The organism is Acidovorax sp. GW821-FHT10A04 (assembly GCF_059415825.1).
Genome location: NZ_JBWKNZ010000019.1, coordinates 1 through 54,292 on the forward strand (window position 1 = coordinate 1; position 54,292 = coordinate 54,292).

Consider the following 54,292-nt stretch of genomic DNA (forward strand, 5'->3'; position numbering starts at 1 on the left):
CTTTTCTTTGCCTACTTTCTTTTGGCGACGCAAAAGAAAGTAGGTGCGCCGCCGGGCGCACATCCCGGCCTCCGCCCCAAAAACAAGAACAGAAGCCACCACAGCACAGTGCCTCAACACCATTCGAGGCACGACTGAATGGCCTCGCACCTCCGCAATAGCCCGTGGAAGAACCTGCGCCGCACCAGCCTCTGGCGCCTCCTGGCCCTCCTCCTCCTCCCCGTCCTCGCCCTCGTCACCTGCGTGGAACTGTGGATGACCAGGCACGACGCCCTCGAAGCCGCCAACGCCGCCTACGACCGCTCCTTGCTGGGCGCCCTCAAGTCCATAGACGCCAACATCTCCACGGCCTCCGGCGGCCTGTCCGCCGAACTCCCCTACACCATGCTCGAATTCTTCGAGCTCACCGCCAGCGGCCACGTGTACTTCCGCGTAGCCTCGTCCGACGGCCTGGTGGAACTGGGCAACGCCGACCTGCCCCTGCCCCCGGGCACGCTGGAGCCCGGCGTACCCCGCTTCTACGACGCCACGTACTTCGGTGAATCGGTGCGGCTGGCCGCCTACCGGCGCAACGTCGATGCCACCGACACCGCGGTACCGGCCACGGCCGACGGGCAGCCCGGCAGCGTGCTCGTGCAGGTGGCCGAAAGCACGCAGTCGCGCCAGGAGTTCACGCGCCGCTTCGTGCAGCGCGCGGCCCTGCGCGATGGGCTGGTGCTGGCCCTCATGGTGCTGGGGGCCGCTGCCACGCTGGCCATGGCGCTGCGCCCGCTGTCACGCCTGGCGCGCGGCGTGCAGGAGCGCAGCCCCGACGACATGACCCCGATTGCCGACACCGACCTGCCGGCCGACATCCGCCCGCTGGTCGCGGCGGTCAACGGGCAGATGGCGCGCACCCAGGCGCTGGTGGCGCAGCAGCGGCAGTTCCTGGACGATGCCTCGCACCAGCTGCGCACGCACCTGACCACGCTGCAGATGCAGATCGACTACGCGCGCCGCGAGCCCGACCCTGCCCAGGTGCAGGACGCCCTGGCCGCCATCGGCGGCGAGATCGCGCGCGCCACGCGCAGCACGCAGCAGCTGCTGGCCCTGGGCCGCAGCGACACGGCCGCCGTGGAGTACGCGCCTTTTGACCTGGCCGCGCTGCTGCGCACCGTGGCGCTGGAGCTGCTGCCGCAGGCGCGCGCCAAGCAGATCGACTTCGGCATCCACACCCCCAACGCCGCCACCACCCCGGAATTCATGGCCGTGGCCGACAGCGGCCTGCTGCGCGAGGCGCTCACCAACTTGGCCGCCAACGCCATTGCCTACACGCCCGCGCACGGCACCATCACCCTGTCGGCCGCGGGCGATGCCCTGGGCTGGAGCGTGAACGTCGAGGACAACGGCCCCGGCATGGCGCCCGAGGAGCGTGCTGCGCTGGGCCAGCGCTACCGGCGCGGCTCGCAGGCGGCGGCCGGTGGCTCGGGCCTGGGCCTGGCCATCGCGCGCTCCATCGCCGAGCGACACCGCGGCGCGCTGCGGCTGGAGGCACGGCCCAGTGGCCCGGGCCTGCTCGCGATATTCTGGTGGCCCAAGCCATGATGGTCTCCATGCCCTCCTCTGCCGACACCCTGCACGCCCGCGTGCCCTCGCGCCGCCATGTGCTGGCGACCCTGCTCGGCGGCATGGCCACCGGCGCGCACACCACCGCGCAGGCCTCCGATGCCAGCACCGAGCCCGGCGAATGCGTCGCCCCGTCCAAGCCCGGTGGCGGCTTCGGGCTCACCTGCGGGCTGGCGGCCGATGCGATCCAGGCCGTGCGCCCGGGCCGCACGCCGCTGCCCACGCGCTTTCTTCCCGGTGGCATCGGCGCCGTGGCCTTCGACCAGGTGGCCACGGGGCGCCTGGGCGGGCCGGGCACGCTGGTGGCGTTTTCCAGCGGCTCGCTGCTCAACATCGCCCAGGGCCGCTTCGGCCCGCACCCGGTGGGCGCCGTGCGCTTCATCGCCACGCTGGGCACCGACTACGGCGTGATCGCCGTGCACCGCGATGCCCGCTGGCAGAACCTGGCGCAGGTGACGGCGGCGCTGCAGCGCGATTCGGCGCGCGTGGTCTTTGGCGCGGGCGGCACCATCGGCAGCCAGGACTGGATCAAGGCTGCGCAGTTGGTGCGCGCGGCGGGGCAGGACCACAAGAAGATGCGCTTCGTCGCCTTCGAGGGCGGGGGCGAGGCGCTCAAGGCCCTGCGTGGCGGGCACCTGGACATCTTCACCGGCGACGCGGCCGAAGCCATGCAGGCGGCGGCCCAGGGCATGCCGCTGCGCTTTCTGGCCGTGCTGGCACCCCAGCGCCTGCAAGGCCAGCTCGCCGGCCTGCCCACCGCACGCGAGCAGGGTATCGACCTGACCTGGCCCACCGTGCGCGGCGTGTACATGGCCGCCACCACACCCGACGCCGCCGTGCGCGCATGGACCAGCGCCTTCGAGCAGGCCCTGGCCGCCCCGGGCTATGCGGCCCTGTGCAGCCGCTACGGCCTGTACCCCTTTGCGCGCACCGGCGCGGCGCTCGAAGACTTCGTGCAGCGCAGCCTGCAGGACTACCGGCGCATGGCCCAGGACCTGGGGCTGCGCACCTGGCCCCGTTGATCCGTTGTTCCGTTGACAGGGCGGGCGGCGTCTTGTCGTGCTGCCTGCGACGCAGCCTGGCCTGAACCGCTTCGCTATTTTTTTACCCGCTCCTATTCGTCCTCCGCCTGACCGTCATCACGCAGCCGGCGATCCAGCTTGCCACGCAGCGACTCGGTGTCTTTCAGGAACTGGTCCACGGGCACAGCGGGGGCCACGCGCAGGCCTGGCGGGAACAGGCTGCTCATGTACAGCCTGTTCGACAGGCGCATGTTGTTCAGCCACTGCGCACCCAGCCACGACGGCAATCCCAATGCCACCAGCGCAGCCAGCGTCCAGGCCAGACCCACGCGGCGGCGCGGCAGCACCGTTGACAGGTGGGCATACAACGCCCCCGCCAGCGGCAGCACCACCAGCACATTGGCAAACCGCGAAACCGATTCCAACGAGAAAGTGAATGCCACCAAGTTCACCACCAGGTGCACCGCATCCACTGCCAAGGCGGCAGTGCAGGCGATGCGCACATGGCGCCAGAACCGAAGCTGGCCGCCGAACACCTTGCTGGCCACCGCCCATACGCCCGACCATACGCCCAGGCTGGCCAGCAGGCCAAGCACCGTGCCAGGAACAGACTTCAGATACTGCGACGCGTCCCGGGCCTCCAGCCACGCCGACCCCAATGCCGCAGCCAGCACCAGCAGCATGAGCGCTGCCGTGGTGGCCACCGTGCTCCATGGAAACTGGGGCAGCGCCTGTTCGTCGGCGATGGGGGCATCGGCCAGGCGCAGCGTGACGTGGGTGTGGCCCAGGTCGATCGGAGTGCCGCCCGGCCAGTCGAAGCGCTCGCCCTGGGCGTAGTGCTTGCGCTGCAGGCGTGCGCCATTGCGGGTGTGCAGGACCTCCACCTGTACCGCGCGCGGGGCATCTTCCAGGCGGTCGATGCGCAGGTGGGCGGGCGCGACGAACGGATCATCGAGCACCAGGTCACAGTCCAGCCCCCTGCCCACCGTCACGGGCCAGCGGGTGACGGGGGCGCGTGCCAGCAGTGCGCCGTGGCGGTCAAAGGCTTCGATGAGGCCGAGGGTGGGCATCATGGTGCAGCCTCCCAGCGAAACGCCTTGAGGTAGTGGTTGGCCAGCTTCATGCCGTTGTCAAAAGCGATGCCTTGCACGTCCAGGCGGCCCAGGATGCCTTGCGTGGGCTGGTTGACCGAGGCTGTCAGCACCGTCATGTTGTACAGGCCGGGCAGCTTGCGGTAGGCCGACATGCAGACCACCGCCCGCAGCGGCAGGCTGCCGGAGTCCACAAAACGTTCGCTGCATTCAACGGCTGTCTGGTGGCGGTTGCCACGCGTCTGGAAGCGCTCGTTGGCAAAGCTTTGCGAGAACACCCGGGCAAACCGCGCCGCGCCCAGGGTGGGGGCGTTGTAGGCCTCATAGGCCAGGCGCACGGTGCCGGTGCTGTAGTCGCCGGCCACGACATCGCTGTCGGCCTGGCACTGCGTGCGTTCCAGGTTCAAGCCCGGAAAGTTCGGGTCGCGCCCCGATCCCCAGCACCGCGCCAGCGCGTCATCGGGCACCGGCACCCGGTAGTTGCCGTGGCGTTGCTCACGAAAGGGCGCTTTCAGAAACCGCTCGGTCAGCACCTGCTGGTGCCCTGTCAGTTGCCTTGTCATCTCCGCGTACGCGGGCTGCGTGATGGGCTCTGCGCTGGCCGCGCGCTGCACCAGCACCTGTGCAAACTCGGCGGGGATCAGGAAGCTGACCTGCTCGCCATCGAGCCGCTTGGCCACGTTGACGCCCAGCACCCGCCCCGCATCGTCCACCGAGGGGCCGCCGCTCATGCCGGGGTTGAGCGTGCCGCCAAAGAAAATCCGCGGATAGAAGCTGCGCCGCACCAGCCCGTTGTAGGTGCCCTCGGTGACGGCAAAGCCGATATCCAGCGGGTTGCCCAGCGAGTAGATGCGCTCGCCCTGTGCCAGGGCCTCTGCGGCGGGCCGAAAGCCCAGCACCGGCGCCGCTGCAGTGCGGGCCTTGGCGCGCAGCACCGCCAGGTCGCGCTGCACGTCGAACACCAGCAGCTCGACCTCGCCCTCCTGCCCCTCCATCGTGACGTACACGCCGCGGTAACGCTCGGGCTCCAGCGCCAGCTGGCTGGCCACATGGAAGTTGGTGACGATCAGGCCGTCCGCAGAGACAAAGAATCCTGAGCCGATCGACGCCTGGGTGTCGGCATTGCGCAGCAGCGTGCGGATCTGCACCAGTTTGTCGCGCGACAGCTCATAGATGCGCCGGGCATCGCGGGACAGGGGTGCAGCGGCACCGGCCGCCGCTGCTGTCGCCGATGCGGCCGCACTGCTGTCCACCGGCTCGACACCCGCTGCTGCGGGCGGCATCGCCTTGGATGCCGGTGCCGCAGGCGATGCCGCGCCTGTGGCGCGAATGGCGGGCGCGGTGGCATTCGCAGGGTGGGGTGCATTCTGGGCGTGGGCCACAGCACAGGCCAGCACAACAAGGGGTGCGGCGGCAAGCCGCAGCAGGCAGGTCAAAAGCAAAGGCATCGCGGTATTCTATGAACGCGCCCAGCCTGGGGCGCGGCAGAGCGCGACCAGTGGCGCGCCCGCCAGGTGCGCCGCCTGTTGACCGCCCTTACATGCTCCCCAGAGCGCCCAGCAACCTGGCGCTCACCTCGGCGGCATCGGGCGCGTCGAACTGCATGTTGTGCTGGTCCGTCAGCGGGCCGTGGCCCGGCTCCATGCCTCCGGCAGCGCCGTAGCCCATGGCCTTGAACTTCCAGGTCCCACCCACCTTTTTGAGCGAGCCCACATGTGCGCCAGTGGCCGTGTGCACGGCCACCACGGCGGCGTTGACGGGCAACAACTGCAAGGGGCCCGCCACGGGGCCGGGCGGCACGTGGAAGAAGGTGGGTTTGAAGCCAGGCGGCTGGGGCGGACTCAGGGACATGGGGTGTTTGTATCTCAAAACGCGTACCCCCCACCTGCGACCCGGAAGCTTGCGCCGCAGATACCAGGCACGCCCTGCCCGGCGGCATCGGCGCCGTTGCGTTCGGCCAGATGGCCACGGGCCGCCTGGGCGGGCCGGGCACGCTTGTGGCCTTCTCCAGCGGCTCGTCGCTGCTCAACATCGCCCAGGGCCGCTGCGCAGCTGGTGCATGCCGCAGGGCCTGTGGGCTGGTTGTTTTTTTGGTTGACACAACGGGCCGCTGCAATCCCCCATTTGTGTGAATTACTGCGCACTTACCAAATAGTAAAAGTCTGCAACCGCGCGCCAAATCGCCGATGCGTGTGGATACTGGCGTCTCCACAAAAACCGGCTCAACGACGAAGGGAGGCCAGGGCCCACAGGCCCCGGCTGGATCGCTCGTGATGTGCCCGACCACCATGAAATCCTGGATCGCCACCCTGTGCCTGGCTGCGGCCTCGGCCCTTGCCACCACAGCTGCCTGTGCCGCCACGTTCACCATTCCCGATGCGGGCGTGTCCTTCAATGCGCCCGAGGGCTTTACCCAGCTCACCGCGGAAGAGATCGGCAACAAGTACCCGTCCAACCGCGCGCCCAACTTCGTGGTGGGCAATGCCCGCCGCACGACCACCATCGCCTTCGACCTCAAGCCCCAGGGCCTGCCCAAGGACAAGCTGCCCCAGGCCAAGGCCTCGTTCGAAACCCTGTTCGACCGCATCATTCCCGGCATCGAGTGGAAGGAAAAGAAGCTCCTGGACATGCAGGGCCAGCAGTGGATCTACTTCGAGATGACCTCGCGCGCCATCGACACCGACATCTACAACATCATGATGGTCACGCCCCACCGGGGCAAGATGCTGGTCTTCAACTTCAACTCCACCAAGAGCGAGTTCCCGGCGGTGGAGAAGGAGTTGCGCAAGAGCCTGCAGACGATTGCGGTGGCGGGCGAATAAACAGCCCAGACCCTGCGCGGGGCTTGCCAGACAGGCGGGCGTTTCTCCTACCCGCAGCCACCTGGCATGGCGGCATAGTCAACAGTCCATCGGTCCATGGCGGCCCGGGAGAGCGACGATGACGACGAATGCCGAAACCGCATTGAAGCCAGCCGCGCAGCTGGCTCAACAAGCCAAGACCCCCTTCCCCGGAGCCTCGGCGGAGTACGAGTCCGCCCGCCAGGCCCTGCTGGCCGAAGAGATCGAATTCCGCCGCCACATGACGCGCTTGGTCGCGCAGCGCCAGGCATTGCCGCCAGGGCCGGTCATCACCAAGGACTACCGCTTCAAGGACGAGCAGGGCTTCGAGGTGGGCCTGGCCGACCTGTTCGGCGACAAGAACACCCTGGTCACCTACTTCTGGATGTACGGCCCCCAGCGCGAGCGCCCCTGCCCCATGTGCACCAACTGGCTGGGCGCGGTCGAGGGCAATGCCGCCGACATCAAACAGCGCGTGGCCCTCAAGATCCTGGGCCGCTCGCCGGTGGAGCGCCAGTACGCCTTTGCGCAGGAGCGCGGCTGGCGCGACCTCAATTTCGTGCAGACCATCGGTGACGACTACGCGAAGGACCTGGGCATCCTGATGGACGATGGCAGCGAGTACCCCGCACTGGTGGTCTTCCAACGCGACGGCAAGGGCCAGGTGCGCCTGTTCTGGGCCAGCGAGATGACTAAGGAGATGGCCGACCCGGGCCAGGACCCGCGCGACGCGCCGGACATTGCGTCGCTGTGGTCCATCCTGGACCTGACGCCCGAAGGACGGCCCGCGGATTGGTACCCGAAGCTCAAGTACTGAGCCGCCCCTACGAGCTGGCAGGCACCGGCGCTGCTGCGGGCCCCGCCAGCATCCTGCGCTCGCGCCACGCCTGCTGCACAAACGGGTCCGTCACCGCATAGGTGCCATGGCCCTTGCGCACGATGAGATTCGCGTCGCGCAGTTCTTCCGACACGCGCTGCACCTGGTCGGCCGTGACCTCGCGGCCTACGGTAGCGGTGTATTCGGCCAGGGCGTCGGTGGTGAACAGGCCGCTGGCATCACCCTCGACGCGCGCCACGCGGTCGAAGATGGCGCCGGCCAGCACGCCCAGGTCTTCGAGCTTGCGCAGCTCCACGTCGGCCGCTGCGCCCTTGAGCGTGGAGGCGATCACCGGCAGCAGATGGTCGGCCTCGGCCGGGTCTTCGCGCTGCAGCTGGCGCAGTGCACGGATCAGCTCTTCGGGCCGGCGGCCCAGCAGGTTGAAGGCGTCTGTGGCCACGGGCAGGCTGGGCAGCACGGGTGCGCCCTCCTCGGCAATGCCCTGCAGCACATAGGCCACGTAGTCGCCATCGAGCGTGGGGTATTCCACCGAGGTGGCACCGGCAAAGGCATGCTTGCCCTGCAGCGTCATGCCCACCACCTGGGCGCGGTGCGAGCCCGTGCCGATGAACAGGAAATGCCCGGGGGTGTCGGGCCGCGGGTTGATGGCATCGCGCGCGGCCTTGATGGCCAGCAGCATCTGCGCGCCATCGTCGCCGGCCAGGGCCTGCTGCACCTCGTCGACGATCAGCACCAGATCGGTCTGCGCCAGCTCGATCACCTCGGTGAGCGCCTGGGCCAGCGTGACCCCGCCCTTGGCGCCTACATCATTGAGTTGAAAGCCGAACTTGAAGCCCGCCGCCCCCACGTCCAGCCCCTTGAGCCGCGCCAGCCGGCCCAGCACGCCGGAGCCCGGCGACTGCAGGTCCGCCAGCGCACGGCGGATGGCCGCATGCACCAGCGTGGCCGGGTCGGCCTTGGTGTCGGCCCACAGGTCGACATAGATCACGATGGCGCCGCGCGCCTCCAGCGCCGGGATCAGGTCCTGGCGCAGAAAGGTGGTCTTGCCGGTGCGGCGCAGGCCCGACAGGAAGAGCCCTGAGCGCAGCCCCTGGTCGAGCAGGCCGGGCTCCAGCAGCTGTTTGGCCATCTGCTCGGCCAGTGCGGGGCGGTGGAAAAGGTCCATTTGGCTTATTTTAGTCAAATCCAATAATTAGCACAAATGACTAAATCACCCTAAAACGAAATCCAGCAGGCTTACACCGCCACCACCACCCGCCACACCGGCAACTCCGCCCCTGCCACCGGCTCGGGCACGATGCCATTGGCCACCACGCCATCGTCGCTCTCGGCCTCGCAGGCCACCACCGCAATCGCGCCGTAGCGCTGGCTCGTCGTCACCACGCACCAGCCTTCTGGCAGGGCACGCTGCGCGCGCTCGTGGCTGGCCGTCCAGTGGGTGCTGGCCTGGGCTTCGAGGATGGCGGGGCCGGGCTCGGCCACGGGCTGCTGCATCACGGGCACCTCGACCTCCAGCACCGTGCCGGCCGCCACGGGCGTGGCCCGCAGGCCGTGGCCCTGCAGCCAGTCGGCCACGGCCTGGGGCATGGCGTAGGCCCAGGGGCGCCGCACGGTGGCCGTGGGCACGAAATGGGCGTAGTGCGGCACCTGCACGCTGACGGGGCCGCCGGTCAGGGTGTAGGGCTCGCGCGTGAGCACCTCCACCGTGGTACCAGGGATCGCCTCCAGCGCGTAACGGATGGCGATTTGCTGCGGCGGTTCGGCGCAGGCGGCGAGCAGGTCGACGATCTCCTGGCCGTTGGCCGCGGCATAGACCAGGGCCTCACGCAGCACGGCGTAGGTTACCTCCACGCGCTCCTGGTAGCTGATGTACGAGTACGCCTCCAGCAGCACGTCGAGCCGGTTGGTCAGCCCGCGGTAGTTGCAGCCAAAGCGCGGGTGGTGGGTGTAGGTGATCCAGCCCTGGCCCTGGCCGCCCTCGTCGCGCACGAAGTTGCCGTACCAGAAGGTGTCCAGGCCCTCGGTGCGCTTCACCGCGGCCTGCACGGCGGGCATCATGCGCTCGCGCATGTAGGCCACGGGCTCGGCGCGGCCCGTGTGCTCGGTGTGGGGGATGTCGTAGGTCAGCGCAAAGCGGTGGATGGAGCCGTTGGTGGCATGGCAGTCCAGCGTGAGGTGCGGGTTCCAGGGCTGGCACACGCGCTGCTGCAAGAGGCGCATCTCGCTCGCCTGCTGGCGCATGTAGTCGCGGTTGAGGTTCACGCCCGCGGCGTTGGTGCGCGTGCCCACCAGGGCCGGGCCGTCCTGCCCGCGCAAGTGGGCGATGTCCAGCGGCCGGTTGTCGGCGCTCATGCGGTCGTTGCCGTCGGGGTTGAAGAGCGGCACCACCACCAGCACGGTGCGCGCGAGCAGTTCGTCGCCATGGTCGCCGCGCAGCAGGTTGCGCACCAGCATCAGCACGCCCTCCTTGCCTTCCACCTCGCCGGCGTGGATGCCGCACAGCATCAGCACCACGGGCAGGCCGCTGGCCTGCGCGGCCTCGGGCGTGTGGTGGCCCTGGGCCGACAGCACCAGCAGCGGCAGCTGCCGTCCTTCGGGCGAGGTGCCGAAGTCGGTGATGTGCAGGCGCTTGTCGCCCAAGGCCGCCAGGCCCTGGACATAGGCCATCACGTCGGCGTGGGTGGAGGTCTCGGTGTAGCCGCTGGTTTCGGCACGCGTGAGCAGTGGGGTGGTCGTGGGTAAGGACATGGAGCGGATCTTAGAACCTGTTCGACCCACCGCACCATCACCACTTTGTCGCAAACGGTCTCATCGCTCCAGCCACCACTGGATGACCACCTTGGCCAGAAAGCCGATGAACCCTACGCCCAGCCCCAGGAACAGCACGAAGGTGCCGAAGCGCCCGGCCTTGGACTCCCAGGCCAGCTGGCCGATGATGAACAGCATGTAGGCGATGAAGGCGCCCACCCCGTAGGTCAGGAAGAAGCCCGAGATCTGCGCCTCGGTAAAGCCGAAGATCATGGCCGTCGCCCCGCTCCCTGCCCGCCATCACGCCCCGGCAGGCCCGAGGCATCCACCAGGTCGCGGTAGGCATGCCAGCTCGCATGGCCCAGCATGGGCATCACGGCGATCAGCCCGAGCAGCAGCGACGCCAGGCCCAGCAAGGTGAAGCCCAGGATCAGCGCCGCCCACAGGGCCATGGGCAAGGGGTTGGCCAGCACCGCCTGCCAACTGGTCAGCACCGCCTGGCGCAGCGTGGCACGCCGGTCCAGCAACAAGGGGATGGCCACCACGCTGGAGGCGAAGATGGGCGCCGCGAGCAGGCTGCCCAGCGCCAGCCACAGCGCGAACAGGCTACTGTCGGGCGCCAGCACCACGTGGTGCATGAAGTCGAGCGGGGTGCGCACGGGCACCGGCGCCAGCAGCGTGATGAGCGCCGCCGAGGTGATGACCCAGCCCGTGGCCGCCAGCGCCAGCAGCAGGCCGAACTGCACCAGGCACCAGTAGCCATGGTCGCCCCACTTGGCGGGGTGGCTGTGCTGCCAGTCGAGCCAGGTGCGGCGCACCAGGGCCAGGTTGGCAGGCTCGCCGCGTTCCAGCGCCCGGCTCAGTGCATACAGGCTGGTGGCCAGCACCGGCGCCACCACCAGAAAGCCCGACAGCGCCCCGGCCAATAGCCAGAAGCGGTGGTGTGCAATAGCCAGCAGCGCGCCACCGAACAGCGCCACCGCCAGGCCATGCGCAAAGCTGAGCCAGCCGGTGCGCACCATGTCGCGCCAGGCCAGTGCCAGCCAAGCCAGCGGCTGCAGGAGACCGACGTTGCGCACGGGCGGCAGAAAGGGGCGGGGCGTTGGGCGCATGGTGCCCAAGTCTCGCGCGCAGCCGCAAGGCGCGCCTTGATCTGCGACAAGAAAACGCCGCAGTGGCGCCGGCGCTCAGCGGGGCGGCTGGGCCAGGGCTACGGGGATGGCCTTGAGCAGCTCGCTGATGGCCGCAAGGCTGGCCACCGTGGCATGCGGCGGCTCACCGTGCTTGTCATGGGCCCAGGGGTGGTTCGGCGTGTTGAGCCAGATGGCCTGCATGCCGGCGGCCAGCGCCCCCTGCACGTCCAGCGCGGCATCGTCGCCCACATGCAGCACCTCGTGCGGCTGCACCTGCGCGGCGCTGGCGGCGGCATGGAAGATGCGCGCATCGGGCTTGGCGATACCGAAGGCGGTGGCGCTGATGCTGGCCTTGAAGTAGTGGCCGATGCCGATGCGGTGCACGTCGGCATTGCCGTTGGACAGGGCCACCACCGGGTAGCGCGCAGCCAGAAAGGCCAGCGTGTCGTGCGCATCGGCGAACAGCTCCACGCGCTGGCGCTCGGCAAAGAACAGCTCGAACGCGGGCTCGGCCAGCGCAGGCTCATCACCGGCCTGCGTGAGCGCCAGGCGAATGGATTCGCGGCGCAGCGCGCTCAGGTCGTGCAGCAGGTCGGGCCGCAGGCTCACCATCTGGTTGCGGATGGCGCGCAGCGATTCGGTGCTCGAGAACAGCGTGGCCGTGGCGGGCGCGTGGTCGGTCAGCCACTGCAGCAGCACGGCCTCGGCCCGGGCAATGGTGGGCCAGATGGGCCACAGCGTGTCGTCCAGGTCGATGGTGATGGCGCGTATGCGCGAGGTATCCAGGGAAAGGGCAGAAGCGGACATGGCAAGGCACACAGGAAGTTAGTGGCCGAGAAGCACGGCCTGCAGCCAGTCGGCCGGTTGCTACCAAGGATACCGCAGCCATCCGGCCGCGGCATCAACCGGGTTTCCGGGCGGTGGCCACCGCCACGGACGAGCCCCGAACCACCAGCCTGCCGGGCAGCAGCCGCTCCCGCGCGGGCGCCTGCAGGCCCTGCATGCGCTCGATGAGACACTGCGCAGCACAGCGGCCAATGGCACCCGTGGGCTGCGCCACCGTGGTCAGGCCCGGGCCGATCAGGGGCGCCCATTCGGGGTCGTCGAAGCCGACAAAGCCGATGTCGGCCCCAAAGCTCCAGCCCAGCCGCACCATCGCTGCCGCCACCCGCAGCGTGACCACGGAATTGCCCGACACCACGGCACCGCGCGCGCCTTTACCCCGCCGCGGGCCCAAAGCGCGCAAGGCGGCGTCCAGCACCTCGTCCGACGCATCGGCCAGTTCCACCACCGAGCCCCGCACGCCCGGCCCGTGCGACGCCACGCACTGCGAGAACGCGGCCGCGCGCTCCAGGCGCGAACTCACGCCGGCCAGCGGCTGGGTGATGTACAGCAGGTCGCTCCAGCCACCGTCGATCAGATGCGTGCAGGCGCCGCGCATGGCGTCCTGGTTGTCGAGCGACACGAAATCGGCCTCCAGGCCGGCGTGCCGGCGGTCCACCAGCACCGCCGGCCGGCCGTGCAGGGAGTTGAGTTCGGCGTGCCCCTCGTCCTGCCCCTGGGTGTTGAGGATGAAACCATCCACCTGGTAGCTCGCCAGGGCGTCGATGGCGCTGCGCTCGCGCTGGCGGTCATTGCCCAGGTTGAACAGCATCACCAGGTAGCCAGCCTCCTGGCAGGCCTCTTCGGCCCCGCGCAGCACGGCCACCGAGAAGGGGTTGGTGATGTCGGCCACCACCAGGCCGATCAGGCGCGAGCGCCCATGGCTGAGTGCCTGGGCCATGGGGCTGGGCACATAGCCGAGCTGGGCGATGGCAGCCTCGACCCGGGCCGCGATGTCGGGGCTGAGCAGGCGCTCGCGGTGGTTGAAGAAACGCGAGACGGTTGCCTTGGACACGCCGGCCGCGGCTGCCACGTCGGCAATCGTGGGCCGGTCTCGGCCAGCCGCATCGACAGGGGCGGCGGCAGGCGCCTTGGCAGTGGGTGCGCGCGGCTTGCTGCTGCTCATGCGCCGATTGTCCCGTACACCGCGGCGGGCTTTTCGCCGGCCAGCGCCTGCAGCAGGTTCGTCACCGCCAACCGGGCCATGGCATGGCGCGTGCCATGCGTGGCCGAGCCGATGTGCGGCAGCGGCGTCACGCGCGGGTGGGTGCGCAGGGGCGAGGCCAGCGGCAGCGGCTCGGTGGCGAACACATCGAGCCCTGCGGCACGCAGCGTGCCATGGTCCAGTGCAGCCAACAGGTCGTCCTCGACCACCGTGGCGCCGCGCCCGCCGTTGATGAAGATGGCGCCCGGCTTCATGGCCGCGAAGGCCCGCGCATCCACCAGGCCGCGCGTGCTGTCCGACAGCGGCAGCAGCGCCACCACGATGTCCGCGCGCGCCAGCAGGTCGTCAAGCGGCACATGCTTGGCCCGGCCCAGCAGCGCGGGTGCCTGCACGGCCAGGTCCACAGGGCGGCGCGCGTGGTACAGCACAGGCATGCCAAAGCCCAGTGCCGCACGGCGCGCCACGGCCTGACCGATGCGGCCAAAGCCCAGCAGTCCCAACGTCTTGCCATGCACGTCGTGGCCGAACAGGTCTTCGCCGATGTTGCCATTCCAGCGGCCCTCGCGCACCATCTGCGACAGCTCCACCACCCGTCGGCAGGTGGCCAGGATCAGCGCGAAAACCGTGTCTGCCACGGTCTCATCGAGCACGCCCGGCGTATGGCACAGCACGATGCCCCGCGCCTGCAGGGCCTGCAGGTCGTAGTTGTCGACCCCCACCGAGATGCTGGAAATGGCCTGCAGCTGCGGCACACGCGCCAGCAGCTCCGCGGTGACAGGAAAGCTCGCGCCGATCAGGCCATGGGCCCCGGCCAGCGCGGCATCGAAGGCCGCGCGCTGCGCCGGCTTGCGCGGGTCGGCCACGGTCACCTCGTGCACCGCCTGCAGGCGCGCCAGCTGGTCCGGCGGCAGGTCGCGGAACACCAGCACCTGCTTGCGGGTCGTCATAGGCCGGCCTGCTCCAGCTCTGCGCGTGTAGGCAGCCCCTCGGTGTCGCCCAGCACCTGCACGGCGCGGGCACCGATCCAGGCGCCGCGGCGCACCGCGTCGGGCACGCTGTGGCCAGCCAGCAGGGCGCTGACCACGCCCACGGCAAAGCCATCGCCCGCGCCCACGGTGTCCACCACCTCGGCCACAGGGAAACCGGCCACATGGCCGGTGCCCGCCACGTCGCTGTCGAAGTACGCACCCTGCGCACCGAGCTTGACGACCACCAGCTTGGCGCCCCGCTCCCGGTAGAACCTGGCCACGCCCTCAGGGGTGGTCTCGCCTGTGAGGAACACGCCCTCCTCCATGCCCGGCAGCACCCAGTCGGCAAAGCGCGAAAGCTCGTTGATCCAGTGCCGCATCACTTCGGGCGAGGACCACAGCGTGGGCCGCAGGTTCGGGTCGAACGAGATCGTGCGGCCCGCGGCAAGCATCACCTGCAGCGTGCGCAGCGCCGCCTGCAGGCTGGTCTCCGAAATGGCAGCGAACACGCCCGTGGCATGCAGGTGGCGCGCGCTGCGCAGCCAGGGTTCGTCCACATCGGCCGGGCCCATCTGGCTCGCGGCCGATCCCTTGCGGTGGTATTCGACCTGGGGGTCACGCCCATCGGTCACGCGCTCCTTGAACTGGAAGCCCGTGCGCTGTGTGGCATCCGAGGTCACATGGGAGCAGTCGATGCCCTCGGCCTGCATGGTGGCCAGCAGCGATCGGCCCATGGAATCGGTGCCCAGGCGGCTGGCCCAGCCCACCTTCAGGCCCAGGCGCGCCAGGCCGATGGCCACATTGGTCTCGGCCCCGGCCGTGCGCTTGTGAAAGCCCGTGGCATGCTCCAGCGGCCCGGGCTCGTTGGCCACCAGCAGCAGCATGGCCTCGCCGAACAACGCCACGTCGAAGGCGGTTTCCTTGGCTGCGCTCATGCCTGCCTCCGTGCATCGCGGATCACGGCCAATTGCGCGCGTGTCACCGCCGCCAGGTCATCCCCGATCAGCGGGTACTCGATGGCGTGCGGCACGTCCGCCGGCAGCGCCCGCAAAATGGCGCGCCAGGGCGCCACCGAATCGGCCAGCGGCACCGCCACCCATTTGCCGGGCAGGCGTTGCACGCCCTTGCAGTGCACATAGCGCACGCGGTGCGCCAGGGCCTGCGCGGCCTGCAGCGGGCATTCGCCCTGCCAGTGCCAGTTGCCCATGTCGAAGGTCATGCCCAGGTCCAGTCCGGCGCGCTCCTGCGCATCGAAAAAGGCGGTCATGGCCGACAGCGTGCCGGCCGTGGCGGTCTGGTCGTTCTCGATCACCAGCTCCACCGGTCCGCCCACCAGCAGTTCCTTGAGCCGCGCCAGCGAGCCATGCGATGCCGTACCGAAGCCGCCGATGGCCATCTTCAGCCGCGGCGCACCGAGCACGCGGGCCGCCGACATGCCACGCGCCAGGGCAGCTTCGTCCAGCGCGCCGTCTACCGTCCACAGCCCCTCGGGGCTGGAGAACACTGCCGCCCGGCCCGCCAGCGCGGCCAGTTCGTTCACCGGGTCGCGCAGCATCTCACCGCGCACCTCGACACCATCGGCACCGGCCTCGCGGGCAAGGTCGGTGCACCACAGCTGGCCATGGCGCCCCACTTCGGCCGCGCCGAAGGAAGACAAAGAAATAAGGAGCTTCATCGACTGCATTTCTCGTTCATGCCCGCGCGCCGCGGCGCGGATCACCACCGCAGCTCAGTGCGCCTGGTGGGAGCTAAGGATCTGGCCCAGGAACTGGCGGGTCTTCTCGTGCCGGGGGTTGCCGAAGAACTCGGCCGGCGGCGCCTGCTCGAGGATCTTGCCGTCGGCCATGAAGATCACGCGGTCCGCCACGCTGCGGGCAAAGCCCATTTCGTGGGTCACGCACAGCATGGTCATGCCGTCCTCGGCCAGGCCGATCATGGTGTCCAGCACCTCCTTGACCATTTCGGGGTCCAGGGCCGAGGTGGGCTCGTCGAACAGCATCACCTTGGGGGCCATGCACAGCGCGCGCGCAATCGCCACACGCTGCTGCTGCCCGCCCGACAGCTGGCTCGGGTGCTTGTGCGCCTGCTCGGGGATGCGCACGCGCGTGAGGTATTTCATCGCCACCTCCTCGGCCTCGGACCGGCCCATGCCGCGCGAGCGCATCGGCGCCAGGGTGCAGTTCTCCAGAATGGTCAGGTGCGGGAACAGGTTGAACTGCTGGAACACCATGCCCACCTCGGCGCGCACGGCATCCACGTTCTTGCCACCAGCCGTGAGGTCGATGCCATCCACCTCGATGCGGCCCTTCTGCACGGCCTCCAGCCGGTTGATGCAGCGGATCAGGGTGGACTTGCCCGAGCCCGAGGGGCCGCAGATCACGATGCGCTCACCGGCGCGCACCGACAGGTCGATGTCGGTCAGCACCTGAAAGCTGTCGAACCACTTGTTGACCCCCTCCATGCGGATGATCGGCGGCGTGCCGGGGGCGGTCGTGACTGCGTCCGTCATGGCAGGAATCTCCCGTTCCTTGTATTTATTGCAGCTTGGGCAGATCGGTTTCGAGCCACTTGCGATACAGCTTGTTGAGTTCGCCATTGGCCGTGTTGCGCGCCACGAAATCGTCCATGGACTTGTGCAGCTCTTCCTGGCCGGGCCGCATGGCGATGCCCATGGCCTGCTGCAGCAGGTTGAACTTGTTCTCGAAGGTGTTGGCCGGCACGCGCTTGGCGATCTGGGCCGCCACGGTGACCGAGCAGCCGATGGCATCGACCTGGCCCGAGATCAGCGCCTGCATGGCCGAGGCATCGTCGTCAAAGCGGCGGATCTCCGTGCCTTCGGGTGCGGCCTTGGTGACGGCCACGTCCTGGGTGCTGGCGCGGGCCACGCCCACGCGCACGCCCTTGAGGTCGGCCGCACTCTTGATGGCGCTGCCGGTCTTGCCGTACAGCACGATGGTGGCCGCCGCATAGGGCTGCGAGAACTGCACCTGCTTGGCGCGCTCGGGCGTGATGGCCAGCGAAGCCACCAGCACGTCGACCTTGTTGGTCAGCAGGAAGGGAATGCGGTTGGGGCCCGTGACGGGCACGAGGTTGACCTTGACGCCCAGGTCCTTGGCCAGCAGCCTGGCGACGTCGGCGTCGTAGCCATCGGGCTGGTTCTGCGCGTTGGTCGTGCCATAGGGCGGAAAGTCCACCAGCATGCCGATGGTGATCTCGCCCTTCTTCTTGATGTCGGCCACGCTTTGCGCGGACGCCAGCGGCGCGAAGGCCGTGAGCATGGCGCCCAGGCCCAGGGCGGCCAGGGCAGCGGTGGTGGTGCGGCGGTACAGCGAAAAAGTCATGGCATGTCTCCTGTGGGTTGTATGGAATGCGCGCTCGAAAATGGCAAAGGGGGACATCACCGCGCCAGCGCCCGGGCGCGCTTGCGCTCCATGCGCGCGGCCAGCAGCGACAGCGGCCAGCAGATGACGAAATACAGCGCTGCCACGGTGGTGAACACCTGCAGCGGCTGGAAGGTGGCGTTGTTGATGATCTGGCCCGCCCGCGTGATCTCGGTGAAGCCGATGATGGCGGCCAGCGAGGTGCCCTTGATGATCTGCACCACATAGCCCACCGTGGGCGGCAGCGCGATCTTGAAGGCCTGGGGCAGCACCACGAAACGCATGCGGGACACATAGTTCAGGTTCAGGGCCTGCGCCGCCTCCCACTGCCCGCGCGGAATGGCCTCGATGCAGCCGCGCCAGATCTCGCCCAAAAAGGCCGCGCTGTTGAGCACCAGCGCCATCCCCGCGGCCAGCCAGGGGTTGATATCGAGGCCCAGCACCGGCGCACCGAAGAAGATCAGGAACAACTGCAGCAGCAGCGGCGTGCCCTGGAACACCTGGATGAACAAGGTGGCGGCCCAGCGCGCGGCAGCGCTCTCGGACGTGCGCGCCAGCGCCACCAGCAGCCCCAGCAGCGAGCCGCCCACGAAAGCCATGGCCGACAGCGCCAGCGTCCACTGGGCGGCCTGCACGATGAACCAGAACTCGGAAACTCCAAAGGTGCGCATGGACGGTCCTCAGCGGCGGTCGGGGTAGTTGAGCGTGCGCTGGTAGATCAGCTTGAACAGCCCCGAGAACGACACGGCCAGCGCCAGGTAGATGGCGGCCACGACGATGTAGATCTCGAAGCTGCGAAAGGTCTGCGACTGCAGGTTGGCCGCCACCGAAGTCAGGTCGTCGGCCGAGATCACCGACACCACGGCCGAGCTGAGCATCAGCAAGATGAACTGGCTGGTGAGCGCCGGGTAGATGGCCTTGAGCGCAGGCTTGAGCACCACGAACCGGAAAATCTCCCAGGGCTTGAGGTTCAGCGCCTTGCCCGCCTCGATCTGCCCCTTGGGAATGGATTCGATGCCTGCGCGCACGATCTCCGCCGCATAGGCGCCCAGGTTCACCACCATCGCCGTCAGCGCCGCCGTGTAGGGCGACCAGCGCAGGCCGATGGCCGGCAGCGCAAAGAAAAAGAAGAACAGCTGCACGATGAACGGCGTGTTGCGGATCAGCTCGATGTAGGCATTGATGAGAAAGCGCAGCCAGGCCGGCCCCGAGGTCTTGCCCCAGGCGCAGGCAATGGCCACCACCAGCCCCAGCACCGTGGCGGTGAGCGAGAGCTGCACGGTGATCCAGGTGCCCTTGAGCAGCAGGGGCCACGCGGCAAAAACGGATTCGAACTGGAATTGGTAATTCACGGCGCAAGTCTATGAAACCGGTTTCAGACATGCACGAGGGATTTCCCGGGGAGGCGCCAAAACCTTCTGCGGGTAGGCGCCAGGTGACTGGGCCACAATGCCGCATGCGTTTTCAAACCGAACCCCCTTTCACCCACGGCCAGCCCGAACGCACCGCCATCCTGCTGTGCAACCTGGGCACGCCCGACGAGGCCACGGCCCCGGCGGTGCGCCGTTACCTGGGGCAGTTCCTGTCGGACCACCGCGTGGTGGAGATCCCCAAGCCCGTGTGGCTGCCCATCCTGCACGGCATCATCCTGCGCACGCGGCCGGCCAAGTCCGCCGCCAAGTACGCCAGCATCTGGACCCAAGACGGCTCGCCCCTGGCACTGTGGACGGCCAAACAGGCCACACTCTTGCGCGGCTGGCTCGGCGAAGCCGGCCACCCGGTGCTGGTGCGCCATGCCATGCGCTACGGCAACCCGTCCATCGCCAGCCAGCTCGACGCGCTCAAGGCCGAGGGCGCCACGCGCATCCTCATCCTGCCGCTGTACCCGCAGTACTCGGGCACCACCACCGCCAGCGTGTTCGATGCCGTGTACGCCTGGGCCGCACGCACGCGCCATGTGCCCGAGCTGCGCTTCGTGAACCGCTACCACGACCACCCCGGCTACATCGACGCGCTGGCGCGCAGCATCGAGGCGCACTGGAAGGCCAACGGCCAGCCCGACAAGCTGGTGATGAGCTTCCACGGCGTGCCCGAACGCACGCGCACGCTGGGCGATCCCTACCACTGCGAAAGCCTGAAGACCGGCCGCCTGCTGGCCCAGCGCCTGGGCCTGCGCGACGACCGCTATGTGCTCACCTTCCAGTCGCGCTTTGGCAAGGCCAAGTGGCTCGAGCCCTACACCCAGCCCACGGTCGAAGCCCTGGGCAAGGCCGGCACGCGCCGGGTGGACGTGGTCTGCCCGGGCTTCACCAGCGACTGCCTGGAGACGCTCGAAGAGATCAACATGGAGGTGCGCGAGGCCTTCCTGCACGCTGGCGGCCAGGAGTTCCACTACATCCCCTGCCTGAACGACAGCAGCCACTGGATCACCGCGCTGAGCCGCATCGCCCAGCAGCACCTGGCCGGCTGGCCCACCGAACCCGATGGCGCCGCCGCCCAGGCCGATGCACGCGAGCGCGCACAGGCTGGCGGTGCACCCAAGGGCCCGATGCCGCCGGGCCGCTGACGCGCCCCTGCCCCGCCTTTCCTTCCTGTTTTTCGTTGGCTCCCCTGCCCCGTTTCCGAATTGCCGTCCCCCATGCCCGCATCCGCCCGCGCCCTGTCTGCACACCAACTGCGGCTGATCATCGACCCCGCCACGCTGGGCTTTGCCAGCACGGCCGAACTCACCGGCCTGCCCCTGCCCTGGATCGGCCAGGAGCGCGCCGAGGCCGCCGCCCGCTTCGGCCTGGCCATGCAGCAGCCCGACTACCACCTCTTCGTGCTCGGTGACGTGGGCAGCGGCCGCGCGTCGCTGCTGCACCAGGCCATGCTGGCCGAGGCGGCACGGCGCCCCGTGCCCCCCGACCTGTGCTACCTGCACGACTTCGATGCACCCGCCCGCCCGCGCGCGCTGCGCCTGCCCGCAGGCCAGGGCCGCCTGCTGCGCCAGGCCCTGGCCGACATGGGCACGCGCCTGGAGGCCGAGGTGCCGCAGCACCTGGCCAACCCCACCTTCCTGGCCGATGCAGCGCGCGTGGAGCAGCGCTGGCAGGCGCAGGAGAGCGACGCCCTGGCCGTGCTCGACGCCTTTGCGCTGGCGCGCCAGCTGCGCCTGGTGCGCAACAACGGACAGATGGCCATCACCCCCCTGGGCCCGCGGGGCCAGCCGCTCAGCGAGGCCGAGGCGCGCGTACTGCCGCCCGAGCGCCGCGCCACCATCGCACGCGACGAGGACGCGCTGCGCGCCGAGATCGACCGCTTCGCCCAGGCCATGCACCCGCTGGAGCGTGAACGCGATGCCGCGCTGGCCGCCCTGCGCCGCGCCGTGGTGCAGCCGCTGGTGCAGCAGGCGCTGCACGGCGCCCGCCAGATCGCCCCGGAGGCCACACGCCTGACCCAGTGGCTGGACCAGGTGGAACGCGCCCTGCTGGACAGCATCGACCTGCTGGAGCCCTACTACGGCGACAACGAAGCCGATGCCGAAGCCGATCGCAAGGACGACTTGGACGCGCTGCTGGCCCGCTGCCGCGTGAACCTGGCAGTGGACAACGGCGGGCGCAGCGGCGCCCCCGTGATCGTGGAGGACAACCCGCAGCAGCGCAGCCTGATGGGCAGCATCGACCATGGCGCCAATGCCGACGATGCCGACCCCGGGCAGGCGGACGTATCGGCCATCCATGCCGGCAGCCTGCTGCGCACACACGGCGGCTTCATCCTGCTGCACCTGCAGGACCTGGCCGCCGAAGAAGGCCTGTGGCCGCGCGTGCGCCGCTTTCTGCGCAGCCGCCGGCTGCAGATCAGCGACGATGCGGGCGGCAGTGGCGCAGGCGCAGGCGGCGGGGCACCGGCCGGCCTGCAGCCCGAGCCGGTGGAAGTGGATGTGAAGATCGTGCTCGTCGGCTCGGTGGACGAGTACTACGCCCTGCAGGACAACGACCCCGAGGCCGCGCGCCGCTTTCGCGTGAAGGTGGACTTTGCCGACCGCTTCATCGCCACACCGGCCACGCACCGGGCCACGGCCACCTTCGTGGCGCAGTGCTGCGCGCAGCGCGGCCTGCCGCATTTCGGTCCCGAGGCCGTGGCCCTGCTGATCGAGCAAAGCCACCGCGAGGCCGACGACCAGGGCCGCCAGAGTGCCCGCTTCGCCCAGGCCGAGGCGCTGGTGATCGAGAGCGCGGCCCAGTGCCGCCTGCGCGCCCCCACCGATTCCACGGCATTGGTGCAGGCCGCTGATGTGCAGGCGGCCCTGGCCGCCCAGCGCCTGCGCCACAACCAGACCGAGGAAGAGCTGCACCAGACCCTGGCCGAAGGCGAGTGCCTCATCAGCCTTACCGGCCAGGCCGTGGGCCAGGTCAACGCCCTGTCGCAGATCGACCTCACGGACTACCGCTTCGGCTTTCCGGTGCGCATCACGGCACGCAGCTTCGCGGGGCAGGACGGGCTGCTCAACATCGACCGCGAGGTCCACATGTCCGGCCCCATCCACGACAAGGGCGTGCTCATCCTGCACGGCTACCTCACGGCCCTGTTCAGCCACGTGGCACCGCTGGCGCTCAACGCCTCCATCGTGTTCGAGCAGGAGTACAGCGGCGTCGAGGGCGACTCGGCCTCGTGCGCCGAGCTGTATGCGCTGCTGTCCAGCCTGTCAGGCCTGCCGCTGCGCCAGGGCATCGCGGTGACAGGCGCGCTCAACCAGCATGGCGAGGTGCTGCCCGTGGGCGGCATCAACGAAAAGATCGAGGGCTGGTTCCAGGCCTGCGCCGCCGCCGGGCTCGACGGCACACAGGGCGCACTCATCCCGGCGCGCAACCAGCGCCACCTGATGCTGTCGCGCCCCATCCTCGATGCGGTGGAGCGCGGCCTGTTCCACGTCTACACCGTGCAGCACGTGAGCGAGGGCCTCGCCCTGCTGACGGGCGAGGCATCGGGCATGGGCCCGGGCGCGGTGCTGGCGGCCGATGCCGCCGACGACGTGACCCACACCGTGCTCAGCCGCGCCGAGCAGACCCTGCGCGCCTACCGGCGGGCCTGCCAGAGTGCGGGGCATACCCGGGCCGGGCGCGCGGGCAGAGGCCGGCGCAGAGACTGAGTCGGTGGCCTATGTCGGCCGGCGGCCCAGTGCCTTCCAGATGCCGCCTTCGCGCAGCAGGTGGTAGTACAGCAGCAGGCGCGCTTGTCGTTCAAAAGCGTGGAGCCACGCCTACAGCGACCGCAGAAAGCCGAGGAGTTCCTCGTTCACGCGCGCGGGCGCTTCCTGTGGCAGCCAGTGGCCGGCCCCGGCGATGGTGTGCGAGCCGCGCAGCCGGGGCACCAGGCCTGGCATGGCCGCGATGAGGTCTGCCATGCCGGGCATGGCAAGCCCCGTGTCGCGCTCGCCCACCAGGTACAGCGCAGGGACTTCCACGCGCAAGCCGTCGAAGGCAGCGTCCAGCGCCCAGTTGCGGTCGAGGTTGCGGTAGTAGCTGAGACCGCCGCCAAAGCCGCTGGCCTGGAACGCCTGCACGAAGCCATCGAAATCCGCGGGCTCAAGCCAGCTGGGCAGCGCAACGGGCTCGGGCAGCGTGGCCAGCAGCCCGCCGTCACGGGGCAACATGCCGAAGGGGTTGGGCGTGCGCGGGTCGCTGCGCGGGCCGGCTTCGCCGCTGGCGGCGAAATAGATTCGGCGCAGCGCCGTGGCTACGTCAACTTCGAGTTCGCGTTCGGCCACGCCTGCCTGGGCAAAGTAGTGCACGTAGAACCAGGCGTGCGCGCTCTGTGGGAAGAGCTGGCTCGGCGCCATGGGTGCGCGCCCCATCATGGGCACGCCCAGGGCAGCCACAGCGCGAAACCGGTCGGGCCGCAGCCGTGCGGCCTGCCAGGCAATGGTGGCACCCCAGTCATTGCCCACCAGCACGGCCTGCTGCTCACCCAATTGCTCGACCAACGCGACCAAGTCGCCCACGGCATCGAGCACGGTGTAGGCGTCCACCGCCTGCGGCCGATCGCTGCCACCAAAACCCCGCATGTCGGGCGCAACGGCGCGGTATCCTGCCGCCGCCAGGGCCGGCAACTGGTGACGCCAGGCATGGGCCGTTTCAGGAAAGCCGTGGCACAGCAGCACCAGCGGGCCCTGCCCCTGCTCGGCAACCCGCAGGCGCAGGCCGTTGGCCGTTGGCCGTTGGCCTGCAGCATTCGATAATTGGGTAAGGTCATGGTTCCTGGTTTTTCAACGAACAAGCTCAAGCAAAGCGTAACTCATTGAGTTACACAAAGTCAAGATGCCCCAAGACACCCGGCTTGCACGGCTCGTGCACGTGCTGCTGCACATGCACCTGCATGGCGGCACGACAACCTCCGAAACCATCGCGCAGATGCTGCACACCAATCCCGTCGTCGTGCGCCGCACGATGGCAGGCCTGCGCGAGGCGGGCCATGTGGTGTCGACCGGGGGCCGCGGAGGCGGCTGGTCGCTGGCGGCGAACTTCGACATGCTCACGGTAGCCGACGTCTACCGCGCCATGGAGCCCTCACGCCCATTTGCCTTCGGCCCCGCTTCCGACAATGCAGCGTGTCCCGTCGAAGCCGTCGCCAACCGTTTTCTGGCACAGGCCATGGACATGGCAGAGCACGCGCTGCTGACCGAGCTGGCTGGCAAGCGCCTGCTGGAACTGGCCGAAGAACTGCGTCCTCCGCTCCCTGCGCCGGCCAAGAGAGCGGCGCCGCGCAGCAAAGGCTAGAACGACCCCATACCGCCCTGGAATGCCCCTACCGGCGGTCGGTCCCCGGCGCATGGTTCGTTCGCAACCACTCGCAGGTAGGGTCGCCCACCAGTTCCGTCTGCAGGTGCACGGTGGCGCTCATACCGTCGAGCCCCGACAGGCGTTGCTCGAACTTGGCGAGCCGTTCGGCCCGGTCCCACTCCACGGCCTTGAATGATGCGCCGAAGCGGATGGCGCGAAACAGAGCGGCGCTCGGGCGCAAGCACGCGCGGGTGGCCCATGCGCCGCGGCAGGTCAGCGGACAGTCTCCAATGTGACGATTTGTGACTGCCTGCCCGTGTTTTCCCGCAAGCCCCGGGCCGGCCTGCGCTTGATACTGGCCCTGCCGTCGATGGAGCCGTGCGCGCGCATGCATGCTGTCTGGTTGGTTGCCTGCTTGTCCGTTGGCTGGTCGTTTGCTGCACAGCAGGCCCCGTCGAGGCCCACACCTACAAGACCGACAGGAGACAACGCCGCATGCCCACCCACCACCCCGCGCCGCTGGCGCGACCACCGTCCCCTGCACCCACGCGCCGCCGCGTGCTGTCCTGCGCCGCCGCGGCGACCACCGTGGCCCTGCCCGGCTGGGCACTGGCCCAGCAGGCCGAGCCCTGGCGCATCGGGCAAACCGCAGCGCTCACGGGGCCGCTGGCGTTCCCGTTCGTGGAGATGAACAAGGGCATTGCCGCGGCCTTCCAGGAGGTCAACGAGCGCGGCGGCATCGACGGGCGGCGCCTGCAGTTCGCCAGCGCCGACGATGGCGGCGATCCGGCCAAGGCCGGCGCCAATGCGAAGAAGCTGCTGGAGGAGGACAAGGTCTTCGCCCTGCTGTCCTGCGGCGGCACCACCAGCGTGATGGGTGCGCTGCCCGTGGCCATGGCGGCCAAGGTGCCGGTGATCGCGCCCGGCACGGGCTCAGACGCGCTGCGGCCGTTCAACCCCCTGGTGTTCCATGCGCGCGCAAGCTATGCGCAGGAGCTCCACAAGATCGTGCAGCAACTGGGCTCCACCGGCTTCACCAAGTGTGCGGTGGCCTACATCGACAACCCCTTCGGCAAGGCCACGCTCGCGGCCTTCGACGCGGCGGCCAAGGTGCACAACAACAAGGACTGGAAGGCCTTCCTGCTGCCCGAGACCGAGGAGGGCGTGGCGCGCACGGTGGACGAGATCACGGCCTGGCAGCCCACGGCATTGATCTCGCTGGCCGTGGGGGCCGTGGGCATCCCGTTCTACAAGGCGCTGCGCCAGCGCGTGAAGGCGCCTGCGTTCTCGATCTCGTTCCTGGGCTCGCGGCCGCTGCTGGCGGCGCTGGGCGAATCGGCGCGCGGCATCACCGTGGCGCAGGTCGCGCCCAACCCCGACAACGTGGCCAAGCCCATCGTCAAGGCCTACCGCGATGCGCTCAAGGCCCACGCCGCCGGGGTCGAGCCGGGCTATTCTTCGCTGGAAGGCTACCTGAGCGCGCGCCTGATGATCGAGGCCCTGCGCCGCGCGGGCCGCACCGCATCGCGCGAAAAACTCATCGAGGCCCTGCACAGCATGCGCCCCTACGACATGGGCGGCTTCGAGCTGCGCTATGGCCCGCAGGACCACAACGGCACGGACTTCGTGGAGCTGTCCTACTTCAACGGAGAGCGGTTCCGGCGCTGAAGTGAAGCACCCCCTGAGTCGCTTCGCGCCTTCCCCCCTCTCTCGACTCGCTGCGCGAGTCGGGAGGGGGACGCCCCCGGTGCGGCGGGGCGGCCCTTGCACGGGAGCACTGGCCTTGGCCGTGCCAGTTTCGTGCTGCGTGGATAGCGCGCAACGCCATGAGCAGCTGACACGAATCAGTTGGGCGCCTGGCTCGCAGTGAACACCGCCAACTGGTCCGCGAACGCGCGCTGGTAGGCGGGCCGTGCCTCGCCCCGCGCTATGTAGGCGAGCAGGCTGGGCTGCTCGCCCAGCAATGGCGAGGCATCGCCCAGGCGGCGCAGCACGGTCACCATCAGCAGGTCGCCGGCGCTGAAGGTGTTGCCGTCCAGCCAGTCGGCTTCGCCCAGGCGCTGCGCCAGCTCGGCCAGGCGCACGCGCACTCGGTCTTCGAGCAGGGGCTGGCGCTGGGCGTACCAGGGCTTGTCCTGCTCCAGAATCTTCGCGGCGCCCCATTCGACGATGGGCGGCTCCACCGTGTTGAGCGCGGCAAACATCCACATGATGGCGCGCGAACGCGCGTGGGCCTCGGCCGGCAGCAGGCCCGCATGGCTCTCGGCAATGTGCAGCACGATGGCGCCGGTCTCGAACAGCGCCAGGCTGCCTTCCTCGTAGGTGGGTATCTGCCCGAAGGGATGCAGCGCGCGGTGCGCGGGCGCCTTCATCTGTGCGAACGACACCAATCGCGTCCCGTAGGGCTGCCCCACCTCTTCCAGCGCCCAGCGCACGCGCATGTCGCGCGCCAGGCCCCGGCCGCGGTCGGGGGATCGTTCGAAGGCGGTGATGGTGGTCGCTGGCATCAAGGCGCTCCTTCTGGTGTGCCGGGCCATTGTGCGCCCCTGCTGGCCCGGTGCGCCGCCTCAGAAGTGGTAGGCGACGCGTGCCGTGAACATGTTGCCGCGCTGCCGATAGGTCTTGCCGTAGAGGTAGGCGGCCTGCCAGCCGATCTCGCCCTGCCCGGTCTGGATGCTCCCGAACAGCGCCGGGCCCGCACGGTGCGACTGCCGCCCGGCCGGCGCCCAGCGGTCCCACTCGCCCAGCTCGCCAAAGCCCTGCGCGCCGAAGTGCAGGCCCGGCTTCCAGCGGTGGCGCACCTGCCACTGGTACTTGAGCTGCGTGGGCTGTTGCGAAAAGCCACCATAGCCCTTTTCGGCGAACACATTGGCGTTCAGTTGCGTGCGGCCGATGTCGGTCTGCAAAGCCGGTCCGAACTCCAGCGTGTGCCCCTCCCCCACATGCCTGGGCGCCGACACCATCGTATGGATGGCCAGGTCGAAAGGGACTTCGCCCTGGGTCAGCAGCAGGTCGTTCTGCCAGTTCCAGCTGGACAGCGTGGTCGGCATGTCCGACGCGGTGATCCAGCTGGCGATGACCGCGCTGTACCAGCGGCTGTTGACGTTCCAGCCCAGGCCGACCTCGGGCCACTTGGCCAGTGCGGAGCCACGCGACGCCACGGTCCAGTAGCGGAAATCAATGGTCCGCACGCCGGGATTGCTGTACGCCGTGACCACGTAGTAGCCCGGGTCCGCGAACGCGGCCCCGCCGGCCAGGGCCGCAAGGATACACAGCACGCGAAGAATCGAGCAGGACAACAGGCGCCTTTCCAGAAGATCAGGCCGGTGGGGGAGTCTCCCCCCGTGAACAGAGGACAGTCCATTGTGCGGGCGCTCCACCTTGTGGTCGAGGACTGTTGGTTGAGCACAGGGCCACTGCGTTGCAAATGCGAACATCGTCCCCAGGCAGAAAGGCCAGGCAAGTGCATGCCCGGCCGCCCGGGGCAGCGGCTTCGTAGGACATCGCCGCTTGTTGGCCCGCGTGCAGCGCGTTTGGGCACCGGCGTGGTTAGGATGGGCCATCGTCTTCAACCCACCACGAATTGACCTATGCGCGCGATCGGCCTGCCCTGGCCTCCCAACCTCCAGATTGCCGGATCGACCTATCTCGTCAGGCCGCTCACGCTGGCTGCACCGGCGAACGTGCCGGACCGCGTCTTCATCTTCGAGGAGGACGGCTCGCCCGTCCTCACTGTGCGCCGTGAATGGGCCAGCTACCCCGAGGCGCTCTACACCGCAGAGCAAAAGCTCCGGGAGTTTCTGGCGCCGTCTCCGGTCGACGTGTTCGGCACCGCCTGAGCTATGGCCCGGAGCCTGGCGCGGCCAGCGCGCCAGGCCCGCCCCCGGTCAGCCCGCTGGCCAATCCTCCACCGCTTCGCGCTCTATGCCGCGCGACATGCAGCACTGGTGCAGTTCACTGGTGGCCAGCATGCCCTGCTGCAGGGGGTAGGTGACGCGCACCACCAGGCACTCGTTTTCCTGCGCCGACAGGATTTCGCCCACCCGGCCCATGCCAAGCGCCGTCCAGAGCTGCAGTGCGCCCAGGGCATCCGTGTTGGCGTGGGCGAATCGCCCCTGGGCTGTCTTGCGAGCGCGGGTGAATTTGAAGGTTTCGGATCGGGTACGCATCGGCTTGGGCAGGGCAGTGACAGCAGGGTGGGGAAACCGCCCCATGGTGTCCTGCCCGTGCGCCAATGCGTGTAGGTGAACAGCCCAAGTTGCATCCTGCGCGCCGTCCAGCCATCGCCCTCAGGGCCACTGCAGGCGTGTGGGCGCCCGGTACTGCGAGCGCGGCAGCGCATTCGCGGCAGGCCCTCCGGCGGTGCGCACCAGCACCGGCTCTGCGGGCCCCGGGTCCTGCACCCCGTGCACGAAGAAGCGGTCCACCAGCGCATAGTGCTCGGGCACATTCAAGGCCGGCGCGTGGCCGCAGCCGGGCACCTCGATCACGCGCGCCTGGCCGCGCGCGCCGGGGCCGCGCGTGAGCATCTCGATGGTGGTCTCGCGCAGCACCAGGTCGGAGTCCTCGCCGCGCAGGCACAGCACGGGAATGTCGAGCGCGTCGTAGTGGTCCCAGATCAGGTAGTCGTTGGCGTGGTGGGTGAACTGCTGCACCATGGCCGGGTCGTAGTGCGGCGTCACCCGGCCATCGGGCAGGCGGCGCGTGCTGGTCTCGGTCAGCCGGCGCCACTGCGCATCGCTGAGCCAGCCATAGGGCTGGTAGACCTGGCGGAAGAAGGCCTCCAGCTCTGCCACCGTATCGAACGCGGGCGGCTGGCCGGCGTAGGCCTTGATGCGCCCGAGCGCATCGTCGGCCAGGCGCGGCGCGTTGTCGTTGAGCAGCAGGCTGCGGATGCGGCCCTTGAGCTGTGGCTCGAACAGGCCCGACGCACACACCGTGCCGATGGCCCCGCCCATCGAGGTGCCCACCCAGTGCGCCTGCGCGATGCCCAGCGCATCGAACAGATCGGCCACGACGCGCGCGTAAAAGCGCAGCTGGTACTCCTCGGCCGGCTGGCGCGCCCACTGGCTCAGGCCCCGGCCGATGGTGTCGGGGCAGATGACCCGGTAGCGCGGCGCCAGGTGGGCGGCCAGGTCGTCCATGTCGCGGCCGGTGCGGGCCAGCCCATGCCAGGCCACCACCACCGGGGCATCGGGCGCGCCCCATTCGGTGTAGTGGATTTCATAGCCGGCGCAGGTGGCGTAGCGCGATAACGGGGTCATGGTGGACAACCTTGTGAGTCAGTGGATGGGACGGCGCAGTCGATGGACTGCCCCTATTTCATAAGTCGGCCGTTGGCGCCGATGACGGTGACTTCAACGTAGCGCGAGCCGATGCGGTTGGTGGGGGAATAGCCCAGGCTGATGCCGCCCAGGTCGTAGTTCTGCAGGGATTCGAGCGCCTTGACCACCTTGGTGCGCGTGGGTGCTGGGCCGGCGCGGCGCAGGGCCTCGACCAGCACCTTGGCGCCCAGGAACTGCTCGAAGCTGGTGTAGTTGACCTCGGCCTGCGGCGCGTACTTCTTGAGCAGGGTCTGGTACTCGCGCACCACGGGCAGTTGCGGGCGGAAGGGGTAGGGCACCACCTGGCTGATGCCCAGACCATGCGCGTTCTTCAGGCCGGCGAGCTTGACCAGCTCGGTCGGGTCCACCACCGAGATGTTGTACAGCTGCGCGCCGCCGCCCTGCTCGCGGTAGCGCTGGATGAAGGCGGCCGCAGGCTTGTTGATGGCAATCATGATCACGGCATGCACGTCGGCGGCCTTGATGGCCTTGACCGCGTCGTCCACCTTGTCGGTGTTGCGCTCGTAGCCGGCGGAGACGACAAGCTTCAGGTTGCGCCGCGCCAGCGCCGCCTCCACCCCTGCCAGGCCGGCCTTGCCGAAGCCATCGTCCTGGTACATCACGGCCACGCGGTTCATGCCCAGCGTGGTGAGCTGCTGCACCATGTGCTCGGCCTCGTCGCCATAGCCCGCGCGCACGTGGAAGATCCAGGGGTTGAACGGGCTGCGCAGCGACTCGCCACCCGTGTAGGGCGCCACCAGGGCGGCCCCGCCCTGCTCCAGCACGCCATCGGCCAGCAGCTGGGTGATGTTGGCGGTGCCGGCAAAACCGTAGAGCGCCACCACTTCGGGTTTGGCCAGCATCTCGCGCGTCAGGCGCACGGTGTCGGGCACCTTGTAGCCATCGTCCACCACCCACTGGCGAATGGTGGCGCCATGCACGCCGCCCTGGGCGTTGATGGCGTCGAAGTAGATCTTGCCGCCCAGCACCATCTGCGCGCCGGTGCTGGCCAGCACGCCCGACAGCGGCGCCACCTGGCCGACCACCAGCTCGGCGCCGCGCAGCTGCGCCGCCGCCGGCAGCGCCAGCAGCCCCGCCATCGCCAGCACCGCGAGTGCCGCGCCCATGCGGCGGCCCCATGTGATCCATGTGTTCATGTGCATCCTTTGTGCCGCCGGGCGCGGCAACGCGCCCTGGCAGCTTTGTTGTTGTGGTGGTGGGTGGTCGTTCTTATTCGGGGATGGCAATGGCTCCGGCTGCCGTCACGGCGATGGCATTGCCAGCGGCAGGCACATCGGCCAGCGGCGGCACGTTGGCGGCGGTGATGGCCGGGGCGCTGCCCGGCGTGCCGCCGCGCGGCACGGTGCGCACCACCTGGCTCGCCGGCAGCGCCTTGCCGCTGGCCAGGTGGTCGTACACGGCGTCGAGCGCGCGGTTCAGGTACACGTGCAGCGGCACGTATCGCGTGTCGTAACCGGGCAGCACCGTGGGCAGGCCGATGAAGCTGTCGAAGTGCTGGGCATTGGCCACCTCCACATAGCTGAGCTTGCTGGCCGCGCCCTCCACGCGCTTGTTGAGCGCGGTGTAGGGGCGCGAGGTGTGGCTCACGGGCAAGAGCGCATCGGCCCGGCCGTGCACGATGATGGCCGGCTTGCCGCGCAGGTTGCCATTGCGGCGCGTTTCATCGACACCGGCCTGCAGCTTGCGCGCCGCGGCATCGCTGCCGGTGACCAGGTTGCGCAGGCACATCGCGCCCTCGGTGTTCCAGTCGAAGGCGCCGCCGTCGGCCACCGACAAGAAGTCGCGCGCAGGCCCCTGCTTGGCGCGGTTGTTGATGAGCTGCACGCCGCCAGCGGGCGGCACGCCATTGCCGGTGGCGAACATGCCGGCCAGCGCGGTGGGGGGCGCCAGCGGCGTGACGGCACCGGCGGTCGTCGCCCCGGCATAGCTGAAGCCGCACAGGTGGTCCTGCACGCTGGCGCGCGAGAGCGAATTGGCAAAGGTCACGGCAACGGCCGGCGCCACCTCGAAGGCGGCGAGCGAGGCATGCAGGTCGTTGGACTCGGGCTCCCAGCCATAGTCACGCAGCTTGCGCAGCGACTCCTCGGCCTGGCCCGCCGTGGTGTCGGCCGTGAGCAGGCCGCGTGCGCGCAGCGCCGCGCAGCGCCCCGGCGCGATGGGCAGGGCCGTGCCGGCAAAGCCGGCGGCAAAGGCCGCTGCATACGGGCTGGTGCTGACCGAGGGCGCCAGCGAGGCGCAGGCCTGGTACAGGTTGGCCTGGGTGGTGTAGTCGATCAGCGGGCGGCCCGTGACGGCAATCTGCGTGCTGCCGCGCTGCACCGTGACACCCGGGTTGGCCGGCAGTTCCACCGCAGGCTCGGACACGGCCACGCCGCTGATCAGGCCCTGGGTATCGAGCTCGGCCGCGGCAATCGCCGCGCCGCCGCCGTTGGAAATGCTGGACGCGATGACGATGGTGTTGCCCGGCGTCAGCGACTTGATGCGCTGGCCCGACACGGTGAGCGAGCCATAGCGCTCGTTGAGCACGTAGTAGCCGAACTCCACCGCCTGCAGCGTGGTCGTGCCCCAGTCCTTCTCGGCGTTCTGGCCCGAGTGCGCATGCTTGAAGGCGAAGCGGTTGGGCGTGGCGGCGTTGAAAGCCGCGAGCTGCGCGGGCGTGAGGTTGGCGTTGAAGGCCGCGTTCTTGCCGGCTGCCGCCGCCGTGGTGCGCGTGCCGTCGATCAGCGGCACGGTGTCGTTCTGCAGGTCGTGCGGGGCGGCGCCCGTGCCCTTGTCCGAATAGGCCACGGCACAGCCGCGCTTGAGGCCCCACTCGCCCGTGGAAATGCCGCCGTACACGCCGCGCGAGCCCGATGCGGTGGCCGTGATCATGCACGGCCGCGCGGGGTTGAAGCTGTCGGGTACCTGCACCATCAAGGTCACGTTCTGGCGGCCGCTGCCGTCGTCGGCGTAGGCGATGTACTCGGTGCCGGGCACCTTGCCATCGCCCGTGGTCACGCGGCCCTGGGCGTCCACATTGGGGCCGTAGAGCGTGCCGTAGCCGCCGGCCGCGGTCATGTCCAGCATGGCGCGGTAGTTGTTGTAGATGGCGGCGCGGCGCAGCTCGGCGCCCGTGGGTTTGGTCGCATCGGCATAGGCAGGTGGCGTGGCCGAAGCCAGGCCGCTGGCGCCCAGGCCGGCGGTGAGAAGGTCGTTGCCGGTGCCGTCGTAGCGGGTCTCGGTGATGCTGCCCAGGTAGGCCGGGCGCAGATTGGTACCGCCGCCCGATCCGCTGTCACCGCCCCCGCCGCCACAGGCTGCGAGCACGGCGGCGGACACGGCCAGCATCGCGGTTCTTTGCGTCGTCTTTTTCTTCAGGCTTGTCATTGCGTTTGTCTCCGAGTTGTGTTTTTCTGAACTTCTGGAACGCAGCTTTACCCTGGCCGGCTTGCGGACCCGGCCCTCACGCCGCCTTGCGCGCTGCTGCCGCGCGCAGGCGCCCCACCACACCGGTGGGGAAGTAATAGACGGACAAAACGAACAGCACGCCCAGCCACAGCAGCCAGCGGTCGGGCGAGAGCAGCGCCGACAGCCAGGGCAGGCCCGAGGCGGCCTCGCTGCCAAGGCGCAGCAGGTCCTGCAGGTAGCTTTGCGCCACCAGGAACAGCACGGCACCGATGGCCGAGCCATAGATCGTGCCCATGCCGCCGATGACGACGATGAGCAGGCAGTCCATCATGATCTCGAACGACAGCGACGTATCCGGCCCGTTGTAGCGCAGCCAGAGCGCGAGCATGGCGCCCGCGCAGCAGGCGAACAGGGCCGACAGCACGCTCGACGTGGTGCGGTACACCACCACGCGGTAGCCGATGGCCTCGGCGCGGAACTCGTTCTCGCGGATCGCCTGCAACACCCGGCCGAAGGGCGAATTCACGATGCGCAGCAGCGCCAGCACCAGCGCCACGGCCACCACGAAGAGCAGGTAGTAGCACAGCAGCCGCCCATCGAGCGTGACACCCAAAAAAGGCTCGTCGAAGGGCTCGAAGCTCGGCGACAGGATCTCGGGCACCTTGAAGGTCAGGCCGTCCTCGCCGCCCGTGATGTCCGATAGCTGCGAGGCCAGCGTCTGGAACGCGGCCGCCACGGCCAGCGTGATCATGGCGAAGAAAATGGCGCGCACGCGCAGCGAGAACAGCCCCACCGCCAGCGACAGCAGCAGCGAGAGCACCAGCGCCCCACCCAGGCCCACGGCCAGCGCCGACCAGGTCGGCCCCATGCGCGTGGTGGCCACCGCGATGCCGTAGGCCCCGATGCCGAAGAACATGGTGTGCGCAAAGCTCACGATGCCGGTGTAGCCCAGCAGCAGGTCGAAACTGGCGACCAGCACCACGAAGATCAGCACCTTGGCCGCCACGGACAGCGCCTTGACGCCAGGGAACAGGAAGGGCGCGAACGCCAGCCCCAGGAAGATGGCCACGAGGATCGCCGCCAGCACCTTGCTGCGCGGGTAGTCGCCGGAGAGAAGTCGGTTCAGCATGTCTTTGGGCTCCTCTTCAACGGTTGGCCACTGGATAGACACCCTGCGGGCGCCATAGCAGGATCGCCACCATGAGGGCGATGTTGGAGAACAGCGCCACCTTGGGCACCAGGAAGCCGGTGTAGTTGGCCATCAGCCCCACCAGCAGCGCGCCGATGAGGGCGCCGCCCGTGGACCCGAGGCCGCCGATGATGATCACGATGAAGATCAGCACGTTGACCTGGGCGCCCATCTGCGGCACCACGTTCTGCTGGTACAGGCCCCACATCACGCCGCCCAGGCCGGCCAGGGCCGAGCCCACCACGAACACGCCGATGAACAGGCGGCGGATGCGGTAGCCGAGCGACTCGACCATCTCGCGGTCCTGCACGCCGGCGCGGATCAACAGGCCCACCTTGGTGCGCGACAGCGTCCAGGCCAGCACGGCAAAGACCAAGAGGCCCACGGCCACCGCCACCAGGCGGTACTTCTCGATGGCGGCATCGCCGATGAGCAGCGAGCCACGCATGCCCTGGGGCAGCGGCAGCGGGATCTGCTGCGGGCCCCAGATGACCTTGATCAGCTCTTCGCCGATGATCATGCCGCCCATGGTGATGAGAATCTGCTTCAAGTGCTGGCCGTACACCGGCCGCACGATGAAGCGCTCGAACGCCAGGCCCACGGCACCCGCCACGGCCATGGCCACCAGCATGGCCGGCAGCACCGCGACCAGGTTGCGCCACAGCTGGTCGGAGCCCGTCCAGTCGCCCATGGCACCCAGCACGCTGGTGGCCACGAAGGCACCGAGCGCGATGAACACACCATGGCCGAAGTTGAGCACGTCCATCAGGCCGAACACGAGCGTGAGGCCCGAGGCGATGATGAAGATGATCATGCCCATGGCCAGCCCCGCCACCGTGAGCGTGAGCCAGGTGCTGGGCGAGCCGATGAAGGGCAGCACCAGCAGCGCCAGCGCCGGCACCAGGGCCAGCGGCTTCCAGTCGAAGTCGCGCAGGAGGGACGTCTTGGCAGCGCTTGCGGCCGCCGTCGTCGTTGTCGTCGTGGTGCTCATAGTGCCAACCCCAGCAGCGATCGCTGCAATGCCTCGTCCTCGGCCAATGCGGCCATGCTGCCCGCATGCACCACCTTGCCGTTGTCCATCACGGCCACGGTGTCACCGAGCCGCTTGGCGAAATTGATGTTCTGCTCGACGAGCAGAATGGTCACGCCGCTCTTCTTGAGCTGGTCGAAGGCGTCGATCATGTTGTTGATGATGGCCGGCGCCAGGCCCTTGCTGGGCTCGTCCACGATGAGCAGGTCGCGCGGCTCGACGATGGCGCGGCTCACGGCCACCATCTGTTTTTGCCCGCCCGAGAGCTTGCCGGCCGGGTGGTTCCAGAACTTCTCCACCGCCGGGAAGAGCTTGAAGATCCATTCGAGCCGCGAGCTGTCCATCTGCGCCGCGTTCTTGGCCCCGCGCGCGGCCAGCAGCATGTTCTCCTTGACCGTGAGGTCGGCGAAGATGCCCATGTTCTCGGGCACATAGGCGATGTTCATGCCGGCGATCTGCGGGGTGTTGAGTGCCGTGATGTCCTTGCCACCGAAGTGGATGGTGCCCTGTGAGGCGTGCCACAGGCCCATGACGGTGCGCAGCGTGGTGGTCTTGCCCGCGCCGTTGCGGCCCAGCAGCATGGTGAGCTGGCCCTTGGGCACAGCGAGATCCACGCCGTGCAGGATGTGGTACGCCCCGATGTGGGTGTGCACACCCTTCAGTTCGAGCAGGTTGTTGCTGTTCGTGGTCATGCCGTGGCCTCCTTGCCGGACTCTTTGGAGACACCCAGGTAGGCTTCCTGCACCACGGGCGAGGCGATCACCTCAGCGGGCACGCCGTCGGCCACCAGGGTGCCGTTGGTCAGTACGATGATGCGGTCGGCCAGCTCGCGCACCACGTCCATCTTGTGCTCCACCAGGAGGATGATCTTGGTCTTGTCCTTCTTGAGTTCGCGGATCAGGTTCAGGATCACGGGCGCCTCGTCGTGGCTCATGCCGGCCGTGGGCTCATCGAACATGTAGACCTGCGGCTCCAGCGCCATGAGCAGCGCCACCTCGAGCTTGCGCTGGTCGCCGTGCGGCAGGCTGGCCACGGGCGTGTCCTGCCGATCGAGCATGGCCACCGCCTGCAGGATGGCGCGGGCGCGCTCCGTCAGGCCACGGTGGTCGCTCCAGATGCTCCACAGGTTCAGCCCCCGGCGGTGCTTGCCCTCCTGCGTGGCCTGCACGGCCAGGCGCACGTTCTCCAGCACGCTGAGGTTGGGAAACAGGTTGGTGAGCTGGAAGGCACGCCCCAGGCCCGCATGCGTGCGCGCCGAGACCGATTGGCCCGTAAGGTCCTGCCCGCCCAGGGTGACGCTGCCCGCGCTGGCGCGCAGTTGCCCCGAGATGAGGTTGAAGTACGTGGTCTTGCCCGCGCCGTTGGGGCCCACGATAGCGGTCAGCGTGCCCGGCTCGAAGGAGCAGGTCACGGCGTTGACCGCCACGTGGCCGCCGAAGCGGATGGTCAAGTCCTTGGTGGCCAAGGTGCTCATGGGAGGTGCTTCACTTTCACGGTCGTCGTCTTTCAGGGGTACCGGGCGCCCTGCCCTCTTGCAGGCAGGAACCCCGGCGTTCAGCGCATTGTCAGGGGCAGGTGCCGATGACGTAGTAGTTCGGACTGGTCTGCTTCAACGTGGTCGTCACGAACACGTTCCACAGGCCCATGTTCTGATTGGAGCCCTTGGCATAGGTGTAGCCGCCGGTCTGCGTGGCGCGGCCGGCCTGCACATGCGCGTAGTTGGTGGCCGTGGTGCAGGTGGCCGTGCCGCCCGAGCCCGCCAGCGTGGTGCCCGAAGCGGCCGCCGATGCGGCGCCCTCGGCACCGTTGGCGTCGGCGGCGCGCACCGTCCAGCTGTAGCTGGTGGAGGCGGCCAGGCCGGTGTCGGTGTAGCTCGTGCCGCTCACCGGCAGGGCGTTGACCTTGTTGGTGTTGCGGTACACGTTGTAGCTGGCCGCGCCCGAGACGGCACCCCAGCCCACCACCATGGAGCTGGCCGTGGCGCCCGAGGTGTTCACGCCCGTGGGGGCCGGCAGTGCGGGGTTCGTGGGCGGGTTGGTCGTGCCGCCACCGCTGCTGATCTGGTCCACCATGGCCTTGATGGCCACCATCTGCGGGCCCGACTTCTTGGCGTAGTTGGCGTTGTCATAACCCCACCAGTCAAAGCAGCTGTTGGTGGCCGCCGTGCTGGTCTGCGGGTAGAGCATCACGATGTTGTTGCTGTCGGCCCAGCGGTTGTAGCCGGTGTTGCGCACATATTGCTGCTGCACATCGCTGATGTTCTGCTTGCAGCCGTGCAGCACCACGTGCAGCCGGCAGGTGGCGCTGCCGCCGGCCTGGCAGGCCTGCGGGATGTAGGCCCAGCCGGTGGTGGCCATGCCGTGGTTGGTGATGAACTGGTTCTGGTTGAACTCGACGTAGTTGCCTGCCGGCAGCGTGGCGTTGTTGCGCGCGTTCAGCGTGCCGTACAGGTGCTGCAGCATGGCGCCGGCCAGGTCGAAGTTGCAGTCGCTGATATAGGGCGCGCCCTTGGTGGAGCAGCCGTTGCCGTAGTCGTCGGTGACCATGGCGTGCTCGGCCGCGATGTCCTTCTTGTAGACCACGTTGGCGGCCGGCACGAAGCTGTTGTAGTAGGTGCGCAGCGCGTCCATCACGCCGGGCTTGACCACGCTGTCCAGCGTGCCCGAGAACAGGTAGACCTTGGACGCCTGCAGGTTGGCCACCGGGTCGATCAGCCCCTGGCTGGCCCAGGTGTTGGTGGTACTCACCAGCGTGCTGGTGGGGATGCCCGCGGGGCTGGCCATGCAGCGCCCGGTGGCGTTGACGATGGAGCCCTCGGCGCAATAGAAGGGCCCGCCCGCGACCACGCCCGCGCCCTTGGCGAAGGTGGCCGAGTAGGCCACGTGCAGTTGCACGGCCATGAAGCCGCCGGCCGACAGGCCCGACACGGTGGTCTGCGTGGCGTCGATCTTGAGCGCGGGGAGGTTGACGGCAGCGGATGCGCCACCGGCAGCACACAGTACCAATGCAGCACTTGCTGCGGCCGCCCGGATGAAATTGAAAGCCATGTTGTCTTGTCTCCAAATAATTTTGAAAAAGTCTGACCCAGCCCCCGTGTCAACCCGGGAGTTCATGCATCAATTCACTGGAAAAAAAGGGGCGGCCGCCCCTGCGGGATGGATCCTCGGCGAAAGGGCGATTGCCCTTTCGCCAAGGCCACGCGAACCGGTTTATCGCTGGTTGCGAATCGGCACTTGCATCTCTTCAGGCTTGATCTCGCGCACCAGCTCGGGCACGCCCCAGGCGAAGGCCGGGTCCACCTTGATCTTGAAGTGGTACATGCTCTGCATGGCCTGGTGGTCTTCCTTGCGGAAGGTCATCTTGCCCTTGGGCGTCTCGAAGCTCATGCCCTCCATGGTCTTGATGAGCTTGTTGGTGTTGGTGTCGCCGTTCGTGGCCTTGAGGGCGGTGACCAGGGCCATGGCCGAGCTGAAGCCACCCGCGGTGAAGAAGTCCGGCGGGGTCTTGAACTCCTTGTAGTGCGCAGCCACCAGGGCTTCGTTCACGGGGTTCTTGGGGATGCCAAAGTAGTAGTACGTGGCACCTTCCATGCCGGGGAAGTTCTTGTACGCGGCCATGGCGGGCAAGATGTTGCCGCCCGTGGCGATCTCGATGCCGTAGCGCTTCAAGTCCAGGTCGGCGATCTTGAAGGGGTTGCCGGCGCCGGCCCAGATGATGAAGATGACCTTGCGGCCAGGCACGTCCTTGAGCTTGTCGATCAGGCGCTGGGCACCGGCGGTGAAGTCGGTGGTGGTCGTGGGCAGGTACTCCTCGTGCACCAGCTTGGCATTCTTGAGCGCGTCCTTGAAGGCCTTCACGCCGTCACGGCCGAAGGCGTAGTCCTGGGCCAAGGTGGCCACGGTCACGCCGGCCTTGTCGATGGCCACGGCGTTGGAGATGGCGTCCTGGCTGCTGTTGCGGCCGGTGCGGAAGATGTACTTGTTCCACTTGTCGCCGGTGATGGCGTCGGCCACGGCGGGCTCCACCAGCAGGATCTTCTTGTACTCTTCGGCCACGGGCAGCAGGGCCAGGGCCACGCCCGAGGAGGTGGGGCCGACGGCGATGTCGGCCTTGTCGTCCGAATAGGCCGAGGCCAGCAGGCTCTTGCCCAAGTCAGGCTTGCCCTGGTCGTCCTTCTCGATCACGACGAGCTTCTTGCCATTGACGGCCATGGTGCCGCCGGTGGCGTAGTTCAGGCCCATCAGCAGGCCGGTCTGGGTCTGCTTGCCGTAGGCTTCGAGCGGGCCGGTCTTGCTGTAGATGTGGGCGATGCGGATCTCGCCGGACTGGGCGAACGCGGGGGCGGAAAGCGTGGCTGCGGCGGTAACGGCGGCAGTGGCGAGGGCGACCAGGGTGCGACGGTGCATGGCGATGTCTCCTTGTAGTGATGCCTGAACATTGCACAGTTCGTGCCAACGCACAAACCGTTGATTTCTATGAAACTTTTGCTGACACCTCGGCAACAGTGTTCAATTTCAATACATCTATTTTGTCTGAATTTCAGACATTTGCCTGAAATTTATTCAGGGTTTTCCAGACGTCCGTAGAGCGTGGCGCGCGAGATGCCGAGCTGCCGCGCGGTGGCCAGCTTGTTGCCGCCGTGGGCCTTCATCGCGGCATGGATGGCGCGCTGCTCCAGCTCCGCCACCTGCTCGGCCAGGGGGCGCAGGTAGCGCGATTCGTCCTCGGCCTCGACCACCACGGCAGTGGTGTCCTGCACCGGGGCGGCGGGCTCCACGCCGGCCTCGCGCAGGATGCGCTCGAGTTGCGCCGCGTCGATGGACTGCCCCTCGCTGCGCATCACAGCCTGCTCGATCACGTTGCGCAGCTCGCGGATGTTGCCGCGCCAGGGCTGCCCGGCCAGCAGGGCCATGGCATCGGGCAGCAGCTCGGGTGGCGGCGTGCCGTTGCGCAGGGCGAGGTCGTCGCCCAGCGATTCGACCAGTGCCGGGATGTCGCTGCGCCGCGCGCGCAGCGGCGGCACGCGCACCGGCAGCACATGCAGGCGGTAGAACAGATCCTCGCGAAAGCGCCCCTCGCGCACCTGGGCCGCCAGGTCGCGCGAGGTGGCCGCGAGGATGCGCACGTTGAACGGCACCAGCTTGTTCGAGCCCAGCGGCTCGATCTCGCCCTCCTGCAGCGCGCGCAGCAGCTTGGCCTGCAGGCTTTGCGGCATGTCGCCGATCTCGTCGAGGAACAGCGTGCCGCCGTCGGCCAGCTTGAACTTGCCGTCGCGCCCCTTGGCCGATGCACCGGTGTAGGCGCCGGGCGCCACGCCAAAGAACTCGGCCTCCAGCAGCGTGTCGGGCACGGCGGCGATGTTCACGCTCACGAAGGGGCCGCTGGCACGACTCGATGCCGCGTGGATGGCATGGGCCAGCAGCTCCTTGCCCGTGCCCGTCTCGCCCAGCAGCAGCACCGGGCTGCTCGATTGGGCGGCACGCCGCGCCTGGCGCTTGACCTCGGCAGCGGCCGGGCTCGAGCCGATGAAGCTGGCAAAGGTGTACTTGGAGCGCCGCTCGCCATCGCCGGCCACGGCCAGGCTGCGCCGGCGCTGGCTGGCCAGCTCGCGCCGCGCGTCATCGAGGTCGCGCTGCAGCAGCGCGAACTTGCTGATCAGCGGCTGCAGCGTGGTCTCGGGGTGGTCGAAGAGCACGATGCCGATGGCACCGATGACGCTGCCCGCATCGTCGCGCAGCGGGATGCGGCTGACCACGAAGGTGCCGGCCTTGTTGGTGAGCAGGTCGATCAGCACCGGGTTGCCGGTCTCCAGCACGCGGCGCATGCCGGTGTTGGGGATCACCTCCTCGACCATGCGGCCCAGGAACTGGTCCAGCGACGTGAAGCCCAGGTCGGGCAGGAAGCGCTGGTAGCCCTCGTTGACCCAGACGATGCGCCCGCTCAGGTCCACCAGGAACATGCCCTGGCTGACACTGGAGAACAGGTGGAACATGGACCGCGCCGCGAGTTCGAGGATGCCCTGGGCATCCAGCGGCAGTGCGGGGGCGTCATCGGTGAGCGGGGGCATGTGCGGATGGTAGCAAGCCCGCCACCCGCTCCGGGTCAATCCGCCGTGACCGGCGCGTGCAGGCCGCTCACCGCACGCAGGCCGCGCGCCATGCGCAGCACCACCACGGGCTTTGCCGCTTCTGCCGCGCCGGCACCGAGCGGCTGGTCCACCAGGATGCAGGGCTTGCCGGTGCGCCGGCAATGGTCCTGCACGCGCCAGTACTCGTCGTGGCTGATGCAGCCCGTCTGGCAGATCACGAGGTCGGCCGCCGCCAGGCTCGAATCGAGCGCCGGCGATGCCGGGGCCAGGGCCTCGGGGGCGGCCTGCGCCTGTTGCTCCACCTGTGCCGCAGCCACGGCCTGCAGGCGCCAGCGCAGGCACTCGCGCGAGAGGCTGGTGATGCGCTCGGCCAGCGCCGCGATGTGGCGCGCCATGTCACGCCGGCGCGTCAAGCCCGGCTGCGCGGCCTGCAGCTGCAGCAGCTCGTCCTGCGCCATGGCCAGCCGGGTATCGCGCACCACCACGGCCGCGCGCAGGCGCACCACCTCGGCCCGCAGTTGCTCAAGCTCGCCCGCCTGCTGGGCAAGGGCGTCGCTACAACGCGTCTGCGCCGCCCCCAGTTGGCGGCACAGCACCAGGAACTCTTCGGACAGGGTATGCATGCACCATCCTCGATAATAAGAATGATTCGCATTTTATGGTATGATTTGCCCGTCTGAGCAAGCTACCTGGTGGGGGGCACCCAAGGAAGCGAGTCCTGGGTGCCTGGCTTGCGAAGTTTGCTGGGCGGGCAAGGTCGGGGCGTACCCAGGACCATCCAAGTACGCCAGGGCCTGCCCGCCGCCCCTGCAAACCATGGACCACAGCGGTCACGCCGCCGTGCACAGGATCACCTGCTGGCCTTCTCTGCCGAGCGCAGGGCGATGCAGTTGCCCTCCAGGTCACCGACTTCCGCGACGCATCCAAAGCTGCCGACCTCGGTCACGGGGTACAGCACCACGCCGCCAGCCTCCACCGCCCGGCACAGCGCGGCATGGATGTCCGGCACATGGAAATAGATGCGGGCGCCCGCGCGGCCAGGCACGTAGCTCTCCCCTCGGGCCAGCGCACCGCTCGCGCCGCGGCCTTCCTCGGCATGGGGAAAGAACGCCATCTCGTTGCCGTCCACGCTCGCCTGCTCGAACTCGCACCCCAACAGAGCCCGATAAAAACCCATGGCCCGCGCCAGGTCGTGCACCGGGATCTCGAAGTAGGACACGGGATTCATCAGGCGGCTCCATCGGTGCTCTCAAAACGGGAAGCGGACCGCGCCTGCGCAGGCGCAGGCGGCCAAAGCCCCACGCTGCAAGCATAGCGCCCGGGTGATTGCGGGCCTCGGGCCTGTGGGATCAGGGGTTGCTGCGGTTGATGAAGTTGTCGGGGCCACGGCCGCCCAGCCTGGGCAACAGCCCGCCCGGGGAGTGGGCAAACTCCGGCGGCTTGCGTGCCACGATGAAGAGCCGGATGTCCTTGCCCCGGGTACCGTGCCGTTCGACGGAAACGATGTCCAGGCCCTGCCGGGTCATGGCCGCATGCAGCCCGGGCCCCTCGAAGTTCAGCACGGCGGGTGCCTTGCCGATGGCCCGCATCAACGGCAGCGCGAGCCAGGGAATGAGCGGGTTCATCTCGCCGATGCAGGGTGTCTTGGAGATCAGCAAACCGCCCGGGCGCAGCGCCTGCACCGCCAGTTGCAGCGTATGGTCGAGGTCGCTCACCAAGTGCAGCATGTTGAAGGCCAGCACCACGTCGTAAGCCTCCTTGCCGCACACCGGCAAATCGGCGTCGGCCACCGCAAAGCTCAGCTGCGGCACCGGCTGGACCGCCAGCTTGCCCTGGGCAATGGCGATCATGCCGGCAGAAACGTCGGTCGCCAGCAGGCGCCGGGTGAAGGGCGCCAGGCGCAGCGCGGTGGTGCCCGTGCCGCAGCCGATTTCCAGCACCTCCTGCTCTGCGGACAGCAGCGCCTGCACGCGCTGCAGCGTGGCCTCGTAGCCCGGCATGTCGGCTATCGGATCGGCCGCGTACTTGGGCGCGATGCGGTCCCAGAAAAGGGCCTTGCGGACAGTGGCGCCACCCGCCTGTGGGAGCACGGATGCATCGGTGGGTACGGGAGAGGTGGTGGTCGGCATGGGGTGGGACAACGTCGGTGCAATGGACAGCGACCGATGCTATCCATGCACCACGCCCCAGGGAACTGTCAGAAATTGCAGTGAACATATACATTTATGCATGGATAAACTCGACTGGAACCAGCTCCGGGCGTTTCTGGAAACCGCCGAAACCGGCTCGCTCTCGGCCGCTGCGCGCAAGCTGGGCCTGACCCAGCCCACGCTGAGCCGCCAGGTCGCGGCCATCGAGCAGCGCATGGGCGTGACCTTGTTCGAGCGCGTGGGCAAGGCCATGGCGTTGACCCCCACGGGCATGGACCTGCTGGAGCACGCCCGCGCCATGGGCGCCGCGGCCCAGGCCCTGGGCGTGGCGGCCAGCGGGCGCTCGCAGGAGGTGGGCGGGGTGGTGTCGGTCTCGGCCACCGACGCCGTGGCCTTCTACCTGCTGCCCCCGCTGGTACGGCAGTTGCGCGAAAAGGAACCGGGCATTGCCGTCGAGGTGATCTCGTCCAATGCGCTGAGCGACCTGCTGCGCCGCGAGGCCGATATCGCCATCCGCCACGTGAAGCCGGAACAGCCGGAGCTGATCGCCCGGCTGATCCGCGAGACGTCGGCCAGCTTCTATGCCTCCAAGGATTGGGTGAAGGTCCATGGCCACCCGCGCAGCGCCGAAGACGCGACCCACCTGCCCTTCGTGGGCTCGGACCGCTCGGGCCAGTACCTGGGCTACCTGCGCCAGCACGGCCTGCCCCTGAGCGAGGCCAATTTCAGCTGCTACTCCGACCACTCGGTGGCCCACTGGGGTCTGGTATGCCAGGGCATGGGCATCGGCGCCATGATGGACGAGATCGCCCACGCCACCCCGGGCATCGTGCGCGTGCTCGACGACGTGCCGCCCGTGATCTTCCCGATCTGGCTGGTCACCCACCGCGAACTGCGCACGGCGCGGCGCATCCGGGTCGTCTTCGAGGCGCTGGCGCAGGGCCTGCAGGCAGGATGAAGCAGCCCGCAGGCGCGCGCAAGTCCACTGAAAAAAGGGCGGCACTGCAGAAACTGCCGTGCCGCCCCAACTACCCAAAACAGTGTTCGGCCTCAGCCCGCGGCCGTGACCCCTTCGGTCGCCGCCTTGCGCGCGGCCCAGCGGCGCGCCACGCGCGGCAGGATCAGCACGGCCAGCACGATGACCATCAGGGTCAGCGAGCCCGGGCGCTCTAGGAAGATGGTCCACTTGCCTTCGCCGATGGCCACCGCATTGCGCATCTGCGCCTCGGCCAGGGGGCCCAGGATCATGCCCACGACCACGGGGGCCGAGGGGATGTCGAAGCGGCGCATGACCACACCCAGGAGGCCGATGGCATACAGTAGCACCAGGTCGAACGCGCTCTGGCGCATGCCGTACACGCCCAGGGTGGCAAACACCAGGATGCCCGCGTACAGGTAGGACTTGGGGATCTTGAGCAGCTTGACCCACAGGCCCACGAGCGGCAGGTTCAGGATCAGCAGCATGACGTTGCCGATGTACATCGAGGCGATCAGCGCCCAGACCAGCGCACCGTTGCTGCTGAACAGCTGCGGGCCGGGCTGGATGCCGTAGTTCTGGAACGCGCCCAGCAGGATGGCCGTGGTGTTCGACGTGGGGATGCCCAGCGTGAGCAGCGGGATCAGCGTGGCTGTGATGGCCGCGTTGTTGGCTGCCTCGGGGCCGGCCACGCCTTCGATGGCGCCGGTGGTGCCGAACTCTTCCTTGTGCTTGCTCAGCTTCTTCTCGGCCGCGTAGCTCAGGAAGGTCGGGATCTCGCTGCCGCCCGCGGGCACGGTGCCGAAGGGGAAGCCGATGGCCGTGGCGCGCAGCCAGGCGGGCCAGGAACGGCGCCATTCCTGCTTGGTCATGTGCGTGCTGGTCAGCTTGTTCTGCGACTCTTCGGTCTTGCCCTCGTACATCACGTTGTACAGGGCCTCGCCCACGGCGAACAGGCCCACGGCGATCAGCACGACTTCGATGCCGTCCATCAGCTCGGGCACACCGAAGGTGTAGCGCGCCTGGGCGGTGAGCTGGTCGATGCCGATCAGACCCAGCGCCAGGCCCAGGAACAGCGCCAGCATGCCGCGCAGCGTGCTCTTGCCCAGCACCGCGCTCACCGTGGTGAAGGCCAGCACCATGAGCATGAAGTACTCGGGCGGCCCCAGGCGCACGGCGTACTCGGCCACGAGGGGCGCGAAGAAGGTCACCAGCACGGTGGCGATGGTGCCCGCCACGAAGGAGCCGATGGCCGCCGTGGCCAGCGCTGCGCCGGCACGGCCGTTCTTGGCCATCTTGTTGCCCTCCATGGCGGTCACCATGGAGCCCGCCTCACCGGGCGTGTTGAGCAGGATGGAGGTGGTCGAGCCGCCGTACATGGCGCCGTAGTAGATGCCCGCGAAGAAGATCATCGAGGCGGTGGCTTCCACCTTGACGGTGATGGGCAGCAGCATGGCCACGGCCACGGCGGGGCCGATGCCGGGCAGCACGCCCACGGCGGTGCCGATGACACAGCCGATGAAGGCCCACATCAGGTTGATGGGGGTGGCTGCAGTGACGAAGCCCTGCAGCAGGAGGTTCCAGGTTTCCATGGTGTCGCGCGGGCTTTACAGCCACCCCGTGTTCGTGAGGCCGGGCAGGTTGATCGCCAGCAGTTGGGTAAACATCCAGAACACCGGCGCAGCCACGGCCACACCGATGAACAGGTCCTTGATCCAGGCCTTGGGGCCCAGGTCGAGCTTGCCCTCGGAGCTCTTGAAACCGCGCACCGCCAGCACGAAGCACAGCGCGCAGCTCAGGATGAAGCCCAAGGTGGTGATCAGCATGGCGTTGAGCAGCAGTCCGGCCGAGACCCAGACGAAGCCCTTCCAGTGGGCGCTGTCGTCGCCAGACGCCTCTTCCAGGTCACGAAAGCCGCCCGTGCGGGCGTGGATGATGGCCAGCACCCCGCAGACGATGAGCACGATGGCCACCACCCAGGGGAAGAAATTGGGGCCCACGCCGCCATAGCCCGCCTCGGAGCTGATGGAGGTGGCGCCCCAGGCCAACAGGCAGCCCAACAGCAGGGTGCCGGCGCCCACCACGGTCTGCAGGGCCGTGGAGCGAGAGGAATGTTGTGTCATGTTTTTATCCCGCAAGGAAGAGCGGCGCGCAGAGGACTGTTGCCAGCACCGTATTGCGCGCCGCCCGGAGGGTGCGACGATGGGCTTGCGCCGGGCTCTGGGCCCGGCGTCAGATCATGCCGGACTTGACCATCGTGGCGCGCAGGCTGGCGAACTCGGCATCCACGAAGTTGGCGAACTCGTCGCCGGCCAGCCATGCAGGCGTCCAGCCGTTCTTCTCCATCGCGTCCTGCCAGGACTTGTGCTTGTAGGTCTTGGACAGCGCGTCGATCAGGTCCTTGCGCTGCTCGGCGGTGATGCCGGCCGCGCCATACACGCCGCGCCAGTTGCCGATCTCGACGTTGATGCCCTGCTCCTTGAGCGTGGGCACGTTCACGCCCTTCAGGCGCGTGGCCGAGGTCACGCCCACGGCGCGCATCTTGCCAGCCGTGATGTACTCGGCAAACTCGCTGTAGCCGCTGCCGCCCACGGTGACGTTGCCGCCCAGGATGGCGGCGGTGGCCTCACCGCCCCCACGGAAGGCCACGTAGTTGATCTTGGCCGGGTCCACACCCACTTCGCGGGCGATCATGGCAGCCGCGATGTGCTCGGTGGATCCGCGCGAACCGCCGCCCCACTTCACGCTGCCGGGGTCCTTCTTGAGCTGGTCGACCACGTCCTTCATGGTCTTGAAGGGCGAGTTGGCAGGCAGCACGAACACGTTGTACTCGCTGCTCAGGCGCACCAGCGGCGTCACCTTGTCCAGGCCCACCGGCGGCTTGCCGGTGATGATGCCGCCCAGCATCACGGCACCCATGGTCATCAGCGAATTGGGGTCGCCCTTGCTGGCGTTGGCGAACTGCGCCAGGCCGATGGCACCGGCTGCGCCGCCCTTGTTGTCATAGGTCACCGAGTTGGCCACGCCGGCATCCTGCATGGCCTTGCCCAGGGCACGGCCCGTGGTGTCCCAGCCGCCACCGGGGTTGGCAGGGATCATCATCTTGATGGCTGCAGCGGCCTGGGCGGTCAGCGGCAAGGCACCGGCTGCCGCCATGGCGGCCAGGGACTTGAGGAAGGTATCGCGACGCATCGTTGTCTCCTTGAATGATTGGCGAACCTGTCGATGATGCGCGCCCTGCCTGTCAAACGGCTGTCCTTGGCCCTAGGGAAAACACTAGGTAACCAAAGGCTGCATGCCGCCGGCGCCTGCGGGGAAGACATGAAAGCCGAGAACCGTGCACAGCCCCTCCCACAGTGATATGGTCCCGCGCATGAAATTGCTGCTTGTCGAAGACGATCCCACCATGCAGGCCACGCTGCACCGGGCCCTGAGCCGCCGCGGCATGGAGGTGACGCCCGTGGGCGATGGCCGCGCCGCGCTGGCGCAGTGGGCGGCCCAGCCGCCCGATGCGGTGGTGCTGGACCTGACCCTGCCCGGCCTGGACGGCCTGCAGGTGCTGCAGCAGGCGCGCACGCGCGGCCTGCGCACGCCGGTGATAATCCTCACCGCACGCGGCACCGTGGGCGACCGCATCATGGGCCTGAACTCGGGGGCCGACGACTACCTGCCCAAGCCCTTCGACCTCGACGAGCTCGAGGCCCGCCTGCGCGCCCTGGTGCGGCGCAGCGCCGACCCGGTGGCCAGCAATGCCCTGCCGCCCAGCGTGCAGCAGATCGGCGCCATCCGCTACGACACCAACAGCGGCGCCATCTACCTGAACGGCGAGGTGATGGAATTCACCCCGCGCGAGCTGGCGCTGATGCATGCGCTGCTGGCCCAGCCCGGCCATGCGGTGACCAAGGAGCGGCTCTACGAGCTGGTGTTCCCGGGCCAGCTCGACGTGCAGTACGAGGCCATCGAGGTCGTGGTGTACCGGCTGCGCAAGAAGCTCGCGGGCACCGGCCTCACGCTCATGACGCTGCGCGGCCTGGGCTACCTGCTGCGGACGGATGCATGAGGAAGACGCCCCCGGGCGAGCCCCGCACGCCCCCCACGCCACGGCCCCACTCGCTGCGCCGCCGGCTGCTGCTGGGCATCCTGCTGCCGGTGGTGGTGTTCATCACCTACAACACCATCAGCGCCTACCAGCAGACCCTGGCCTCGCTGAACACCGCCTACGACCGCACGCTGCTGGCATCGGCCAAGAGCATCAGCGAGCAGTTGGACGTGACCGGCTACGAGGAGGCGGCGCACCTGCGCGCCATCGTGCCCTACTCGGCGCTGGAGGCCTTCGAGGCGGACAACAAGAGCCGCATGTACTACCGCGTCTCCAACCTGCAGGGCGACCTGATCTCGGGCTTTGACGAGCTGCCGCTGTGGAAGGGGACCATCCCCGCGCGCCCGCCCTATGCGGCGCTGGTGGATTTCTACGACGACACCTTCCGCGGCCTGCCGGTGCGCGTGGCCGTGCTGCTGCAGCCGGTGGCCAGCTCCAGCGGGCGCGCCATGGCCGTGATCCAGGTGGCCGAGACGCTGGAGGTGCGCGAGGCGCTGGCGCTGCAGAACCTGCGCAACACCCTGCTGCGCCAGGCCCTGCTGATCGCCGTGATCGGCATCACGGTGGTGCTCGTGGTGCAGCGCGCCACCCAGCCCGTGCGCCAGCTCAGCCAGGAGCTGCAGGCCCGCCAGGAAGGCGACCTGAGCCCCATCACCGCGCCCGCTGCGCCGCGCGAGCTGCAGCCCCTGATCGAAGGCACGAACGAATTCCTGCAGCGCCTGCGCCACCTGCTGCGCCACCAGAAGCGCTTCGTACGCGACGCCTCGCACCAGCTGCGCACGCCGCTGGCGGTGCTCAAGACCCAGGTGCAGTCGGCCCTGCGCGGCGACATGCCGGCCGAGCAGGCGTTGCACGAGATCCGCGACACCGTGGACCGCGCCACCCAGCTGGCCAACCAGATGCTGGCCCTGGCCAAGGTGGAGCAGTTGCGCCAGCAGAGCGCACCGCCCGTGACGCGCTTCGACGAGATCCTGCGTGGCGTGGCGCTCGACATCTCGCCCCTGATCGCCCAGCGCGACCTGGACTTCGGCATCCACACCGATGCCGCCCCCATCCAGGCGCACGAGTGGATGCTGCGCGAGCTCACCCGCAACCTGCTGCACAACGCCGTGCGCCACGCCCCGCCGGGCAGCGAACTGTCGGTGGAGCTGCGCACCGATGGCCGCCACGCGGCCCTGACCGTGAGCGACCACGGCCCCGGCATCGACGATGAACTGGCGCTGCGCCTGTTCCAGCCGTTCTCGGCCGGCGACGTGCGCACCGGCAGCGGCCTGGGCCTGGCCATCTGCCAGGAGATCGTGCAGGCGCTCGGCGGCACCATATCGCTGGCCAACCGCACCCAGGCCGGCCGCGTGCTCGGGCTCGATGCCGTGGTGCGGCTGCCACTGTCCACGGCGGCAGACACCACCACCGGCATCGCGGGCATGGCGGACGGGGCACAATCGCCAGGATGACCCCCACCGAGACGATGCGCCTGGACAAGTGGCTCTGGTGCGCCCGCTTTTACAAGACCCGTGGCCTGGCCACCGACGAGATCGGCAAGGGCCGCGTCACCGTCAACGGCCAGGCCGCCAAGCCCGCGCGCGACGTGCGCCCGGGTGACACCGTGGCCCTGCGCCAGGGCCCCGTGGCCCGCACCGTGACCGTGCGCGCCCTGAGCGGCATGCGCGGCCCCGCGCCCGTGGCGCAGCTGCTGTACGAAGAGACCGCCGAGAGCATCGCTGCCCGCGAAGCCGCGGCCGAGCAGCGCCGCCTGGCCCCCGAGCCCGCCGCAACCCTGCAGGAAGGCCGGCCCACCAAGCGCGACCGGCGCGACATCGAGCGCGCCACCGGCCGGGTCGCCGCGCCGGGCTGGGACAGCCGCTGGAGCGCCTCGATCGACGAGTGATACGGATTTGCCTTCAACCGTCTAACGTCGTTGGTTCGCCTTGCCGTGCTACAGCACTGTCTGCGGCTCCCGCCTAGTTATACGATCGAATGCAAATCCGTATGGGCTCCGCCCCACGCTATGCGGCCACGCTCTGCGCGGGCGCCAGCGCGCCCAGGTAGCTGCGCACCGCAGACTCCCGGGCCAGGGTGTCGAAGTCCGGCGCCTGGCTGACCACGCCCTTGTTCACGAATAGGAAGCGCTCGCAGCTCTGGCGCAGGATGTCCACGTGGTAGGGCTCGTTCGGGTGCAGGCACAAAAAGACCAGCTTGCCCTTGCCGCGCAGCGTGGCGAAGAAGTCGAGCATGAAGCCGATGTAGCCGTCCTGCGTGTTGAACTGCGGCTCGTCGAACAGGTGCACCAGCGGCGAATCGGTGGCCGCATGCTGCAGCAGGAAGTTGGGCTTGCCGCGCTGGAACGAGCGCACCTGGTAGGACTGGTGGTAGTGGATGGCCAGGCGGTCGCGCTCGCGCGTGCGCACCTGGTGGATGTCCTGGCCGTTCACCAGCACCCGCCCTGCCGTGGGCCGATTGCTGCCGGTGATCAGCTCGAACAGGGTGGTCTTGCCCGAGCCATTGGGGCCCATCACGCCCACGACCTGCGGGCGATCGACGACGAAGTCGGCCGCCAGCGAGAAGGTGCGCTGGCGGTTCAGCAGGCCGCGCGTGTAGTCCTTGGCCAGGCGGTCCACGTGCAAGAGCGGTGCAGCAGAAGCAACCATCGTCATACCCCCAGAAGCTGCATGCGCAGCGCAGCGTTGTCCAGCAGTTCGCGGGCCGGGCCCTCGTGCACGATGCTGCCGCCACCCATCACGTAGGCGCGGTCGGCCACCTGCAGCGCGCTGTGCACGTTCTGCTCCACCACCAGCACGGCAATGCCCTCGCGCTTGAGCCGTGCAATGGTCTTCATCACATCCTGCACCACCTTGGGCGCCAGGCCCTGGCTGGGCTCGTCGAACAGCACCAGCCCGGGCGATCCCAGCAGCGCGCGCGAGATGGCCACCATCTGCATCTCCCCACCCGAGAGGTTTTCGCACTCGCGGTGCATGAGGTACTCCATGGCGCTGAAGATCTCGAAGCACTCCTTCTCGTTCCAGGCGCGAAAGCGCGTCTTCTTGCGCGCGATGGCCAGGTTGCGCGCCACCGTCAGCGTCGGGAAGATACGCCGGTCGTCCGGCACCCAGCCGATGCCGCTCCGGGCGATCTCGTGCGTGGCCTCGTGTGTCACATCGCGTCCATCGAAGGCCACGCTGCCGCTTCTCGCGGGCGTGAGGCCCAGAATGGTGCGCAGCGTGGTCGTCTTGCCCGCGCCGTTGGGGCCCAGCAGCGCGACGACCTCGCCCGGGCCGACCTCCAGCGACACGTTGAACAGCACCTGCGTCTCGGCATAGAAGGTGTTCACGCCCTGCAGCGACAGCATGGCCGGTGCCGGTGATGGATGTTGCAGAACCGCGCTCATGTTGCCAGGGCCCCGAGGTTGGAGCGCTGCACCCACTCGCTCTCGCGCAGCTCGGCCGGGGTGCCACGCGCGATGACCTGGCCCCAGTGAATGACCGACAGCGTGTCGGCCAGGCGAAACAGGAATTGCATGTCGTGCTCGATGATGACGATGGTGAGTTCGCGCTTGAGGCCGGCCACCAGGTCGGCCAGGCGCGCCGTGCCTTCGGCGCCCAGGCCTGCGGTGGGCTCGTCCAGGAACAGCATGCGTGGCTCGGCCGCCAGCGCCACGCCGATCTCCAGCGCCCGGCGCTCGCCGTAGGACAGGCTCTTGGCCGGCGTGCGCTCCTTGCCCTTGAGCCCCACGCGCGCGAGCACGGCCGCGGCCTGGTCCTGCGCACCGCTGTCGGCGCCCAGGTCGCGCCAGCCATTGAAGCCCTGGCGCCGCACCTGGGGCATGGCCACGAGCACGTTGTCCAGCGCCGAGTCGTCGTTGAACAGGTTCATGATCTGGAACGAGCGCGATATGCCCTTCCGGGCGATCTCGCGCGGCGCCAGGCCGGTGATGTCCTCGCCGGCAAAGGTCACGCGGCCGCGGTCGGGCTTGAAGCGCCCGGTGAGCACGTTGAAGCAGGTGGTCTTGCCAGCCCCGTTGGGGCCCATGATGCCGGCCAGCTCCCCTTCGCGCACGCCGAGGGTGATGTCTTCGAGCACCACCTGGTCGCCGAAGCGCTTGGACAGCCCTGTAGCTTGGAACAGCATGCTCATGCCTCCTTTTCCTGGATCGCGATCACGGGGACATGCGTGCTGTCGGCAGCGGCGGCGGCCCGGGCACGCCGCGCGCGCCAGTCCTGCCACATGCCGGCCACGCCCTCGGGCTTGTAGAGCACCAGCACCATGAACACCAGGCCGTACCACAGCAGCCAGGTCTCGGTGTAGGCGCCCAGCAGGTCACGCGCCAGGATGAAGAAGGCCGCGCCGATCAGCGGCCCCCAGAAGCTCACCAGCCCGCCGCCGATCAACACCATCATCACCACGAAGCCCGAGTTGTGCAGGCTCATCACGTTGGGGTAGGCCGACTGCTGGGCCATGGCGAACATGGCGCCCGCCAGCCCTGCCACCCCGGCCGAGAGCGTGAAGGCCAGCCACTTGTAGAGCCACACGTTGTAGCCCACGAAGGCCGCGCGCGTCTCGTTCTGGCGAATGGCGTTGAGCACGCGGCCGAAGGGCGAATGCACCAGCCGCCACAGCAGCGCCACCGTGACGGCGAAGACCGCCAGGCAGAAGTAGAACAGCGCCTCGTTGCTCTTGAGCGGGAGTGACGCAATGCCCAGCTCCGCTGGCAGGCGCTTGATGTTGAGCAGCCCGTCCTCCCCGCCCGTCACGGTGTGCCACTTGTTCGCGATGAACCAGAACACCTGGCCGAAGGCGATGGTCAGCAGCGCGTAGTAGATGCCGCGCCGGTGCGAGATGAACAGCCCCACCAGCGCCCCCAGCACGGCCGCCACCAGCACCGCCCCTGCCAGGTCGAACCACAGGTTGGCCCACAGCCGGTGCTGCAGCAGGCCGAAAGCGTAGGCGCCGATGCCGAAGTAGGCCCCGTGCCCGAAGGACGGCAGGCCCGCCGTGCCAAGCAGCAGGTTGTAGCCCAGCGCGAACAGCATCCAGATCATGATTTCCAGCGCCAGGTACTGGTACAGGCCTGCGCCCGCAATCCACAGCGGTGTGGAGAACAGCACGGCCAGCGTGATGAGCAACGGGGCTGGCAGCACCCGGGATCGACCAGGAACGAATTGCATGGCGGGAAAACCCTTGTTCGAATTGGCTTGTGAAAACAGAATGTACGTTCTAATATTCGATCACACAAGAATTTTCGTTCTAGTACTTTCCCGATACCCACCAGCAGGCACCCGACGATCTATGGACAGCGCCACCACCTACGACGAGCTCAAGGACGCGATTGCGCGCGCCTACCCCGACATGTCCAAGCAGCTGCAGCGCATCGCGCGCTTCGCGCTAGAAAAGCCGCAGGACCTGGCGCTGGGCACGGTGGCCGCGCTGGCCGAGGCCACCGAGGTGCAGCCCTCGGCCATGATCCGCTTTGCCAATGCGCTCGGCTACAAGGGCTTCTCCGACATGCAGCAGGTGTTCCGCGGGCACCTGGTGGAGCGCTCGGCCACCTACCGCGAGCGCATCGACCAGTTGCGCCGCCAGCAGGTCACGGGGCAGCGC

Annotated in this window: 55 protein-coding genes and 1 pseudogene (1 of these 56 cut by a window edge); 15 read left to right on the forward strand and 41 right to left on the reverse strand. The window is 68.6% G+C overall.

Features of this window, described 5'->3' with window-relative positions; all coding sequences use genetic code 11:
* Positions 1–138 precede the first annotated feature (138 nt).
* Together AC07PF_RS28990 and AC07PF_RS28995 are read left to right on the forward strand one after the other, a co-directional pair.
* On the forward strand, positions 139–1,584 hold the full coding sequence (locus AC07PF_RS28990) for a sensor histidine kinase (RefSeq protein ID WP_494614216.1): 1,446 nt from the start codon (positions 139–141) through the stop codon (positions 1,582–1,584).
* Positions 1,585–1,592: 8 nt separating this feature from the next.
* Complete coding sequence (locus AC07PF_RS28995) at positions 1,593–2,627, forward strand: Bug family tripartite tricarboxylate transporter substrate binding protein (protein WP_494614217.1); 1,035 nt, start codon at positions 1,593–1,595, stop codon at positions 2,625–2,627.
* Positions 2,628–2,719: 92 nt separating this feature from the next.
* Here the strand turns inward: AC07PF_RS28995 and AC07PF_RS29000 are convergent, their stop codons facing one another.
* The 3 genes from AC07PF_RS29000 to AC07PF_RS29010 form a co-directional block, all read right to left on the reverse strand.
* A complete protein-coding gene (locus AC07PF_RS29000; protein WP_494614218.1) occupies positions 2,720–3,700 on the reverse strand; it encodes an FHA domain-containing protein in 981 nt (326 codons plus the stop codon).
* Positions 3,697–5,166, reverse strand: coding sequence for a S1 family peptidase (locus tag AC07PF_RS29005; RefSeq protein WP_145696048.1), 1,470 nt, complete (start codon positions 5,164–5,166; stop codon positions 3,697–3,699). Before AC07PF_RS29005 ends, AC07PF_RS29000 begins: the two co-directional genes overlap by 4 nt.
* 88 nt (positions 5,167–5,254) lie before the next feature.
* A complete protein-coding gene (locus tag AC07PF_RS29010) occupies positions 5,255–5,569 on the reverse strand; it encodes a hypothetical protein (protein ID WP_007859608.1) in 315 nt (104 codons plus the stop codon).
* A 74-nt stretch (positions 5,570–5,643) separates the two neighbouring features.
* Here AC07PF_RS29010 and AC07PF_RS29015 point away from each other — a divergent pair.
* From AC07PF_RS29015 to AC07PF_RS29025, 3 genes and pseudogenes are all read left to right on the forward strand, one after another.
* A pseudogene (locus AC07PF_RS29015) lies at positions 5,644–5,763 on the forward strand (tripartite tricarboxylate transporter substrate binding protein); the annotation flags it as partial.
* Between the two features lie 243 nt (positions 5,764–6,006).
* Positions 6,007–6,540, forward strand: coding sequence for a hypothetical protein (locus tag AC07PF_RS29020; RefSeq protein ID WP_494609719.1), 534 nt, complete (start codon positions 6,007–6,009; stop codon positions 6,538–6,540).
* A gap of 118 nt (positions 6,541–6,658) precedes the next feature.
* Positions 6,659–7,375 (forward strand): DUF899 family protein, encoded by a 717-nt coding sequence (locus AC07PF_RS29025; RefSeq protein ID WP_494614219.1) that lies wholly within the window; start codon positions 6,659–6,661, stop codon positions 7,373–7,375.
* Positions 7,376–7,382: 7 nt separating this feature from the next.
* Here the strand turns inward: AC07PF_RS29025 and AC07PF_RS29030 are convergent, their stop codons facing one another.
* The 13 genes from AC07PF_RS29030 to AC07PF_RS29090 all read right to left on the reverse strand — a co-directional run bounded on the left by AC07PF_RS29030 (position 7,383) and on the right by AC07PF_RS29090 (position 19,024).
* A complete protein-coding gene (locus AC07PF_RS29030) occupies positions 7,383–8,561 on the reverse strand; it encodes a P-loop NTPase family protein (RefSeq protein WP_494614220.1) in 1,179 nt (392 codons plus the stop codon).
* 71 nt (positions 8,562–8,632) lie between these two features.
* Complete coding sequence (locus tag AC07PF_RS29035) at positions 8,633–10,144, reverse strand: M14 family metallopeptidase (protein ID WP_494614221.1); 1,512 nt, start codon at positions 10,142–10,144, stop codon at positions 8,633–8,635.
* 60 nt (positions 10,145–10,204) lie between these two features.
* Positions 10,205–10,417, reverse strand: coding sequence for a DUF2788 domain-containing protein (locus tag AC07PF_RS29040; RefSeq protein ID WP_007859622.1), 213 nt, complete (start codon positions 10,415–10,417; stop codon positions 10,205–10,207).
* The gene (locus AC07PF_RS29045) at positions 10,414–11,256 is read right to left on the reverse strand and encodes a DUF2189 domain-containing protein (RefSeq protein WP_494614222.1); all 843 of its coding nucleotides are present in this window, start codon (positions 11,254–11,256) and stop codon (positions 10,414–10,416) included. Before AC07PF_RS29045 ends, AC07PF_RS29040 begins: the two co-directional genes overlap by 4 nt.
* A gap of 75 nt (positions 11,257–11,331) precedes the next feature.
* The gene (locus AC07PF_RS29050; protein WP_494614223.1) at positions 11,332–12,084 is read right to left on the reverse strand and encodes an HAD-IA family hydrolase; all 753 of its coding nucleotides are present in this window, start codon (positions 12,082–12,084) and stop codon (positions 11,332–11,334) included.
* A gap of 94 nt (positions 12,085–12,178) precedes the next feature.
* Positions 12,179–13,285 (reverse strand): LacI family DNA-binding transcriptional regulator, encoded by a 1,107-nt coding sequence (locus tag AC07PF_RS29055; protein ID WP_494614224.1) that lies wholly within the window; start codon positions 13,283–13,285, stop codon positions 12,179–12,181.
* Positions 13,282–14,271, reverse strand: coding sequence for a 2-hydroxyacid dehydrogenase (locus tag AC07PF_RS29060; RefSeq protein ID WP_494614225.1), 990 nt, complete (start codon positions 14,269–14,271; stop codon positions 13,282–13,284). Before AC07PF_RS29060 ends, AC07PF_RS29055 begins: the two co-directional genes overlap by 4 nt.
* Positions 14,268–15,227: a sugar kinase gene (locus AC07PF_RS29065; RefSeq protein ID WP_494614226.1), complete on the reverse strand. Its 960-nt coding sequence runs from the start codon at positions 15,225–15,227 to the stop codon at positions 14,268–14,270. Before AC07PF_RS29065 ends, AC07PF_RS29060 begins: the two co-directional genes overlap by 4 nt.
* Positions 15,224–15,967, reverse strand: coding sequence for a sugar phosphate isomerase/epimerase family protein (locus tag AC07PF_RS29070; protein WP_494614227.1), 744 nt, complete (start codon positions 15,965–15,967; stop codon positions 15,224–15,226). Before AC07PF_RS29070 ends, AC07PF_RS29065 begins: the two co-directional genes overlap by 4 nt.
* Before the next feature lie 54 nt (positions 15,968–16,021).
* On the reverse strand, positions 16,022–16,801 hold the full coding sequence (locus AC07PF_RS29075) for an amino acid ABC transporter ATP-binding protein (RefSeq protein ID WP_494609709.1): 780 nt from the start codon (positions 16,799–16,801) through the stop codon (positions 16,022–16,024).
* A 25-nt stretch (positions 16,802–16,826) separates the two neighbouring features.
* On the reverse strand, positions 16,827–17,633 hold the full coding sequence (locus tag AC07PF_RS29080; protein ID WP_494609708.1) for a transporter substrate-binding domain-containing protein: 807 nt from the start codon (positions 17,631–17,633) through the stop codon (positions 16,827–16,829).
* 56 nt (positions 17,634–17,689) lie between these two features.
* On the reverse strand, positions 17,690–18,343 hold the full coding sequence (locus AC07PF_RS29085; RefSeq protein ID WP_007859633.1) for an amino acid ABC transporter permease: 654 nt from the start codon (positions 18,341–18,343) through the stop codon (positions 17,690–17,692).
* A gap of 9 nt (positions 18,344–18,352) precedes the next feature.
* Positions 18,353–19,024: an amino acid ABC transporter permease gene (locus AC07PF_RS29090; protein ID WP_007859634.1), complete on the reverse strand. Its 672-nt coding sequence runs from the start codon at positions 19,022–19,024 to the stop codon at positions 18,353–18,355.
* A 104-nt stretch (positions 19,025–19,128) separates the two neighbouring features.
* Here AC07PF_RS29090 and hemH point away from each other — a divergent pair, with 104 nt between their 5' ends.
* Positions 19,129–20,238 carry a ferrochelatase gene (gene hemH / locus AC07PF_RS29095; protein WP_494614228.1) on the forward strand — a complete coding sequence of 370 codons (1,110 nt, stop codon included), beginning with the start codon at positions 19,129–19,131 and terminating at the stop codon, positions 20,236–20,238.
* A 72-nt stretch (positions 20,239–20,310) separates the two neighbouring features.
* The gene (locus AC07PF_RS29100) at positions 20,311–22,803 is read left to right on the forward strand and encodes an AAA family ATPase (RefSeq protein ID WP_494614229.1); all 2,493 of its coding nucleotides are present in this window, start codon (positions 20,311–20,313) and stop codon (positions 22,801–22,803) included.
* Between the two features lie 111 nt (positions 22,804–22,914).
* Here AC07PF_RS29100 and AC07PF_RS29105 read toward each other — a convergent pair whose 3' ends face one another.
* Complete coding sequence (locus AC07PF_RS29105; RefSeq protein ID WP_494614230.1) at positions 22,915–23,814, reverse strand: alpha/beta fold hydrolase; 900 nt, start codon at positions 23,812–23,814, stop codon at positions 22,915–22,917.
* Positions 23,815–23,971: 157 nt separating this feature from the next.
* On the opposite strand from AC07PF_RS29105, the gene AC07PF_RS29110 reads away from it, so the two are divergent.
* On the forward strand, positions 23,972–24,430 hold the full coding sequence (locus AC07PF_RS29110; RefSeq protein ID WP_494614231.1) for an RrF2 family transcriptional regulator: 459 nt from the start codon (positions 23,972–23,974) through the stop codon (positions 24,428–24,430).
* 28 nt (positions 24,431–24,458) lie between these two features.
* Here AC07PF_RS29110 and AC07PF_RS29115 read toward each other — a convergent pair whose 3' ends face one another.
* Complete coding sequence (locus tag AC07PF_RS29115; protein ID WP_494614232.1) at positions 24,459–24,827, reverse strand: hypothetical protein; 369 nt, start codon at positions 24,825–24,827, stop codon at positions 24,459–24,461.
* Positions 24,828–24,928: 101 nt separating this feature from the next.
* Here AC07PF_RS29115 and AC07PF_RS29120 point away from each other — a divergent pair, with 101 nt between their 5' ends.
* Complete coding sequence (locus tag AC07PF_RS29120) at positions 24,929–26,101, forward strand: ABC transporter substrate-binding protein (RefSeq protein WP_494614233.1); 1,173 nt, start codon at positions 24,929–24,931, stop codon at positions 26,099–26,101.
* Between the two features lie 176 nt (positions 26,102–26,277).
* Here the strand turns inward: AC07PF_RS29120 and AC07PF_RS29125 are convergent, their stop codons facing one another.
* Together AC07PF_RS29125 and AC07PF_RS29130 are read right to left on the reverse strand one after the other, a co-directional pair.
* Positions 26,278–26,940: a glutathione S-transferase family protein gene (locus AC07PF_RS29125; protein ID WP_494614234.1), complete on the reverse strand. Its 663-nt coding sequence runs from the start codon at positions 26,938–26,940 to the stop codon at positions 26,278–26,280.
* 60 nt (positions 26,941–27,000) lie between these two features.
* Positions 27,001–27,711: a hypothetical protein gene (locus AC07PF_RS29130; RefSeq protein ID WP_494614235.1), complete on the reverse strand. Its 711-nt coding sequence runs from the start codon at positions 27,709–27,711 to the stop codon at positions 27,001–27,003.
* A 312-nt stretch (positions 27,712–28,023) separates the two neighbouring features.
* Here AC07PF_RS29130 and AC07PF_RS29135 point away from each other — a divergent pair, with 312 nt between their 5' ends.
* Entirely contained in the window at positions 28,024–28,272 is a 249-nt protein-coding gene (locus AC07PF_RS29135; RefSeq protein ID WP_007856835.1) for a hypothetical protein, read from the forward strand.
* A 48-nt stretch (positions 28,273–28,320) separates the two neighbouring features.
* On the opposite strand, the gene AC07PF_RS29140 is transcribed toward AC07PF_RS29135, so the two are convergent.
* The 14 genes from AC07PF_RS29140 to AC07PF_RS29205 all read right to left on the reverse strand — a co-directional run bounded on the left by AC07PF_RS29140 (position 28,321) and on the right by AC07PF_RS29205 (position 43,601).
* Entirely contained in the window at positions 28,321–28,602 is a 282-nt protein-coding gene (locus tag AC07PF_RS29140) for a hypothetical protein (protein WP_494614236.1), read from the reverse strand.
* A gap of 120 nt (positions 28,603–28,722) precedes the next feature.
* Entirely contained in the window at positions 28,723–29,697 is a 975-nt protein-coding gene (locus tag AC07PF_RS29145; protein WP_007856837.1) for an alpha/beta fold hydrolase, read from the reverse strand.
* A gap of 53 nt (positions 29,698–29,750) precedes the next feature.
* Positions 29,751–30,914 carry an ABC transporter substrate-binding protein gene (locus AC07PF_RS29150; protein ID WP_494614237.1) on the reverse strand — a complete coding sequence of 388 codons (1,164 nt, stop codon included), beginning with the start codon at positions 30,912–30,914 and terminating at the stop codon, positions 29,751–29,753.
* A 73-nt stretch (positions 30,915–30,987) separates the two neighbouring features.
* Positions 30,988–33,144: a D-(-)-3-hydroxybutyrate oligomer hydrolase gene (locus tag AC07PF_RS29155; protein WP_494614238.1), complete on the reverse strand. Its 2,157-nt coding sequence runs from the start codon at positions 33,142–33,144 to the stop codon at positions 30,988–30,990.
* A gap of 76 nt (positions 33,145–33,220) precedes the next feature.
* Complete coding sequence (locus tag AC07PF_RS29160; RefSeq protein WP_007856840.1) at positions 33,221–34,294, reverse strand: branched-chain amino acid ABC transporter permease; 1,074 nt, start codon at positions 34,292–34,294, stop codon at positions 33,221–33,223.
* Positions 34,295–34,310: 16 nt separating this feature from the next.
* The gene (locus AC07PF_RS29165; protein ID WP_007856841.1) at positions 34,311–35,345 is read right to left on the reverse strand and encodes a branched-chain amino acid ABC transporter permease; all 1,035 of its coding nucleotides are present in this window, start codon (positions 35,343–35,345) and stop codon (positions 34,311–34,313) included.
* Complete coding sequence (locus tag AC07PF_RS29170) at positions 35,342–36,076, reverse strand: ABC transporter ATP-binding protein (protein WP_007856842.1); 735 nt, start codon at positions 36,074–36,076, stop codon at positions 35,342–35,344. Before AC07PF_RS29170 ends, AC07PF_RS29165 begins: the two co-directional genes overlap by 4 nt.
* A complete protein-coding gene (locus AC07PF_RS29175) occupies positions 36,073–36,858 on the reverse strand; it encodes an ABC transporter ATP-binding protein (RefSeq protein WP_007856843.1) in 786 nt (261 codons plus the stop codon). The genes AC07PF_RS29170 and AC07PF_RS29175 overlap by 4 nt, the downstream gene beginning before the upstream one ends.
* A gap of 91 nt (positions 36,859–36,949) precedes the next feature.
* On the reverse strand, positions 36,950–38,431 hold the full coding sequence (locus AC07PF_RS29180) for an extracellular catalytic domain type 2 short-chain-length polyhydroxyalkanoate depolymerase (RefSeq protein ID WP_494614239.1): 1,482 nt from the start codon (positions 38,429–38,431) through the stop codon (positions 36,950–36,952).
* 162 nt (positions 38,432–38,593) lie between these two features.
* Positions 38,594–39,790, reverse strand: a complete 1,197-nt coding sequence (locus AC07PF_RS29185; RefSeq protein ID WP_007856845.1) for a substrate-binding domain-containing protein — start codon at positions 39,788–39,790, stop codon at positions 38,594–38,596.
* 152 nt (positions 39,791–39,942) lie between these two features.
* Positions 39,943–41,451 (reverse strand): sigma-54 interaction domain-containing protein, encoded by a 1,509-nt coding sequence (locus AC07PF_RS29190; protein ID WP_494614240.1) that lies wholly within the window; start codon positions 41,449–41,451, stop codon positions 39,943–39,945.
* A 35-nt stretch (positions 41,452–41,486) separates the two neighbouring features.
* Positions 41,487–42,095, reverse strand: a complete 609-nt coding sequence (locus AC07PF_RS29195; protein ID WP_494614241.1) for a DUF2325 domain-containing protein — start codon at positions 42,093–42,095, stop codon at positions 41,487–41,489.
* A gap of 227 nt (positions 42,096–42,322) precedes the next feature.
* Positions 42,323–42,700, reverse strand: a complete 378-nt coding sequence (locus tag AC07PF_RS29200; protein WP_494609693.1) for a VOC family protein — start codon at positions 42,698–42,700, stop codon at positions 42,323–42,325.
* A 121-nt stretch (positions 42,701–42,821) separates the two neighbouring features.
* A complete protein-coding gene (locus AC07PF_RS29205; RefSeq protein WP_494614242.1) occupies positions 42,822–43,601 on the reverse strand; it encodes a class I SAM-dependent methyltransferase in 780 nt (259 codons plus the stop codon).
* Between the two features lie 100 nt (positions 43,602–43,701).
* On the opposite strand from AC07PF_RS29205, the gene AC07PF_RS29210 reads away from it, so the two are divergent.
* On the forward strand, positions 43,702–44,580 hold the full coding sequence (locus tag AC07PF_RS29210) for a LysR family transcriptional regulator (protein ID WP_007856850.1): 879 nt from the start codon (positions 43,702–43,704) through the stop codon (positions 44,578–44,580).
* Positions 44,581–44,672: 92 nt separating this feature from the next.
* Here AC07PF_RS29210 and AC07PF_RS29215 read toward each other — a convergent pair whose 3' ends face one another.
* The 3 genes from AC07PF_RS29215 to AC07PF_RS29225 all read right to left on the reverse strand — a co-directional run bounded on the left by AC07PF_RS29215 (position 44,673) and on the right by AC07PF_RS29225 (position 47,790).
* Positions 44,673–46,190, reverse strand: a complete 1,518-nt coding sequence (locus AC07PF_RS29215) for a tripartite tricarboxylate transporter permease (protein ID WP_494614243.1) — start codon at positions 46,188–46,190, stop codon at positions 44,673–44,675.
* A gap of 15 nt (positions 46,191–46,205) precedes the next feature.
* Complete coding sequence (locus AC07PF_RS29220; RefSeq protein ID WP_007856852.1) at positions 46,206–46,721, reverse strand: tripartite tricarboxylate transporter TctB family protein; 516 nt, start codon at positions 46,719–46,721, stop codon at positions 46,206–46,208.
* Positions 46,722–46,830: 109 nt separating this feature from the next.
* Positions 46,831–47,790 carry a Bug family tripartite tricarboxylate transporter substrate binding protein gene (locus AC07PF_RS29225; protein WP_007856853.1) on the reverse strand — a complete coding sequence of 320 codons (960 nt, stop codon included), beginning with the start codon at positions 47,788–47,790 and terminating at the stop codon, positions 46,831–46,833.
* 169 nt (positions 47,791–47,959) lie between these two features.
* Here AC07PF_RS29225 and AC07PF_RS29230 point away from each other — a divergent pair, with 169 nt between their 5' ends.
* From AC07PF_RS29230 to AC07PF_RS29240, 3 genes are read left to right on the forward strand one after another with little or no spacing between them, the layout of a single operon-like run.
* Positions 47,960–48,658, forward strand: a complete 699-nt coding sequence (locus AC07PF_RS29230; protein ID WP_007856854.1) for a response regulator transcription factor — start codon at positions 47,960–47,962, stop codon at positions 48,656–48,658.
* Positions 48,655–50,151 (forward strand): sensor histidine kinase, encoded by a 1,497-nt coding sequence (locus AC07PF_RS29235; protein ID WP_007856855.1) that lies wholly within the window; start codon positions 48,655–48,657, stop codon positions 50,149–50,151. Before AC07PF_RS29230 ends, AC07PF_RS29235 begins: the two co-directional genes overlap by 4 nt.
* A complete protein-coding gene (locus AC07PF_RS29240) occupies positions 50,148–50,585 on the forward strand; it encodes an RNA-binding S4 domain-containing protein (RefSeq protein ID WP_494609689.1) in 438 nt (145 codons plus the stop codon). The genes AC07PF_RS29235 and AC07PF_RS29240 overlap by 4 nt, the downstream gene beginning before the upstream one ends.
* Positions 50,586–50,703: 118 nt before the next feature.
* Here the strand turns inward: AC07PF_RS29240 and AC07PF_RS29245 are convergent, their stop codons facing one another.
* Genes AC07PF_RS29245 through AC07PF_RS29260 form a run of 4 tightly spaced genes read right to left on the reverse strand, consistent with a single transcriptional unit; the run spans position 50,704 to position 53,859 of the window.
* Positions 50,704–51,345 (reverse strand): ATP-binding cassette domain-containing protein, encoded by a 642-nt coding sequence (locus AC07PF_RS29245; RefSeq protein WP_494614244.1) that lies wholly within the window; start codon positions 51,343–51,345, stop codon positions 50,704–50,706.
* A gap of 2 nt (positions 51,346–51,347) precedes the next feature.
* The gene (locus AC07PF_RS29250) at positions 51,348–52,082 is read right to left on the reverse strand and encodes an ABC transporter ATP-binding protein (RefSeq protein WP_494614245.1); all 735 of its coding nucleotides are present in this window, start codon (positions 52,080–52,082) and stop codon (positions 51,348–51,350) included.
* Positions 52,079–52,828 carry an ABC transporter ATP-binding protein gene (locus AC07PF_RS29255; RefSeq protein WP_494614246.1) on the reverse strand — a complete coding sequence of 250 codons (750 nt, stop codon included), beginning with the start codon at positions 52,826–52,828 and terminating at the stop codon, positions 52,079–52,081. Before AC07PF_RS29255 ends, AC07PF_RS29250 begins: the two co-directional genes overlap by 4 nt.
* Entirely contained in the window at positions 52,825–53,859 is a 1,035-nt protein-coding gene (locus tag AC07PF_RS29260) for a branched-chain amino acid ABC transporter permease (protein WP_494614247.1), read from the reverse strand. The genes AC07PF_RS29255 and AC07PF_RS29260 overlap by 4 nt, the downstream gene beginning before the upstream one ends.
* Positions 53,860–53,980: 121 nt before the next feature.
* On the opposite strand from AC07PF_RS29260, the gene AC07PF_RS29265 reads away from it, so the two are divergent.
* Positions 53,981–54,292: the start of a MurR/RpiR family transcriptional regulator gene (locus AC07PF_RS29265; RefSeq protein WP_145696006.1), read on the forward strand. The gene runs 552 nt beyond the window's last position; 312 of the gene's 864 nt are visible here — the first part of the coding sequence; its start codon is at positions 53,981–53,983; the stop codon falls past the right edge of the window.

What these genes read in the sequence shown, in the direction of transcription:
- AC07PF_RS28990 (WP_494614216.1), top strand. Translation starts at nt 139, where the DNA reads ATGGCCTCGCACCTCCGCAATAGCCCGTGGAAGAACCTGCGCCGCACC.
- AC07PF_RS28995 (WP_494614217.1), top strand. Translation starts at nt 1,593, where the DNA reads ATGCCCTCCTCTGCCGACACCCTGCACGCCCGCGTGCCCTCGCGCCGC.
- AC07PF_RS29000 (WP_494614218.1), bottom strand. Translation starts at nt 3,700, where the DNA reads ATGATGCCCACCCTCGGCCTCATCGAAGCCTTTGACCGCCACGGCGCA.
- AC07PF_RS29005 (WP_145696048.1), bottom strand. Translation starts at nt 5,166, where the DNA reads ATGCCTTTGCTTTTGACCTGCCTGCTGCGGCTTGCCGCCGCACCCCTT.
- AC07PF_RS29010 (WP_007859608.1), bottom strand. Translation starts at nt 5,569, where the DNA reads ATGTCCCTGAGTCCGCCCCAGCCGCCTGGCTTCAAACCCACCTTCTTC.
- AC07PF_RS29020 (WP_494609719.1), top strand. Translation starts at nt 6,007, where the DNA reads ATGAAATCCTGGATCGCCACCCTGTGCCTGGCTGCGGCCTCGGCCCTT.
- AC07PF_RS29025 (WP_494614219.1), top strand. Translation starts at nt 6,659, where the DNA reads ATGACGACGAATGCCGAAACCGCATTGAAGCCAGCCGCGCAGCTGGCT.
- AC07PF_RS29030 (WP_494614220.1), bottom strand. Translation starts at nt 8,561, where the DNA reads ATGGACCTTTTCCACCGCCCCGCACTGGCCGAGCAGATGGCCAAACAG.
- AC07PF_RS29035 (WP_494614221.1), bottom strand. Translation starts at nt 10,144, where the DNA reads ATGTCCTTACCCACGACCACCCCACTGCTCACGCGTGCCGAAACCAGC.
- AC07PF_RS29040 (WP_007859622.1), bottom strand. Translation starts at nt 10,417, where the DNA reads ATGATCTTCGGCTTTACCGAGGCGCAGATCTCGGGCTTCTTCCTGACC.
- AC07PF_RS29045 (WP_494614222.1), bottom strand. Translation starts at nt 11,256, where the DNA reads ATGCGCCCAACGCCCCGCCCCTTTCTGCCGCCCGTGCGCAACGTCGGT.
- AC07PF_RS29050 (WP_494614223.1), bottom strand. Translation starts at nt 12,084, where the DNA reads ATGTCCGCTTCTGCCCTTTCCCTGGATACCTCGCGCATACGCGCCATC.
- AC07PF_RS29055 (WP_494614224.1), bottom strand. Translation starts at nt 13,285, where the DNA reads ATGAGCAGCAGCAAGCCGCGCGCACCCACTGCCAAGGCGCCTGCCGCC.
- AC07PF_RS29060 (WP_494614225.1), bottom strand. Translation starts at nt 14,271, where the DNA reads ATGACGACCCGCAAGCAGGTGCTGGTGTTCCGCGACCTGCCGCCGGAC.
- AC07PF_RS29065 (WP_494614226.1), bottom strand. Translation starts at nt 15,227, where the DNA reads ATGAGCGCAGCCAAGGAAACCGCCTTCGACGTGGCGTTGTTCGGCGAG.
- AC07PF_RS29070 (WP_494614227.1), bottom strand. Translation starts at nt 15,967, where the DNA reads ATGAAGCTCCTTATTTCTTTGTCTTCCTTCGGCGCGGCCGAAGTGGGG.
- AC07PF_RS29075 (WP_494609709.1), bottom strand. Translation starts at nt 16,801, where the DNA reads ATGACGGACGCAGTCACGACCGCCCCCGGCACGCCGCCGATCATCCGC.
- AC07PF_RS29080 (WP_494609708.1), bottom strand. Translation starts at nt 17,633, where the DNA reads ATGACTTTTTCGCTGTACCGCCGCACCACCACCGCTGCCCTGGCCGCC.
- AC07PF_RS29085 (WP_007859633.1), bottom strand. Translation starts at nt 18,343, where the DNA reads ATGCGCACCTTTGGAGTTTCCGAGTTCTGGTTCATCGTGCAGGCCGCC.
- hemH (WP_494614228.1), top strand. Translation starts at nt 19,129, where the DNA reads ATGCGTTTTCAAACCGAACCCCCTTTCACCCACGGCCAGCCCGAACGC.
- AC07PF_RS29100 (WP_494614229.1), top strand. Translation starts at nt 20,311, where the DNA reads ATGCCCGCATCCGCCCGCGCCCTGTCTGCACACCAACTGCGGCTGATC.
- AC07PF_RS29110 (WP_494614231.1), top strand. Translation starts at nt 23,972, where the DNA reads ATGCCCCAAGACACCCGGCTTGCACGGCTCGTGCACGTGCTGCTGCAC.
- AC07PF_RS29115 (WP_494614232.1), bottom strand. Translation starts at nt 24,827, where the DNA reads ATGCATGCGCGCGCACGGCTCCATCGACGGCAGGGCCAGTATCAAGCG.
- AC07PF_RS29120 (WP_494614233.1), top strand. Translation starts at nt 24,929, where the DNA reads ATGCCCACCCACCACCCCGCGCCGCTGGCGCGACCACCGTCCCCTGCA.
- AC07PF_RS29125 (WP_494614234.1), bottom strand. Translation starts at nt 26,940, where the DNA reads ATGCCAGCGACCACCATCACCGCCTTCGAACGATCCCCCGACCGCGGC.
- AC07PF_RS29135 (WP_007856835.1), top strand. Translation starts at nt 28,024, where the DNA reads ATGCGCGCGATCGGCCTGCCCTGGCCTCCCAACCTCCAGATTGCCGGA.
- AC07PF_RS29140 (WP_494614236.1), bottom strand. Translation starts at nt 28,602, where the DNA reads ATGCGTACCCGATCCGAAACCTTCAAATTCACCCGCGCTCGCAAGACA.
- AC07PF_RS29145 (WP_007856837.1), bottom strand. Translation starts at nt 29,697, where the DNA reads ATGACCCCGTTATCGCGCTACGCCACCTGCGCCGGCTATGAAATCCAC.
- AC07PF_RS29150 (WP_494614237.1), bottom strand. Translation starts at nt 30,914, where the DNA reads ATGAACACATGGATCACATGGGGCCGCCGCATGGGCGCGGCACTCGCG.
- AC07PF_RS29155 (WP_494614238.1), bottom strand. Translation starts at nt 33,144, where the DNA reads ATGACAAGCCTGAAGAAAAAGACGACGCAAAGAACCGCGATGCTGGCC.
- AC07PF_RS29160 (WP_007856840.1), bottom strand. Translation starts at nt 34,294, where the DNA reads ATGCTGAACCGACTTCTCTCCGGCGACTACCCGCGCAGCAAGGTGCTG.
- AC07PF_RS29165 (WP_007856841.1), bottom strand. Translation starts at nt 35,345, where the DNA reads ATGAGCACCACGACGACAACGACGACGGCGGCCGCAAGCGCTGCCAAG.
- AC07PF_RS29170 (WP_007856842.1), bottom strand. Translation starts at nt 36,076, where the DNA reads ATGACCACGAACAGCAACAACCTGCTCGAACTGAAGGGTGTGCACACC.
- AC07PF_RS29175 (WP_007856843.1), bottom strand. Translation starts at nt 36,858, where the DNA reads ATGAGCACCTTGGCCACCAAGGACTTGACCATCCGCTTCGGCGGCCAC.
- AC07PF_RS29180 (WP_494614239.1), bottom strand. Translation starts at nt 38,431, where the DNA reads ATGGCTTTCAATTTCATCCGGGCGGCCGCAGCAAGTGCTGCATTGGTA.
- AC07PF_RS29185 (WP_007856845.1), bottom strand. Translation starts at nt 39,790, where the DNA reads ATGCACCGTCGCACCCTGGTCGCCCTCGCCACTGCCGCCGTTACCGCC.
- AC07PF_RS29190 (WP_494614240.1), bottom strand. Translation starts at nt 41,451, where the DNA reads ATGCCCCCGCTCACCGATGACGCCCCCGCACTGCCGCTGGATGCCCAG.
- AC07PF_RS29195 (WP_494614241.1), bottom strand. Translation starts at nt 42,095, where the DNA reads ATGCATACCCTGTCCGAAGAGTTCCTGGTGCTGTGCCGCCAACTGGGG.
- AC07PF_RS29200 (WP_494609693.1), bottom strand. Translation starts at nt 42,700, where the DNA reads ATGAATCCCGTGTCCTACTTCGAGATCCCGGTGCACGACCTGGCGCGG.
- AC07PF_RS29205 (WP_494614242.1), bottom strand. Translation starts at nt 43,601, where the DNA reads ATGCCGACCACCACCTCTCCCGTACCCACCGATGCATCCGTGCTCCCA.
- AC07PF_RS29210 (WP_007856850.1), top strand. Translation starts at nt 43,702, where the DNA reads ATGGATAAACTCGACTGGAACCAGCTCCGGGCGTTTCTGGAAACCGCC.
- AC07PF_RS29215 (WP_494614243.1), bottom strand. Translation starts at nt 46,190, where the DNA reads ATGGAAACCTGGAACCTCCTGCTGCAGGGCTTCGTCACTGCAGCCACC.
- AC07PF_RS29220 (WP_007856852.1), bottom strand. Translation starts at nt 46,721, where the DNA reads ATGACACAACATTCCTCTCGCTCCACGGCCCTGCAGACCGTGGTGGGC.
- AC07PF_RS29225 (WP_007856853.1), bottom strand. Translation starts at nt 47,790, where the DNA reads ATGCGTCGCGATACCTTCCTCAAGTCCCTGGCCGCCATGGCGGCAGCC.
- AC07PF_RS29230 (WP_007856854.1), top strand. Translation starts at nt 47,960, where the DNA reads ATGGTCCCGCGCATGAAATTGCTGCTTGTCGAAGACGATCCCACCATG.
- AC07PF_RS29235 (WP_007856855.1), top strand. Translation starts at nt 48,655, where the DNA reads ATGAGGAAGACGCCCCCGGGCGAGCCCCGCACGCCCCCCACGCCACGG.
- AC07PF_RS29240 (WP_494609689.1), top strand. Translation starts at nt 50,148, where the DNA reads ATGACCCCCACCGAGACGATGCGCCTGGACAAGTGGCTCTGGTGCGCC.
- AC07PF_RS29245 (WP_494614244.1), bottom strand. Translation starts at nt 51,345, where the DNA reads ATGGTTGCTTCTGCTGCACCGCTCTTGCACGTGGACCGCCTGGCCAAG.
- AC07PF_RS29250 (WP_494614245.1), bottom strand. Translation starts at nt 52,082, where the DNA reads ATGAGCGCGGTTCTGCAACATCCATCACCGGCACCGGCCATGCTGTCG.
- AC07PF_RS29255 (WP_494614246.1), bottom strand. Translation starts at nt 52,828, where the DNA reads ATGAGCATGCTGTTCCAAGCTACAGGGCTGTCCAAGCGCTTCGGCGAC.
- AC07PF_RS29260 (WP_494614247.1), bottom strand. Translation starts at nt 53,859, where the DNA reads ATGCAATTCGTTCCTGGTCGATCCCGGGTGCTGCCAGCCCCGTTGCTC.